Source organism: Alteromonas sp. MB-3u-76, assembly GCF_002831605.1.
Lineage (GTDB): Bacteria > Pseudomonadota > Gammaproteobacteria > Enterobacterales > Alteromonadaceae > Alteromonas > Alteromonas hispanica.
The window spans coordinates 3,286,587-3,344,257 of the sequence record NZ_CP025115.1 but is presented as its reverse complement, the minus strand read 5'-3'; the positions used below and the strand labels follow the sequence as shown (position 1 = coordinate 3,344,257).

At 44.3% G+C, this 57,671-nt stretch carries 52 protein-coding genes (2 of these 52 cut by a window edge); 31 read left to right on the top strand and 21 right to left on the bottom strand.

The window, feature by feature from the left end:
• From thrB to ung, 3 genes are all read left to right on the top strand, one after another.
• Window positions 1–67 carry the end of a homoserine kinase gene (gene thrB, locus CW735_RS14870; protein WP_071980423.1) on the top strand. 884 nt of this gene lie to the left of the window's left edge, so only the last 67 of its 951 coding nucleotides appear in the window; its start codon lies off the left edge, out of view; its stop codon occupies window positions 65–67.
• A 61-nt stretch (window positions 68–128) separates the two neighbouring features.
• Window positions 129–1,415 (top strand): threonine synthase, encoded by a 1,287-nt coding sequence (gene thrC, locus CW735_RS14865; RefSeq protein WP_100972815.1) that lies wholly within the window; start codon window positions 129–131, stop codon window positions 1,413–1,415.
• Window positions 1,412–2,071 (top strand): uracil-DNA glycosylase, encoded by a 660-nt coding sequence (gene ung, locus CW735_RS14860; RefSeq protein ID WP_100972814.1) that lies wholly within the window; start codon window positions 1,412–1,414, stop codon window positions 2,069–2,071. The genes thrC and ung overlap by 4 nt, the downstream gene beginning before the upstream one ends.
• A gap of 55 nt (window positions 2,072–2,126) precedes the next feature.
• On the opposite strand, the gene CW735_RS14855 is transcribed toward ung, so the two are convergent.
• From CW735_RS14855 to tal, 3 genes are all read right to left on the bottom strand, one after another.
• Window positions 2,127–2,303, bottom strand: a complete 177-nt coding sequence (locus tag CW735_RS14855) for a DUF3545 family protein (RefSeq protein WP_012519516.1) — start codon at window positions 2,301–2,303, stop codon at window positions 2,127–2,129.
• Between the two features lie 314 nt (window positions 2,304–2,617).
• A complete protein-coding gene (gene pgi, locus CW735_RS14850) occupies window positions 2,618–4,267 on the bottom strand; it encodes a glucose-6-phosphate isomerase (protein WP_100972813.1) in 1,650 nt (549 codons plus the stop codon).
• 13 nt (window positions 4,268–4,280) lie between these two features.
• Window positions 4,281–5,240, bottom strand: a complete 960-nt coding sequence (tal, locus tag CW735_RS14845) for a transaldolase (protein WP_071980419.1) — start codon at window positions 5,238–5,240, stop codon at window positions 4,281–4,283.
• Window positions 5,241–5,557: 317 nt separating this feature from the next.
• On the opposite strand from tal, the gene yaaA reads away from it, so the two are divergent.
• The 4 genes from yaaA (at window position 5,558) to CW735_RS14825 (ending at window position 12,710) form a co-directional block, all read left to right on the top strand.
• On the top strand, window positions 5,558–6,337 hold the full coding sequence (gene yaaA / locus CW735_RS14840; RefSeq protein ID WP_071980418.1) for a peroxide stress protein YaaA: 780 nt from the start codon (window positions 5,558–5,560) through the stop codon (window positions 6,335–6,337).
• 213 nt (window positions 6,338–6,550) lie between these two features.
• Window positions 6,551–9,154: an ExeM/NucH family extracellular endonuclease gene (locus tag CW735_RS14835; RefSeq protein ID WP_100972812.1), complete on the top strand. Its 2,604-nt coding sequence runs from the start codon at window positions 6,551–6,553 to the stop codon at window positions 9,152–9,154.
• A 152-nt stretch (window positions 9,155–9,306) separates the two neighbouring features.
• The gene (locus CW735_RS14830) at window positions 9,307–10,341 is read left to right on the top strand and encodes an IS110 family transposase (protein ID WP_100970735.1); all 1,035 of its coding nucleotides are present in this window, start codon (window positions 9,307–9,309) and stop codon (window positions 10,339–10,341) included.
• Window positions 10,342–10,880: 539 nt separating this feature from the next.
• Window positions 10,881–12,710: a DUF885 domain-containing protein gene (locus tag CW735_RS14825; RefSeq protein ID WP_100972811.1), complete on the top strand. Its 1,830-nt coding sequence runs from the start codon at window positions 10,881–10,883 to the stop codon at window positions 12,708–12,710.
• 223 nt (window positions 12,711–12,933) lie between these two features.
• On the opposite strand, the gene CW735_RS14820 is transcribed toward CW735_RS14825, so the two are convergent.
• From CW735_RS14820 to CW735_RS14800, 5 genes are all read right to left on the bottom strand, one after another.
• Complete coding sequence (locus CW735_RS14820; RefSeq protein WP_100972810.1) at window positions 12,934–14,955, bottom strand: NADPH-dependent 2,4-dienoyl-CoA reductase; 2,022 nt, start codon at window positions 14,953–14,955, stop codon at window positions 12,934–12,936.
• Between the two features lie 320 nt (window positions 14,956–15,275).
• A complete protein-coding gene (locus CW735_RS14815) occupies window positions 15,276–15,668 on the bottom strand; it encodes a DUF4426 domain-containing protein (RefSeq protein ID WP_083595403.1) in 393 nt (130 codons plus the stop codon).
• A 150-nt stretch (window positions 15,669–15,818) separates the two neighbouring features.
• The gene (locus CW735_RS14810; RefSeq protein ID WP_071980412.1) at window positions 15,819–16,358 is read right to left on the bottom strand and encodes a YggT family protein; all 540 of its coding nucleotides are present in this window, start codon (window positions 16,356–16,358) and stop codon (window positions 15,819–15,821) included.
• Window positions 16,359–16,379: 21 nt separating this feature from the next.
• Complete coding sequence (proC, locus tag CW735_RS14805; protein WP_071980411.1) at window positions 16,380–17,201, bottom strand: pyrroline-5-carboxylate reductase; 822 nt, start codon at window positions 17,199–17,201, stop codon at window positions 16,380–16,382.
• Between the two features lie 175 nt (window positions 17,202–17,376).
• Window positions 17,377–18,063, bottom strand: coding sequence for a YggS family pyridoxal phosphate-dependent enzyme (locus CW735_RS14800; RefSeq protein WP_071980410.1), 687 nt, complete (start codon window positions 18,061–18,063; stop codon window positions 17,377–17,379).
• A gap of 27 nt (window positions 18,064–18,090) precedes the next feature.
• Between CW735_RS14800 and CW735_RS14795 the strand changes: the two genes are divergently transcribed.
• The 3 genes from CW735_RS14795 to CW735_RS14785 are packed head-to-tail and all read left to right on the top strand — an operon-like array spanning window position 18,091 to window position 20,680.
• Complete coding sequence (locus tag CW735_RS14795) at window positions 18,091–19,134, top strand: type IV pilus twitching motility protein PilT (protein ID WP_071980409.1); 1,044 nt, start codon at window positions 18,091–18,093, stop codon at window positions 19,132–19,134.
• Window positions 19,135–19,192: 58 nt separating this feature from the next.
• Window positions 19,193–20,305, top strand: a complete 1,113-nt coding sequence (locus CW735_RS14790) for a PilT/PilU family type 4a pilus ATPase (protein ID WP_071980408.1) — start codon at window positions 19,193–19,195, stop codon at window positions 20,303–20,305.
• Window positions 20,306–20,359: 54 nt separating this feature from the next.
• Window positions 20,360–20,680: a putative signal transducing protein gene (locus tag CW735_RS14785; protein ID WP_100972809.1), complete on the top strand. Its 321-nt coding sequence runs from the start codon at window positions 20,360–20,362 to the stop codon at window positions 20,678–20,680.
• Window positions 20,681–20,706: 26 nt separating this feature from the next.
• Here the strand turns inward: CW735_RS14785 and ruvX are convergent, their stop codons facing one another.
• The 5 genes from ruvX to CW735_RS14760 all read right to left on the bottom strand — a co-directional run bounded on the left by ruvX (window position 20,707) and on the right by CW735_RS14760 (window position 23,985).
• Entirely contained in the window at window positions 20,707–21,162 is a 456-nt protein-coding gene (gene ruvX, locus CW735_RS14780) for a Holliday junction resolvase RuvX (protein WP_100972808.1), read from the bottom strand.
• On the bottom strand, window positions 21,155–21,721 hold the full coding sequence (locus tag CW735_RS14775; RefSeq protein ID WP_071980405.1) for a YqgE/AlgH family protein: 567 nt from the start codon (window positions 21,719–21,721) through the stop codon (window positions 21,155–21,157). The genes ruvX and CW735_RS14775 overlap by 8 nt, the downstream gene beginning before the upstream one ends.
• Window positions 21,722–21,762: 41 nt before the next feature.
• Window positions 21,763–22,716 (bottom strand): glutathione synthase, encoded by a 954-nt coding sequence (gene gshB / locus CW735_RS14770; protein ID WP_071981333.1) that lies wholly within the window; start codon window positions 22,714–22,716, stop codon window positions 21,763–21,765.
• Between the two features lie 128 nt (window positions 22,717–22,844).
• Window positions 22,845–23,573 (bottom strand): 16S rRNA (uracil(1498)-N(3))-methyltransferase, encoded by a 729-nt coding sequence (locus CW735_RS14765; protein ID WP_100972807.1) that lies wholly within the window; start codon window positions 23,571–23,573, stop codon window positions 22,845–22,847.
• Window positions 23,574–23,712: 139 nt separating this feature from the next.
• The gene (locus tag CW735_RS14760; protein WP_100972806.1) at window positions 23,713–23,985 is read right to left on the bottom strand and encodes a hypothetical protein; all 273 of its coding nucleotides are present in this window, start codon (window positions 23,983–23,985) and stop codon (window positions 23,713–23,715) included.
• A gap of 552 nt (window positions 23,986–24,537) precedes the next feature.
• Between CW735_RS14760 and CW735_RS14755 the strand changes: the two genes are divergently transcribed.
• Entirely contained in the window at window positions 24,538–25,380 is an 843-nt protein-coding gene (locus CW735_RS14755; protein WP_100972805.1) for a mechanosensitive ion channel family protein, read from the top strand.
• 79 nt (window positions 25,381–25,459) lie between these two features.
• Here the strand turns inward: CW735_RS14755 and CW735_RS14750 are convergent, their stop codons facing one another.
• Both CW735_RS14750 and CW735_RS14745 read right to left on the bottom strand, forming a co-directional pair.
• A complete protein-coding gene (locus CW735_RS14750) occupies window positions 25,460–26,257 on the bottom strand; it encodes a M48 family metallopeptidase (RefSeq protein ID WP_100972804.1) in 798 nt (265 codons plus the stop codon).
• A 237-nt stretch (window positions 26,258–26,494) separates the two neighbouring features.
• The gene (locus CW735_RS14745) at window positions 26,495–26,689 is read right to left on the bottom strand and encodes a hypothetical protein (protein ID WP_100972803.1); all 195 of its coding nucleotides are present in this window, start codon (window positions 26,687–26,689) and stop codon (window positions 26,495–26,497) included.
• Between CW735_RS14745 and CW735_RS14740 the strand changes: the two genes are divergently transcribed.
• The 4 genes from CW735_RS14740 to prsR all read left to right on the top strand — a co-directional run bounded on the left by CW735_RS14740 (window position 26,667) and on the right by prsR (window position 33,802).
• Window positions 26,667–28,469: a choice-of-anchor I family protein gene (locus CW735_RS14740; RefSeq protein ID WP_100972802.1), complete on the top strand. Its 1,803-nt coding sequence runs from the start codon at window positions 26,667–26,669 to the stop codon at window positions 28,467–28,469. The genes CW735_RS14745 and CW735_RS14740 overlap by 23 nt on opposite strands.
• Window positions 28,470–28,856: 387 nt before the next feature.
• Window positions 28,857–29,981 carry a beta-ketoacyl-ACP synthase III gene (locus tag CW735_RS14735; protein WP_100972801.1) on the top strand — a complete coding sequence of 375 codons (1,125 nt, stop codon included), beginning with the start codon at window positions 28,857–28,859 and terminating at the stop codon, window positions 29,979–29,981.
• A 79-nt stretch (window positions 29,982–30,060) separates the two neighbouring features.
• The gene (gene prsK, locus CW735_RS14730; protein ID WP_100972800.1) at window positions 30,061–32,097 is read left to right on the top strand and encodes an XrtA/PEP-CTERM system histidine kinase PrsK; all 2,037 of its coding nucleotides are present in this window, start codon (window positions 30,061–30,063) and stop codon (window positions 32,095–32,097) included.
• Window positions 32,098–32,440: 343 nt separating this feature from the next.
• Window positions 32,441–33,802, top strand: coding sequence for a PEP-CTERM-box response regulator transcription factor (prsR, locus tag CW735_RS14725; RefSeq protein WP_100972799.1), 1,362 nt, complete (start codon window positions 32,441–32,443; stop codon window positions 33,800–33,802).
• Window positions 33,803–33,868: 66 nt separating this feature from the next.
• On the opposite strand, the gene CW735_RS14720 is transcribed toward prsR, so the two are convergent.
• The 5 genes from CW735_RS14720 to CW735_RS14700 all read right to left on the bottom strand — a co-directional run bounded on the left by CW735_RS14720 (window position 33,869) and on the right by CW735_RS14700 (window position 38,510).
• Window positions 33,869–34,294, bottom strand: a complete 426-nt coding sequence (locus CW735_RS14720; protein ID WP_100972798.1) for a hypothetical protein — start codon at window positions 34,292–34,294, stop codon at window positions 33,869–33,871.
• A 216-nt stretch (window positions 34,295–34,510) separates the two neighbouring features.
• Window positions 34,511–34,837, bottom strand: coding sequence for a hypothetical protein (locus CW735_RS14715; RefSeq protein WP_071980394.1), 327 nt, complete (start codon window positions 34,835–34,837; stop codon window positions 34,511–34,513).
• Window positions 34,838–34,841: 4 nt separating this feature from the next.
• Window positions 34,842–36,974, bottom strand: coding sequence for a GGDEF domain-containing protein (locus tag CW735_RS14710; protein ID WP_232368298.1), 2,133 nt, complete (start codon window positions 36,972–36,974; stop codon window positions 34,842–34,844).
• A gap of 341 nt (window positions 36,975–37,315) precedes the next feature.
• Window positions 37,316–37,855 carry a hypothetical protein gene (locus tag CW735_RS14705; RefSeq protein ID WP_100972797.1) on the bottom strand — a complete coding sequence of 180 codons (540 nt, stop codon included), beginning with the start codon at window positions 37,853–37,855 and terminating at the stop codon, window positions 37,316–37,318.
• Entirely contained in the window at window positions 37,815–38,510 is a 696-nt protein-coding gene (locus CW735_RS14700; RefSeq protein ID WP_100972796.1) for an AAA family ATPase, read from the bottom strand. Before CW735_RS14700 ends, CW735_RS14705 begins: the two co-directional genes overlap by 41 nt.
• A 311-nt stretch (window positions 38,511–38,821) precedes the next feature.
• On the opposite strand from CW735_RS14700, the gene CW735_RS14695 reads away from it, so the two are divergent.
• Together CW735_RS14695 and CW735_RS14690 are read left to right on the top strand one after the other, a co-directional pair.
• Entirely contained in the window at window positions 38,822–39,562 is a 741-nt protein-coding gene (locus CW735_RS14695; RefSeq protein ID WP_071980391.1) for a glutathione peroxidase, read from the top strand.
• 194 nt (window positions 39,563–39,756) lie between these two features.
• On the top strand, window positions 39,757–40,722 hold the full coding sequence (locus CW735_RS14690; RefSeq protein WP_232368433.1) for an alpha/beta hydrolase: 966 nt from the start codon (window positions 39,757–39,759) through the stop codon (window positions 40,720–40,722).
• 29 nt (window positions 40,723–40,751) lie between these two features.
• On the opposite strand, the gene CW735_RS14685 is transcribed toward CW735_RS14690, so the two are convergent.
• Window positions 40,752–42,005 (bottom strand): dipeptidase, encoded by a 1,254-nt coding sequence (locus CW735_RS14685; protein ID WP_083595299.1) that lies wholly within the window; start codon window positions 42,003–42,005, stop codon window positions 40,752–40,754.
• 378 nt (window positions 42,006–42,383) lie between these two features.
• On the opposite strand from CW735_RS14685, the gene CW735_RS14680 reads away from it, so the two are divergent.
• From CW735_RS14680 to CW735_RS14615, 14 genes are all read left to right on the top strand, one after another.
• The gene (locus tag CW735_RS14680) at window positions 42,384–43,160 is read left to right on the top strand and encodes a SapC family protein (protein ID WP_100972795.1); all 777 of its coding nucleotides are present in this window, start codon (window positions 42,384–42,386) and stop codon (window positions 43,158–43,160) included.
• Between the two features lie 429 nt (window positions 43,161–43,589).
• Window positions 43,590–44,048, top strand: coding sequence for a division/cell wall cluster transcriptional repressor MraZ (gene mraZ, locus CW735_RS14675; protein ID WP_071980389.1), 459 nt, complete (start codon window positions 43,590–43,592; stop codon window positions 44,046–44,048).
• The gene (gene rsmH, locus CW735_RS14670) at window positions 44,045–45,001 is read left to right on the top strand and encodes a 16S rRNA (cytosine(1402)-N(4))-methyltransferase RsmH (protein WP_071980388.1); all 957 of its coding nucleotides are present in this window, start codon (window positions 44,045–44,047) and stop codon (window positions 44,999–45,001) included. Before mraZ ends, rsmH begins: the two co-directional genes overlap by 4 nt.
• On the top strand, window positions 44,998–45,327 hold the full coding sequence (gene ftsL / locus CW735_RS14665) for a cell division protein FtsL (RefSeq protein ID WP_071980387.1): 330 nt from the start codon (window positions 44,998–45,000) through the stop codon (window positions 45,325–45,327). Before rsmH ends, ftsL begins: the two co-directional genes overlap by 4 nt.
• The gene (locus CW735_RS14660) at window positions 45,324–47,099 is read left to right on the top strand and encodes a penicillin-binding transpeptidase domain-containing protein (RefSeq protein WP_071980386.1); all 1,776 of its coding nucleotides are present in this window, start codon (window positions 45,324–45,326) and stop codon (window positions 47,097–47,099) included. The genes ftsL and CW735_RS14660 overlap by 4 nt, the downstream gene beginning before the upstream one ends.
• A complete protein-coding gene (locus tag CW735_RS14655; RefSeq protein WP_100972794.1) occupies window positions 47,089–48,651 on the top strand; it encodes a UDP-N-acetylmuramoyl-L-alanyl-D-glutamate--2,6-diaminopimelate ligase in 1,563 nt (520 codons plus the stop codon). Before CW735_RS14660 ends, CW735_RS14655 begins: the two co-directional genes overlap by 11 nt.
• Window positions 48,651–50,054: a UDP-N-acetylmuramoyl-tripeptide--D-alanyl-D-alanine ligase gene (locus CW735_RS14650; RefSeq protein WP_100972793.1), complete on the top strand. Its 1,404-nt coding sequence runs from the start codon at window positions 48,651–48,653 to the stop codon at window positions 50,052–50,054. Before CW735_RS14655 ends, CW735_RS14650 begins: the two co-directional genes overlap by 1 nt.
• Complete coding sequence (mraY, locus tag CW735_RS14645; RefSeq protein WP_071980383.1) at window positions 50,048–51,130, top strand: phospho-N-acetylmuramoyl-pentapeptide-transferase; 1,083 nt, start codon at window positions 50,048–50,050, stop codon at window positions 51,128–51,130. The genes CW735_RS14650 and mraY overlap by 7 nt, the downstream gene beginning before the upstream one ends.
• Window positions 51,131–51,137: 7 nt before the next feature.
• Window positions 51,138–52,484 carry a UDP-N-acetylmuramoyl-L-alanine--D-glutamate ligase gene (gene murD / locus CW735_RS14640; RefSeq protein WP_071980382.1) on the top strand — a complete coding sequence of 449 codons (1,347 nt, stop codon included), beginning with the start codon at window positions 51,138–51,140 and terminating at the stop codon, window positions 52,482–52,484.
• Complete coding sequence (gene ftsW / locus CW735_RS14635) at window positions 52,481–53,875, top strand: cell division protein FtsW (protein WP_100972792.1); 1,395 nt, start codon at window positions 52,481–52,483, stop codon at window positions 53,873–53,875. Before murD ends, ftsW begins: the two co-directional genes overlap by 4 nt.
• Window positions 53,868–55,001 carry an undecaprenyldiphospho-muramoylpentapeptide beta-N-acetylglucosaminyltransferase gene (gene murG, locus CW735_RS14630; protein ID WP_071980380.1) on the top strand — a complete coding sequence of 378 codons (1,134 nt, stop codon included), beginning with the start codon at window positions 53,868–53,870 and terminating at the stop codon, window positions 54,999–55,001. Before ftsW ends, murG begins: the two co-directional genes overlap by 8 nt.
• Window positions 55,001–56,452 (top strand): UDP-N-acetylmuramate--L-alanine ligase, encoded by a 1,452-nt coding sequence (murC, locus tag CW735_RS14625; RefSeq protein ID WP_100972791.1) that lies wholly within the window; start codon window positions 55,001–55,003, stop codon window positions 56,450–56,452. Before murG ends, murC begins: the two co-directional genes overlap by 1 nt.
• Entirely contained in the window at window positions 56,445–57,419 is a 975-nt protein-coding gene (locus CW735_RS14620; RefSeq protein ID WP_100972790.1) for a D-alanine--D-alanine ligase, read from the top strand. The genes murC and CW735_RS14620 overlap by 8 nt, the downstream gene beginning before the upstream one ends.
• 162 nt (window positions 57,420–57,581) lie before the next feature.
• A protein-coding gene (locus CW735_RS14615) for a cell division protein FtsQ/DivIB (protein WP_071981329.1) crosses the window boundary here: on the top strand, window positions 57,582–57,671 show its 5' portion. It continues 615 nt past the right edge of the window; the window shows 90 of its 705 coding nt (coding positions 1–90); it begins with the start codon at window positions 57,582–57,584; the stop codon falls past the right edge of the window.

Genomic DNA, 57,671 nt, shown 5'->3' with positions numbered 1-57,671 from the left:
AAATGAAGATGGTTTTAGCCATGTGTGTCAGGTTCCTAAGCTCGGTACACTTATCACTAGTGAGTAATTGCAGTAGGCTGGACGCAGCGCCTATTTAGGCGCACTAAGAATTAATAAAGGTAAAGAAAGTGGAATTGGTAAATTTAAAAGACGCATCAGACACGGCAAGTTTTGCAGAAGCAGTAAAACGAGGCTTAGGTAAAAACCAAGGCCTGTATTTCCCTGAAACAATTCCAGCGCTAGACGACATAGATGGTCTACTGGAGAAGCCCTTCGTTGAGCGCAGTATAGAAGTATTACGCACGCTTATTGGCGATGAATTAGGAGAATGCGAGCTTAATGCTATTGTTGAGACCGCATTCTCATTTGGCGCACCGGTCGAAAAAGTGAATGACAATGTGTATTCACTCGAACTTTTCCATGGTCCCACACTGGCGTTTAAAGATTTTGGCGGGCGCTTTATGGCGCAAACCTTATCTCGCATTAGTGAGGGTAAGCCAATCACCATTTTAACCGCTACCTCAGGGGATACTGGTGCTGCCGTTGCTCATGCGTTCCACGGCATTGATAATATCAACGTGGTAATTTTGTTTCCCAAAGATAAGATAAGCAAACTACAAGAAAAGCTATTTACTACGTTGGGCGACAATATTCATACAGTTGCGGTAGAAGCCGACTTTGACGCCTGTCAATCACTGGTTAAAACTGCTTTTGACGACCCAGATGTGCGTGAAGGTTTGCATCTTAACTCTGCAAACTCTATCAATATAAGCCGGTTACTTGCTCAGGTTTGTTACTACTTTGAAGCGATGAGTCAACTTCCAAAAGAAAAACGCGATCAGGTGGTAATTTCTGTACCAAGCGGTAATTTTGGTAACTTAACTGCTGGCATGATTGCTAAAGCGATGGGCTTACCGATAAAACGCTTCATTGCTGCCACCAATTTGAATGATACGGTTCCGCGTTACTTAAAAACTGGTGAGTGGGATCCTAAATCTACCGTTTCGACTATCTCAAATGCAATGGACGTAAGTCAGCCCAATAACTGGCCCCGTATCGAAGCGCTTATTGAGCGTGGATATATCGACAAAGCCTGTTTAAAAGGCGAAATGGTTGATGAAGAGTATACCCAGTTGGCTATGCGTCAGTTAGCACAGCAGGGTTACACCAGTGAGCCTCACGCTGCTATTGCTTATCGTGCAGTAAGTCACGATTTAGAAGAGGGTGAAATTGGCCTGTTCTTAGGTACGGCACACCCTGCAAAATTCCGTGAAACTGTAGAAAATGTGTTGGGCAACCCAATAAGCTTGCCAAAGCCTCTTGCTGATGTTGCGGGTGAAGATAGCTTAGCAGTGGATTTGCCGGCGTCTTACGAGGCGTTGAAACAGCACATGATGAGCCTTTTAAAACCATGATGACATGGACTGAGGCATTAGCAGACGAAAAGGCAAAACCTTATTTTCGAGAGTTGATGCTACAGGTTCAGGCAGAAAGAGAGGCGGGTAAAATTATATATCCGCCTAAAGAAGATGTGTTTACTGCATTTTCAATAACCGCATTGGAAGACGTTCGAGTTGTAATATTAGGTCAAGATCCCTATCACGGTCCTAATCAGGCACATGGGTTGTGTTTCTCGGTTTTACCCGGGGTAAAAATTCCTCCTTCTTTAAAGAATATATACAAAGAACTGGCTAGCGACATAGAAGGCTTTGTAGTTCCCAACCACGGAGATTTGTTGTCGTGGGCACAGCAGGGCGTATTGTTATTAAATACTGTGCTTACTGTTGAACAAGGTAAAGCACACAGTCATGCAAAGTGGGGGTGGGAAACCTTCACCGATAAAGTGATAGATGCAGTAAATGAACACCGCGAGGGTGTTGTGTTTTTACTGTGGGGAAGTCACGCACAAAGAAAAGGCGATAGCATAAACAGAGAAAAGCACTGTGTTTTGCACGCACCACATCCTTCTCCGCTTTCTGCGCACAGAGGTTTTTTCGGCAGCCGGCCGTTCAGCCAAACCAATCAGTTTCTTGCACAGGCGGGCAAACCGCCTATTCATTGGCAAGTATAGCTTTTAATAGCGCCTAAAAAGAAAAAAGCCGCCTGATTTCTCAGGCGGCTTTTTGTTATCTTTCTAGTGTTTCAAGTTCGTACTCAAAACCACAGTCTAACTCAGCGAGTTCTTTTTCTAATTTGTATCGATCCTGTAGCGCTTCGATTTCTCTCCACTTTCTTTTTTTGCTTTTTGTTTTTGCTGGACTTGCTTCGATGTCTAACATGGCAAATAGATCTGATTTATCCATTGGGATCTCCTTTTTACACCACTACAACTAATACAGAGCAATTTAGTAATTTCCCTCTGTACATTTTTTATCACAGCCGACACCAAAATAAAATAGTTTTGTTTACCTTTTATTAACAATGTATGGCAGTTTTATGAAACGGCTAAGGAACGTCAGACATAAGGCAGCTTTATAAATTGTATTAATAATGCCCGGATTGGCTTTAACAACTCGGACACTAATTGATACGACCAACAAAAAACGGCCGGGGGTAAGCCGGCCGTTCAGTTTGTTTATTGCACCAAATGGGGATGATTTTCTATCCCCTGTTTTCCTTATTTTGGTGCATTCGCTGCTCTGAATTTAGCAATCAACTGTTGTGTAGAAGCGTCGAAATCGTCTTTGCTCGCTTCACCTTGAATGCCTGCAAGTACTTGTTTTCCTAGTACTTTACCTAACTCTACGCCCCATTGGTCGAACGAGTTAAGGTTCCAGATAACGCCCTGAACGAATACCTTATGTTCATACATTGCAACCAACGCGCCAAGAGTTTTGGGCGTTAGGCTGTCGAACAGAAAAGTATTGCTGGGTTTGTTCCCTGGCATTTTTTTATGTGCCGCCAAGCGTTTGCGTTCAGCATCATCCAAACCTTTACCATCTAGGTCTGCATAACAGGCTTCGAAGGATTTACCCTGCATAAGAGCTTGAGTTTGACCAAAGCAGTTAGAAGCAAGCATAGCGTGGTGGGTATCATCTTGGTTCGGCACGTTTAATGGCAACATAAAGTCGGCAGGAATAATGCCCGAGCCTTGGTGAATTAGCTGATGAAAGCTGTGTTGGCCATTGGTTCCTTCACTGCCCCAAATTATAGGGCCTGTAGGGTAATCAACACTATCTCCAGCCTGAGTTACCTCTTTACCATTACTTTCCATATCAAGCTGCTGAACGTAAGCCGGTAAGCCACGAAGATAGTGATAGTAGGGCAGTAATACGTGAGACTGTGCGTCGAAGAAGTTGCGATACCATACGCCTAACAAAGCGAGAAGTACCGGCATGTTTTCTTCAAGTGGTGCTGTTGTGAAATGGGTATCCATTTCAAAAGCACCTTCAAGCAATGCCTTAAAGTTGTCAAAACCCAATGCCAGTGAAATAGGTAGGCCAATAGCCGACCATAACGAGTAACGTCCACCAACCCAGTCCCACATTGGAAAGATGTTATCTTCACTGATACCGAAGTCGGTGGCTGCTTTAACGTTAGATGACACCGCCACAAAGTGTTTAGCAATGTCTTGTTGCGTGCCACCGGACTTTAAGAACCAATCTTTGGCCGTTAGCGTATTCTGCAGCGTTTCTTGCGTAGTAAATGACTTTGAAGACATCACAACTAAGGTTTCTTCAAAATTCAGACCTGAAAGCACGTCGTGAATATGGCAGCCATCTACGTTAGCAACAAAATGCACTTTTACGGCATCAACAGTGTGAGGTTTTAGCGCCTCAGTCATGATTTTAGGGCCTAGAAAAGAGCCGCCAATACCAATAGCAACAATATGCTTGATTGGTTTTCCTGTGTAACCTTTGTGCTCGCCGCTATGAATAGACTCGGTAAAGCCTTTCATTTTTTCAAGCGTTGCATGCACTTCAGGCATCACATCCTTGCCGTCTACCATAACAGGGCGGTCAGAGAAATTACGCAGCGCGGTGTGCAATACGGCACGACCCTCAGTAGAGTTAATTTGCTCGCCCTCGAACATGTTAGTTCGAATGGTTTCAATATTACATGCACGAGCAAGGTCGAAAAGAGAGGAAAGCGCGGCTTCGTTAACTCGGTTTTTAGAGTAATCGAGATATATTCCGCATGCGCTAAGACTCATTTTTTCAGCGCGTTCACCATCAGATGCAAACCAGTCGCGCATGTGAGCGCTTTTAACGGACTCTGCAATTTTACTTAGCTCTTTCCATTCAGGAAGTGATGTTAATACACTCATCGTAGTCTGGTCCTTACGCATTCAGTTTTTCGCGAAGCAGAGTCTCAAGCTTATCTTGGTCTGCAGCAAAGTTACGGATACCTTCAGATAATTTTTCTGTCGCCATTGCGTCTTGGTTCATGTCCCAACGGAACTCACCCTCAGTTAGGCGAGGCCCTGGTGTTTTTGTCGCACCACCATCTTTGAGCATAACTTCTAACTCACCTGGCTCGTTTGCTAGCTCTTCAAGTAATGCTGGGCTAATAGTTAGGCGGTCGCAGCCAGCAAGGGCTTGAATTTCACCGATATTGCGGAAGCTTGCGCCCATAACAACAGTTTTGTAGCCGTGTTCTTTGTAGTAGTTATAAATGCTTGTTACTGATACTACCCCTGGGTCCTCACTGGCAGAGTATGACTCTTTACCGGTAGACTTTTTATACCAATCTAAAATACGGCCAACAAAAGGTGAAATTAGGTATGCGCCCGCTTCAGCACATGCTCGTGCCTGAGCGAAGCTGAATAACAAGGTTAGGTTACACTGAATGCCTTTTTTCTCTAACGCTTCTGCAGCTTGAATGCCTTCCCATGTAGATGCAATTTTGATGAGAATACGAGACTTATCAATACCAGCGTCTTTGTATAGCTGAACCAAACGCTCTGCTTTTTCGATAGTGGCAGCGGTATCAAACGATAAGCGAGCATCAACTTCGGTAGAAATTCGCCCTGGAATCGTTCCTGAAATTTCTTTACCGATGGCTACGGCAAGTTTGTCCGACGCATCAACAAGCTGTTGCTCTGCGTCACTAGACTGTAATTTAGCCCATGCCACTGCGTCGTCAATCAAGCTTGCATATTGCGGTAGGCCAGCTGCTTTTAATAACAAAGACGGATTTGTTGTAGCGTCTACGGGCTGGTACTTTTTAATAGCGTCAATGTCACCGGTGTCGGCAACAACGGTAGTGATATCACGTAACGATGCTAGCTGATTGCTCATAATTCTCTCTAATAGTCATTCAAAATTTGCACAACTTGCCAGAAGAGCAAGTTGACTAAAACGGTTCGTTTTTGCGTATGTAGGGCGCTGACGTTTGATAACGTCAATTAATTTATAATTATGCACAGTTATATCAAAATCGCATGAATATTTATAGCGTATCAGCGCTAATTTACGGCTAATCGGATTTCTCTGTTAGCCCAATTGGTGTCTTTGTTCTCTGCCATTATTTTTTCCCATGACGGTGGTGATATACTTGCGCCATGTTGTTCAGCAAATGCCGATAAGCATTGACTGCAAAAACCGAAGGAGTTTTCATGTTAGTTGTAGTTTCCCCAGCAAAAAATCTTGATTTTGATACAGAAGTGCCGGTCAGCACATATACTCAGCCAAGTATGATGGACGATACCGCGCGCTTAATGGAAGTGTGCCGCACATTGTCGCCTGCAGATTTATCGTCATTGATGAAAATCAGCGATAAGCTAGCAACATTAAATGCAAATCGGTTTGCTGAATTTTCCACTCCCTTCAATACAAACAATGCACGGCAAGCTATGTATGCGTTTAATGGCGACGTTTACACAGGGCTTGATGCATATTCGTTAGATGACGAGTCTGTAGCGTTTGCACAAGATCACTTAAGAATCTTATCTGGGCTGTATGGCCTTTTACGTCCGCTTGATCTAATGCAAGCCTACCGCTTGGAAATGGGGACGAAACTGTCTAACCCAGAGGGAAAAGACCTGTACGCATTTTGGGGCGACCGCATTACGAAAGTACTCAATGAAGCCCTTAGTGCTCAAGGTGACAATGTGCTTATTAATTTGGCGTCTAATGAATATTTCAAAGCAGTAAAGAAAAAAGAATTAGACGGCATGGTGATTACGCCTACGTTCAAAGACTGCAAAAATGGTCAATATAAGATCATTAGCTTTTTCGCCAAAAAAGCGCGAGGCCTTATGGCGCGCTATATTATTGAGAACAAAGTAGCTGACGTGGACGGATTAAAAGCCTTTGATACTGATGGATATAGCTTCAGTGAAGAGCAAAGCTCCTCTACCGAGTTAGTATTTTTGCGTAATCAAGAGGCGCAGTAATAACTGGGTCTGCTCAGATCTTAACAAGTGCGAAGTTTTGCTGCTGATAGACTTCTCTTTATCAAACACGAGAATTGAATAGCCCTTTTGCTTTCCCAGTAAAAGGGCTTTTTTTAGCGCTGTCATTTTCTTGTAGTATGTTGTTTATACCTTTACTGTTTGTTTTTCCCCCTGTCCTAAAAGACAGTTTCTATAAATAAACAGGAAAGTTTAATGAAAATAATAAAGACGACATTAGCAATTTCAGTAGGCGCGATACTCACTTCCAACCCAGTAATAGAGGCGTCGGCAGCGGAAATCGCCATAGCCGGCGATATGAATCAAAGTTCTTCGACTAATCTAATTAGTTATCAAAATACTCAGCGAGACGCTTTTTCATCATCTGCTGATGGATTCCAGAAGTATCAACGAGGGGTATCTGACAGCATACCTTTTGCCGTGTTAGACGACAGCCTTTCTACTTTTACCGGCGACAGCCTGGGCATCATTGATGATAACAACGGTGATGAATTTTTCGGCGTAACCGACACAGTAAACCCAGATAACAGCGAGCCTGTAAGCGCGCAATGGGTATTTGATATTAGTGGAGCTCCCCAGTTAGGGTTATCGATAGATATTGGTGCGATGGGGGATTTTGAAAATTCAGATTTTTTCACTATTACAGCCTCAATTGATGGAGGCGTCGAGCAGGTTTTAATTGCTAGTTCTGTTGATGAATCTGGAAGCGCCTCTTACACCTTGGCAGGTGGTAGCTCATTTGAATTAAACGACCCTTTATTTGCCAACGATACACAGCTTTCTAACAAATTAAAGACTATTCGAGCAGCAATTGAGGGCACGGGAGCAACTTTGCAGGTGACGCTTACTGCATCATCTAATGGCGGCAGTGAAGCGTTTGCGTTTCAAAACTTATCAATTATTAGTGGGTTCGAAGAAAGCGAGCCTACCGGTCCAGAGCTTGTTTCCATAGCGGATATTCAAGGCACTGGCTTTTCAACAGAGTTGAGCGGTGAGGAAGTCATTGTTGAAGGTATCGTTGTCGGGGATTACCAGCGTAATGATGAAACCGATAACGGTGATCTTCGTGGTTTCTTTCTTCAATCATTGACACCAGATGGTAACCCGCTGACCTCTGAGGGAATATTTATTTTTGATGGTTCTTCTCCTTCCGTAGATGTCAAAATTGGTGATGTCGTAAGCGTGATAGGCTCTGTTTCAGAGTTTAGTGGAATGACGCAGGTTAGTGCTGATTCGGTGGTAGTAAATGCTGAGGGGCAACCCCTTCCTGAGGCGGTGTCGTTAACGCTTCCCATCAATGATGATTTGGATCTCGAGTCGGTAGAGGGCATGCGAATAATTCTGGAGCAGCCTTTGGTCATTTCAGAATACTTTAATTTTGATAGGTTTGGTGAAATTGTGCTTGCGCTACCACTAAACAACGAAAATCGCTTGATAACACCAACGGCGATAGAAGCGCCTGGTTCTAGTGCATTTGAACAAAGAGATATCGCTAACAGCCAAGCAAAAATTACGTTAGATGACGGCCGTACGTCGCAAAACGCTGATCCTGCCATACACCCTAATGGCGATGTCTTTTCTTTAACGAATAGGTTCCGTGGCGGAGATACGGTGCAATTTTTAAACGGGGTTATGCATCAGGCGTTTGGCGCGTATCGAATTCAGCCAACATCAGGGGCTCAATTCCTTGAAACTAACCCAAGACAGAGCGCTCCCGCTTTTGAAAGTGATATTACGGTAGCTTCATTTAATGTACTAAATTATTTTACCACCTTAGATGAAAACGGAAACCGTTGCGGACCGAATGATAGTTCGTGCCGAGGCGCAGATAACAGCGAAGAATTCGAGCGCCAAAAGCAAAAAATAGTTGCTGCGCTTGTAGATATAGATGCTGATATTGTGGGTCTTATTGAAATAGAAAATAACCCAGATGTATCGTTAAAGGATCTTACCGATAGCGTAAATGGCGTTTTGGGTAGTGAGGTTTACGCTTATGTAGATACCGGAACCATTGGTACAGATGCAATTAAAGTAGGATTAATCTATAAACAAGAAAGCGTGGAAACTGAGGGCGCGTTTGCAACAATAGACTCTTCTGTCGATAGTCGTTTTATAGACCAGTTAAATAGGCCTGTTCTGTTACAAACTTTCCGAGAAAAACAGCGAGGCGGTGTGCTTTCTGTTGCCGTAAATCACCTAAAGTCTAAGGGCAGCGATTGTGAAGATTTTGGTGATGTAGATATGCAAGACGGACAAGGGAATTGTAACGACGTGCGCAATGACGCTGCAAAAGCGTTCGTTGATTGGATCGCTACAGATCCTACAAACAGTGGCGACCCCGATGTATTAGTTATTGGCGATTTGAATAGTTACGATAAAGAAGATCCTATCTTAACAATAACGTCGTCAGGTTTTACTGATTTAGTAGCCAAATATGAAGGCGAGTTTGCTTACTCTTATGTATTTGATGGTCAGGTGGGATATCTTGACCATGCCTTGTCATCATCTGTTTTGACGGAGCAAGTAATAAATACACAGGTTTGGCACATTAATGCTGACGAGCCTGATATTTTCGATTACGACACGTCATTTAAAAAAGATGCACAAGATGCATTATTCGAACCTAATGCTTTTAGAAGTTCGGACCACGACCCTGTGATTGTGGGCATTAATTTAAATGTAGTTCCTGAAGACAAATCCCAATGTAAAAAGGGTAACTGGAAAACACTGAACCGTCATGACGGAAGTACGTTTAAAAATCAAGGTGACTGCGTGAGTTTTGTTAATACGGGTAAATAAAGCAATCATCTTTCTTGTGATGCTGCAAAAGGTAGCTATTTAGGCCGCCATGTTGCAAGCCGTATTAATGGTATGGACCCTCTCCTCCCATAAAGGCTTCAAATGAGCCAAGATAGAGTTATTCAAATCACTATCAAGAAGAAGAGGGTCACATGAATAAGATAACAATAGGTCTTGATATCGCCAAGTCTGTTTTTCATTTAGTTTTTATGAATCAATCAGGCAGAGTGCTCAGAAAGAAGAAGTTAAGGCGTCACCAGATGTTGTCCTATTTTAGTCATCTGGAGCCAAGCATTGTAGTGATGGAAGCCTGTGGAAGTTGCCATTACTGGTGCAGGGAATTGACGAAAGCCGGGCATGAAGTCAAAGCGATAGCACCGCAATACGTTGTAGCATACCGAAAAGGCAATAAACATGATTACAATGATGCAGAGGCGATAGCCGAGGCTTCACAACGCGAAGGGATGCGATTTGTGCCGTTTAAGTCTCAGGAACAACAAGATGTCCAGCTTATGCATCGGATTAGAGAGCGTATGATAGCGCAGCAAACGGCGTTGAGTAATCAGATAAGAGGCTTGTTGAGCGAATACGGTATTGTGTATGCACGGGGTGTAGCGGCTTTGGTGAAAGAACTGCCTTTTACCCTGGAAGAGGCTGACAATGGATTGAGTATGCTAGCTCGCCGACAGTTTCAAGGCTTACTCAATGATTTGCGGGAACTGCGGGAGCGCATAAAAGAAATGGACAAGGAGTTGAAAGCGTTCTCACAAAGCCAGCCTGTATGCGAGCGTTTAATGAGCATGACAGGAATCGGGCCATTGATTGCTACCGCGTTATATGCAGGCATTGGACAAGGCCAGGCTTTTAATAGCGGCCGACATTTAGCCGCTTGGTTAGGTGTAGTGCCCAAACAACATACAACGGGAGATAACCCGAGGTTGTTAGGTATTAGCAAGCGAGGGAACACGTATTTACGCACCCAGATGATTAACGGAGCCAGAGCCGCCTTGCGCCATATTGGAGATAAAACCGATAACGTGAGTCAGTGGTGTCGGGCATGTTTAGCCCGCATGAGCTTTAACAAGGCGTGCGTCGCACTGGCTAACAAAATGGTAAGAATGGCCTGGGCTATGCTGCATTACCAACAGGATTATCAGCCGGGACTGATAAATAAAGCAGCGGCTTAGCCGATGAAACCCAAACCAAAGTTAAGTAAATAATCTAAAACAGGAAGCCTATCAACATATTGCAAAAAGACAATGTACTGATGATTAACGGTTCATAACCATCTTGTTCAAATCAGTTTATACCAATGGCCTTCGAGGCCGCCGGATTGATGAGACAACAAGGTGCGAACAACCATCAAGGCTAGAAGTCAAATGACTTCATGAAAAAGCCGAATATATGGCAGCAATGAATCACGTTAATAAGTCAACACGGTGTCTTGCAATCGGAGAGGGTCCATATATGGTATAAAATCACTGTGATAAAGCTGCGCTCAAGCGCAGCTTTTTTTTGATAATTCTTTACACAACTTATGACGATACCTTTCTCCAAAAAATAGCACTTTACAAAGATAACGCCTAAAGTATGTCAATAATTAGATAGGCCATAAGACAGACTTAAAATAATGTCGTCGCCTGATTCGAACAAACAGTGCTTTTAAGTTGATTTGTTATGAATGATATTGGCGTTTGCACACTAAAATAATAAGGAAACCTTACAAATGATAAGAAAGATGTTGGCAGTTAGTAGCGCTGTTGCGTTAGCGTTGAGCACATCAGTTGCTATCGCAAATTCTCATAATGACGCTCTAAAAGAGCCAACCGTTATGCAAAAAGCTCAAAGTGAGCATGAAAAACTCTTTGCTCTTTTTGCAGCATCGGACGAGCGTTATTTAGCACTAAACCCTGTGATGGCCATATTCCGCGGTGATATGCGACGGGCAGATCGCTTGGGCGACTTTTTAACTGATGCTCATGATTTAGCAAGCCGTACCAGTACACAGCTCAATTTGTCGGAACTTGCGCAAATTGATAGAAGCAAGCTAGATGATACTGACAAATTGGCTTATGACGTTTTCAAATATAACCAAGAGCTTGCACTTGAAATGTCCTCGCCAGAGATCAGTGCGTTATTTTTAGTACGCCCTGTAAATCATTTTAGTGGGTTTCATACTTTTTACCCCTTTTTTGCCAGTGGTGAGGGGGCTGCTCCTTTTAAAACCGTTGAAGACTATGAGAACAACTTATCACGCCACAAAGATTATATTGCCATTTCAGACCGTGCTATAGAGCGTTTTAAAGAGGGGATGGAATCTGGCGTGTTAGAAACTACGCTTACCATAGACCGCGTTATTAAGCAGTTTGATACACAGCTAGCAATACCGCTAAAAGAGTCGCAGTTTTGGGGGCCTATGACGATGTTTCCAGAATCATTTTCTGAAGAAGAAAAAACTCGTTTAACGAGTGAATATGAGCAGGCTACGCAAGACATTTACGATGCCACCAGACGCATGCGCGACTTTCTTAAAAATGAATACTTACCCATTGCTCGTGAAACCATCGGTTTGAGCGACATGAAAGGTGGCGCGAAGCTTTATGAGTTGATGGTAGAGGACTCTACTACGCTGCCTTTGACTCCCGACGAACTGCATGAACTTGGTCTTAGAGAAGTTAAGCGCATTAAAAACGACATGCTAGCGATAAAAGACGAAGTGGGTTTTGACGGCACGCTAAATGAGCTTTTCGACTTTGTGCGAACAGACTCTCAGTTTAAGCCTGAAAGTCGTGAAGCATTAACCCAAAGCTACTATCGTATTGGCAAAGAAGTAGACAAGAAAATTGATGAGTATTTCTCACTATTGCCAAAGTCAGGGCTAGAAATAAAGCCTTACGATCCGGCTATTGAACAGTTTAGTGCCGGTGGTTCTTATCAACCGGGTACGCCTGATGGGTCACGTCCAGGAACGTTTTTCTTTAATGCCTATGATTTACCTAGCCGCTTAACTACGGGGAATGTGACGCTATACCTTCATGAGGGAGCACCAGGCCATCATTTCCAAAATAGCATTGCGCAAGAAAACGACTCACTGCCTTCGTTTATGCGCTTTAGCTTTTTGCCCGCTTTCGGCGAGGGATGGGCGCTATACTCTGAAACGCTAGGGTACGAAATGGGCTTTTTCGATGATCCGTGGAACCGTTACGGTACATTGCAGGATGAGCAGTTAAGAGCCATGCGCTTGGTGGTTGATACCGGTATTCACGCGAAGGGCTGGAGCAGAGAAAAAGCCATCGACTTTATGCTCGATAACTCAGGCATGACGCGCACTGAGGTAGTGGCAGAGGTTGAGCGTTATATTGCTATTCCCTCACAAGCCTTATCTTACAAGGTTGGCGCATTAAAAATACAAGAGTTACGCGCACGGGCTGAACAAGCCCTTGGCAAGAATTTTGATATTCGAGAATTTCATGCGCAGGTATTAAACACAGGTGGCATTCCGCTGGCTATTCTTGAACAAAAAATAGACCGCTGGATAGCCAGTCAAAAAAGCTAGTCAAAAAAGTGCGCCTTTTAAAATAATACGCACAAAGCCAGCTTTTGCCATCAAGTGAAAGCTGGTTTTTTGATCTCACCTCCTCTACTCTAAAATTCAGCCCGTCGGGACTGGAAAGTAAAGTATGGCGAAGCGCAATGAAGCAACATAATGGATTTTTCGCGACTTTAGCCGCTATTGGCTTTGCCAGTGTAGCGTTAAGCCTTCCTGGCTGCCAAAACGCTTAGATTTTCGCAGCCAATTCGGCGCCCTGACGAATGGCTCTTTTAGCATCTAGTTCTGCTGCTACGTCGGCGCCACCTATAATGTGTACCGTAAACCCAGCTTCTTCAAGAGGCGTTTTTAATGGCGTGAATGGCTCTTGGCCTGCACAAACAATCACGTTATCGACTTCCAGTAGTTTTGGTTTGTCGTTAATAACAACGTGAAGCCCTTTATCATCAATTTTTTCGTAAGTTACGCCATTAATCATTTGTACGTTGTGAAGTTTAAGGGACTGACGGTGGATCCAACCCGTTGTTTTGCCTAAGCCCTTACCCACTTTTGTAGTTTTACGCTGAAGTAAAAATACTTCGCGTGTAGTGGGTGTGAGCTCTTTTTCCTTAAGTGCGCCGCCGGCGGCATAGCTTTTATCAATACCCCAATGTGCTAGCCACTTGTCTCTATTTTCAGTTAGGTCTGCTTCTTCTACTAAGTATTCAGCGACATCAAACCCGATGCCTCCGGCACCGATCACCGCTACACGCTGGCCTACTTCAACATGATCCCGCAATACGTCTAGATAACCCAAAACTTTCGGATGGTCGTGGCCTTCAATAGTTAGGCTTCTAGGTTTAATACCTGTAGCTAAGATAACCTCATCGAAACTTCCATCCTTTAATGTCTCTGTGTTAGCAAGAGTATTTAAATGAATTGTGACATTGGCTCGCGCTAATTGATGCGTAAAGTAACGAAGGGTTTCATAAAATTCTTCTTTACCAGGTATTTGCTTTGCGTAATTAAATTGACCACCAATCTCGCTGGCTTGATCGAATAGATGCACATCGTGCCCGCGGTCAGCGGCGTACATGGCAAAGGATAGGCCTGCTGGCCCAGCGCCAATAACCGCTAGTTTTTTCTTATTAGAGGTTGGTGAGAAGGTGAGTTCGGTCTCGTAGCATGCCTGCGGATTCACTAAACAGCTTGCACGCTTTTGTTCAAAGGCATGGTCTAGGCAGGCTTGGTTACAGGCAATACAGGTGTTGATGAGGTCTGACTCGTTTTGCATTGCTTTGGCCACAAAATGAGCGTCGGCAAGAAAAGGGCGTGCCATGGAAACCATATCTGCGTGTCCATCTGTCAATACTGACTCTGCAACTTCTGGCGTATTTATTCGATTGGTAGTCACTAGCGGCAGCGATACCTCTGCCTTCATCCGCTTGGTTATCCAGGTAAAAGCCGCGCGCGGAACCGAGGTTGATATGGTTGGCACTCTCGCTTCATGCCACCCAATGCCTGTATTGATAAGCGTCGCGCCTGCCTTTTCTATCTCTTTAGCTAAATAAACCACTTCATCCCATTGGGCTCCGCCTTCGACTAAATCGAGCATTGAAAGACGGTAAATGATAATAAACTCAGCCCCTACTTTTTCACGCACACCTCTCACTACCTCGATAGCCAGTCGCGCTCTATTTTCGAGACTGCCGCCCCATTCATCGTCCCGCTGGTTAGTGCGTTCACAGAAGAATTGATTGATGAGGTAGCCTTCTGACCCCATAATTTCTACGCCGTCGTATCCAGCCTTTTGAGCTAAACCTGCGCAATTTGCATAGTCTTTTATTGTGCTTTTGATACCGCTTGAAGACAGTGCCCTGGGTTTAAATGGAGTAATGGGCGATTTCACGGATGAGGCTGAGACCGCTAGAGGATGGTAGCCATAGCGCCCAGAATGAAGAATCTGCATGCATATCTTACCGCCTTCAGCGTGAACGGCGTCGGTAATAACTTTGTGTTTTTTTGCGTGTCTCTTACTGGTCATTCTTCCTGCAAATGGGGCTACCCACCCAGAAATGTTAGGGCTTATTCCTCCCGTTACGATGAGGCCAACGCCGCCTTTTGCTCGCTCTGCATAGAATGCAGCTAATTTATCAAACCCGCCTTTTTCCTCCTCTAAGCCTAAATGCATAGAGCCCATCAATGTTCGGTTTCGCAGTGTGGTAAAGCCTAAATCGAGAGGCTCGAGAAGGTGAGGGTAGGGGGTAGTCATAATAAGTCTCTTTTTTATAATTTTATTGTTGCGCATAAACTGCCGGTGAACACTTTTACTTAATTACCTAACAGTTCGACAGAGCGTACTTTTATGATTATTTACTAGGAAAGGCTAATGGTAAAGTGACTTAGAGCAATAAAGGTCAACACGCTCTTTTTAGGCCTAAAAAAAGCGAGGGCTCGTGAAAAGCACCTCGCTTGGTATCCGTTTAGCTTTTAGAGTCATCGGCGGGCCGAATGAAAAAAACTGTCTGATAAAACTGTCTGAATAAAACTCTTCCATGGCATTATACTAAATCAGCTATGGCCTCAGATTTTTCAGCCATCGACATACATTTTTTGCTTAAACTTTAACGTCTGCTGGCTTGAAGCCCTTTTCACGCTAATTTCGAAACGATATGTCTCTTGGTCGCGAAACGGTAAGACAGCAAGATAATAGATAGCATCACCGTCTTCTACCTTTTTGAACGAAAGGTCGCGTTTTTTCCCGAGTAAATTAGTGGCATGGCCGTCAACCGAAACCCGCTGTGCTTTACCTGAATCTTTATCGAGCACAGAAATATTAACTAAAGCATTGTACTTACTTCTTACAATCCCATAGTTTGCTGCAACTTCAGGAGTAAGAAAGGGGGTGTTCACTACCATGTAGTGGACATCCCATTCGCCTAATGTCTGCTTTTGTTCTGCGTTAGCTTGAAGGCTCAAGCACATAAGCAACGCGCCTAAAATAACTGCTGACACTTTTTTTACTATCTTCACCGTCGCTCCTCGCTTTGATATTTTTTTAAATTGTGCTTTTAAAACTTCAGCGCTAACTTAAGCTGTTTTTATATTAGAGGCTGTTATGCCAATTTTATACACTCATAGCACTCTGAGAGCATCTTGGATCAACAGCTGTAAAAACTGTAATCCAATGATTGCAATCAGCACTGACAAATCAAGCCCGCCTAATGGAGGAATGATTTTGCGAATAGGCGCTAAAAAAGGCTCGGTAAGTTGATAAAGCACATAATCAACAGGAGATTGCCCTTGAGATACCCAACTAAGTATTGCGCGTAGTAAAAGTACCCAAAACATGAGCGAGAGCGTTTCTTTTATCACGCCCATGAAAGACATAATTGCAATACCTATTGGGTTCAAAGTACCGCCCGATATCAATATCAGCGTGACGAGCTTCAATGCACAAACCGCGAGTGCTAAAACAAATGTGGCGGTATCAAATCTGCCTAATGACGGAATAACGCGTCGCAACGGCCCCACTATAGGATGTGTTGCTTTCACAATAAACTGACTCATTGGATTGTAAAAATCGGCTTGCACCATTTGCAGCCACAACCGCAATATGACAATCATTAAGTAGAGATTGAATAGTGTATCAATCAAAAAAACCGTTGCGTTCATTTACTCTTGTTCCTACAAACGTTAAAGCTGTTTTGCCATTTCTTCGGCACGGGCGACGGCAGCACGCATAGACTTGCTAATGATGTCTTTGAGGCCCTCGTCGATAAAGGTATTTACGGCTTGTGCCGTAGTTCCGCCTTTAGAGGTAACTTGGGCACGCAGCTCGCTTAATTCAAGGTCTGGGTTATTACACACCATCTCGGCAGCGCCAAGCATGGCTTGCTGAACCATAAGACGAGACTGGTCTTTATCAAATCCCATGTTCATGGCTTCTTCTTGCATATTTTGAAGGAATAAGAAGAAGTAAGCTGGGCTGCTACCTGCAGCAGCAATTACGCCATTTATGCCGTCTTCGTGATCAACCCATACGGTTTCACCTACGCTGTTCATTACGTCATCAACGTAAGTTCGGTCTTCTTGAGATACCGTGCTGTCTGCATACATACCTGACATGCCTTTACCTAGAAGGCTTGGAGTGTTGGGCATGATACGAACAACTGGGTAGTCACCACCTAACATCTCTTGTAAGCGAGACACCGGAAGACCTGCCGCAATGCTTAAAAATAGCTTACCCGCGAGGTCGTTGTTTTTCTGAAGGTCGGCACACATGTTGCCCATAATTTGCGGTTTTACTGCAAGTACAATGGCATCGGCAAACTGGCAGGCTTCATCATTTGATTGTGTGGTTTGTATGCCAAATTCTTCTTTCAGCTTGTCTAGCTTCGGTGTAGACGGGTTAGCTGCGAGTATATTTTCTTTTGCATAACCAGACTGAATTAACCCACTAATGATGCTGCGACTCATGTTGCCTGCGCCAATAAATGCCAATTTTTTCTGTTGCATGTAAATCCTTACTGTTGTCTGTGTAATTCTTAATTCAACACGCAAAATTGCACAAATGTATATTCGTAACTGCGTATTGCTTTTATAAGTAGCTCAAGTGCACTGTTAAAACGTCAACGCCACTGTGTTTATCGCTAACGCTGCGTTTTATTACGTTACCGTTTTGCGAAGTGACTTAACCACGCTTACCAAAAATTGCTGTGCCTATGCGCACCATGGTAGATCCATTTTTGATAGCCGCGTGCATATCGCTACTCATTCCTACCGATAGAGTATCAAAATTGGCCAGCGATTTGTGGTAATGGTCATATAATTCCTTCAGCTTACCGAGAGTGCTTTGTTGCTCTTCATCACTTGGGTTGGCTTTTGGAATGGCCATAATTCCGCGAAGACAAAGCTTTTCTTGCGACTTAATAAACTGAATTAAGCTGTCAAGTTGGTCTGGTTTCACGCCAGATTTACTCTCTTCGTCATCGATGTTGAGCTGAATACAAACATTTAATGGAGGTAAATTGTCAGGACGTTGCTCGTTTAGTCTTCGAGCTATTTTTTCTCTATCTACAGATTGCACCCAATCGAAATGTTCTGAAACGACTTTGGTTTTATTCGACTGTATGGGGCCTATCATGTGCCACTCTATGTCGGTGAGGTGAGCAAGTTCCTGAACTTTTTCAACACCTTCCTGAACATAGTTCTCTGCGAACATTCGTTGTCCCGCTTCATACGCTTCAATAATATCCGATACGGGTTTTGTTTTGCTAACCGCTAGTAATTTGACTGAATTTGGTGGACGATGTACTGAAGTAGCGGCTTGTGTGATTCCCTGAAGTGCGGAATCTATTCTTTCTGCTATTGTTTGCATTATTCACCTTGTTATGGAGAAGTTGTTGTGGATATTACCGAACTTTTAGCGTTTAGTGTTAAGAATAACGCCTCAGATTTACACTTGTCAGCCGGACTTCCGCCGCTTATTCGCGTAGACGGCGAAATGCGCAAGCTCAATGTCCCAGCACTTGATCACAAGCAGGTTCACGGGCTCGTTTATGAAATCATGAACGATATGCAACGTAAAGAATACGAGGAAAATCTAGAAACCGATTTTTCTTTTGAAGTAAAAGGGCTGTCGCGCTTTCGTGTCAACGCGTTTGTTCAAAACCGCGGTGCTGCCGCTGTACTTCGTACTATTCCTAGCGACGTTCTGACTCTTGACGATTTAGGCGCGCCGGATATTTTTAAGGAAATTATTAATCAGCCAACCGGCATTGTTTTAGTAACCGGTGCAACGGGCTCCGGTAAAAGTACTACACTAGCGGCCATGGTAGACCACATTAATACTCACAAGCGTGAGCACATTCTTACTATCGAAGACCCCATCGAATTTGTTCACGACAACAAACTTAGTTTGGTCAACCAGCGGGAAGTACATCGAGATACGCATTCATTTAATAATGCTTTGCGATCGGCATTACGTGAAGACCCTGACGTTATCCTTGTAGGCGAGCTTCGAGATTTAGAAACCATTCGACTAGCTATATCAGCCGCAGAAACCGGCCATTTGGTATTTGGTACTTTGCACACTAACTCCGCGCCAAAAACTATTGACCGTATTATCGACGTGTTTCCTGCAGAAGAAAAATCGATGGTGCGTTCAATGTTATCAGAATCTTTGCGGGCGGTTATATCTCAAACGCTGCTCAAGAAAATAGGCGGTGGGCGTGTGGCAGCTCATGAGATAATGGTAGGAATACCGGCAATCAGAAACCTTATTCGTGAAGACAAAGTCCCGCAAATGTATTCAGTGATTCAAACTGGACAGGCACACGGTATGCAAACCATGGATCAATGCTTACAACGGTTAGTGGCTATGGGTGTTATCACTAAGCAAGACGCCGCGGCAAAATCGGTTGACAAACAGGCCATGAATAGCTTTTAGAGTGACTTTTTAGGGGGATTTTAGAACCCCTCTCCATGAACTATCTTCGGGAACAAGCATGCTAGACTCTCTTTTACAAAAAATGATTGATACCAATGCCTCAGATTTATTCGTAACGGCAAACTTTCCGATCAGTGCCAAGATAAACGGAAAGCTTACACCTATTTCCGATAGCGCAACTTCTGAGGAAACTGCTCTCGCTCTGGTTCACGAAGCCATGACCGAGAAGCAGCAAAAGGAATTTCACGAATCTAAAGAGTGTAATTTTGCGATTGTAAGAGAGGGCATTGGACGCTTTCGTTGCTCAGCATTTTGGCAGCGCGATCAAGCCGGCATGGTTATTAGACGTATAGTAACTCAAATTCCTAAAGCGGATGATTTAGGGCTTCCCAGAGTTTTAAAAGAAATCATTATGGCAAAACGCGGTTTAGTGCTATTTGTTGGCGGAACGGGTACCGGTAAATCAACATCATTAGCGGCGTTAATTGGCCATAGAAATGAGAACTCTCACGGTCACATTCTTACCATTGAAGACCCGATAGAGTTTGTTCATGAACATAAAAATTGCGTCATCACTCAGCGCGAAGTGGGCATTGATACCCAGTCGTTTGACGACGCTTTAAAAAGCTCTTTAAGACAGGCCCCTGACGTCATTCTCATTGGGGAAATTCGCTCTATGGAGACCATGGAATACGCTATGTCGTTTGCAGATACAGGGCACCTTTGTGTTGCAACTTTGCATGCAAACAACGCTAATCAGGCCATCGAGCGGATAATGCACTTAGCGCCAAAGGATATGCATGACAAGCTGCGATTCGATTTGAGTTTGAATATTCGCGCCATTGTAGCCCAGCAACTTGTTCCTACCCCTGATGGTAAGGGCCGCGTAGCCGCTATAGAAGTTTTATTAAATACCCCACTTGTGCGCGACCTTATTCAGCGAAATGAAATAGGCAGCCTTAAAGAGGCGATGAAGAAAGGGAAAGAGCAGGGAATGCAAACCTTCGATATGGCGCTTTATGACCTTTATAAACAGGGCCGTGTTGAAATGGATCAGGCTCTGCACCACGCAGACTCGCCTAACGATTTGCGTTTGATGATAAAGTTAGACGCCAGCGACAATTCAAGTTTAGGAACACTGTCGAACGTGTCGTTTGACATGGATGACTAGACATTTTCGCTTACACGGGTAGCTTACTGTAAAAGACTGTTAGGGAATGAACGCTTGAAAAAACTGTTTGCCTCAGAAGATGCCTTTGAGCTTCAAGCCATTCGCAGTGAGCTTGATGCACTGGCCATCCCCTATATGGTAAAAAATGAGTTCGCAGGTGGCGCGCTTGGTGAATTACCTTGGCAAGAAGCACAGCAAGAATTATGGCTAGTAGATGAAACATGGTTCAATCGTGCATCTAAAGTGGTTAATGCGTTTGAAAGTAAGCTCAAACCCACCGCGGAAAGTGACAGGAACGAATGGACATGCAGTGAGTGTGGCGAAGAAAATGGCGGCGCATTTGAAGTATGCTGGCAATGTAGCAAGGCCCGATAGTTTATAGGCAGTCTGTCAGAAGTTTATCAGCTATAAGCGTTTTCAACCCAGCTGGTGAAAATAACGCAGGCCGAAACGCTGTCTACCTTATCCTTAGTCAGCTTTTTGTACCCACCCAGTTCAAATAGCATGGCTTTGGCGTCTGTCGTAGTCAAACGCTCGTCACATAACTCTACATTCACTTTAAAGCGACCATGTAAACGGTTAGCAAATTTACGAGCACGCTGCGTCATCTCTTGCTCAGTGCCGTCCATGTTAAGCGGTAGTCCCACAACGACAGCGTGAGGAAGCCATTCAGCGTATAGTTTTTCAATCAGGCTCCAATCGGGAATGCCATCTCGCGCTTTCAATGCTGAAAGCGGGGATGCGGTGCCTGTGATCTCTTGGCCCACCGCCACACCAATGCTTTTGGTTCCGAAGTCGAAGGCCAGAACCGTGCGGTTTCCAATGTGTTCTTGAGAGTTACCTTGAGATTTATGCATGGCCAGAACCAGGCGCTAACTGCCATACATCAACGCCTAACTTGTTCACCGTAGCCTGCCATTTTTTGTGAATTGGCGTATGAAATAGTATATCTTCGTCGGCTTCAATGGTAAGCCACGCGTTTTCCTGCATTTCTTGTTCAAGCTGGCCTTTAGACCAGCCAGCAAAGCCCAACGCTATGATGACGTCTTCTGGACCTTCATCGTTGCCTATTGCCGTTAGAATATCTTTCGATGTGGTTACCATAATGCCCGGCGCTAGCGCGAGGCTAGAGGCCCATCCCTTTTGCGTAGAATGCAGTACAAAGCCTCTTTCTTGGCTTACTGGACCGCCTGCTAGAACAATTTGTTCCGCTTTGTCTGCAGAAACATCAAGCTCTTTATCCGTTTGCTCAAGTAACTGCTTTACATTCATTGTTGAGGGTTGATTGACAACAATACCCATTGCGCCATCGGCGTCGTGCTCGCACACATAAATGAGGGAGCGAGAAAAGTAAGGATCGTCTAGGCTTGGCATGGCTACCAAAAAATGATTTTTTAAACTCTTTAATTCCGTCATATTTTCTCAGTCTTGCTACATCGGTATTGTTTCAACACGCCCTAGTTATGTGCCAATCTCTTTTCAATGGCTTCAAATAGTTTTTCCATAATATTAATGTCAAAGTGTGCTTCAATTTCTCGAACACACGTAGGGCTTGTAATATTTATTTCGGTTATTTTATTACCTATCACGTCTAAGCCAACGAACAATATATTATTTTCTTTCAAGGTTGGCGCAATTGCTTCGGCTAATGCTTTATCAGACTCTGAAATTGCCTGAGGGCGGCCTGTTCCGCCTGCTGCAAGATTACCTCTAGTTTCCCCTTTAGTTGGAAGACGAGCTAAGCAGTAAGGCATAACTTCACCATCAACGATGAGCACCCGCTTGTCTCCGTCTTTTATCTCAGGCAGATACTCTTGAACCATCATATATCGTGTGCCAAGTTGGGTGAGGGTTTCTATAATCACACCAAGATTATTACCGTCTGGTTTTACTCTGAATATAGAAGCGCCGCCCATTCCATCAAGTGGCTTACAAATTATATCTTTGTATTTTGCGTGAAATTCTCGAATAGGTACTTGGTTATTAGCTACAAGCGTGGCAGGGATGTGCTCAGGGAAATACGATGTAAAAAGCTTTTCATTATAATCGCGCAGAGCCTGCGGATTATTGACTACCAATGCTCCGGCGTCTTGGGCTAGTGATAGCATTTGTGTAGCATAAAGAAACTCGCTGTCGAAAGGCGGATCTTTTCTCATCAGCAGTACGTCAATATCACCAAGCTGAACTGTATTTGTTTCGGTTATTTCATAAAAGTCGGTAGGTTGATCTTTGACTAATACTGTTTTTGCCACCCCCATAGGTTTACCGTTTTCTAGATAGAGATCTTTCAACTCAAAGTATACGACCTTAGCACCCCGGCGCTGTGCTTCCAGCATCATTGCGAGGCTTGTATCTTTATGTGGAGTTATCGCCTCGATTGGGTCCATTATTACGCCAACAGTGTATTGCATAGAGTTCTCGCTTGAATTAACGGTAAATAAGTAAATGGCAATAATACCCCATATGTTGGGGCGTTTTAGCATAGTATCAAGTTACGTTAAGTATTTCAGTTGGGGCTTTTTAGGTTGGCCAGGCCTCACTAAAAGTCACCGTGCAACGACTGTAGGATACTTAATGAAGTAATGGCCGCTGTTTCTGTTCTCAGTATACGGGGACCAAGACTGACAGAAATATACCCATTCTCATTTGCTTGGTGTATTTCGGAATCTGATAGCCCACCCTCAGGCCCAATAAGTAATCGATACCCTTGTGTATTATAAGGCTGTCGAGCTAAAGGCTGAGTTGCGCCAGGAGCAAGTACCAGTCGAGAGGTTGACGTGGAATGAGAAAGCCATTGCCCTATAGATACAGGTTCATTTAGTTTGGGAATAACGTTACGACCGCTTTGTTCACAAGCCCCAATGATGATTTTTTGCCATTGTTGTAATTTCTTTTCCCAACGAGCTGGGTCTAATTTAACTGCGCATCGCTCTGTGATGATTGGGGTAATTTCACTTACCCCTAATTCAACGCCCTTTTGAAGCACAGTGTCCATTCTGTCGCCTTTTGATACGCCTTGGCCTAAGTGCAGATGAAGGGGGGATTCGTTTGAGACAGACAAGCAAGCATCGATTTCCACAATGACCTTTTTGCGCTGAACATTAATAATAAGGCCGCTGTATTCATTACCGTCGCCGTTAAATAAAACAATGGGGCGGTTTGCCTTCAACCGAAGTACAGTGGCCACGTGATGTGCAGCTTCTGGAGTTAATTCAAACTCTTGTTCTACGGTGATAGCGTTGGGGTAATAGATTCTTGATATGCGCATGTGAAAAAAGACAAAAATTATTTAGCGCTATGATACGTGGGGAAGGGGCCGACTTGCAACGCTATCACTGCCGAAAAAATGGTACTGCCCTAATAGGCTACCAGTCAATCAGTGATAAACCCAGGTGATCAAACAAGTACTAAATTACCTGTGCTGCTCGCGCTGGGCTTTGACCCGTGGGGACACTGGAAACCTTTGACTCGTTAAGTGCTTTCGAGTCATTTGTGTCTACTGCTGGATAGTGCATTGCTATGGAACGGTTAGCTTGAGGTGCTAGCTTTGATGACTCTGTCGCTTTTAAATCTGCTGAATTTGAATTTCTTGCATGCTTTGTGTGCCTGCCTTTGTCTGGACGTAAAGCGTAAATAAAAATTCCAGACACTACGACAAATAGGGTGGTTAAAAGCAGCATGAGAAAATCCTTCTTGTTGCATAAATTGCTAGGGCAGCAAACCCTTGAGTATAAAATAGTAAAAATTCTGTTTTTGCAGATGTTCACTATCCATGCATTGGTCGCAAATTTGGTTGAGTACCAAACACATCATCCATGAGACTTTAGTATAACGTCTGCAGCCAAAAAGTAATTGTTTTTTTAATCACATTTTTTAGTTCGCTTTACTGTCTAAAAATGCGTTGTCACGATCAATATGAAAATTACAAAGGAAGTATGAAAGCCAATACCTGATTCTCAACTGTAGTAAAAAGGTTATTAGATTTTTATGACAGGGAAATGACTACATAAAGTCGGGGCGGTTAAACAGCCCAGCTTTGCAACAACACTCTTCCCGATGCTTTTTCTTACTACTTTTGTATAGCTTTTAGCGAGGTTGTATTAGCTGAAAGCCGCGATGCACTATGACTTTAGCGTAATTTTGAAAGGTTAATTAAGTTTGACTATTGGTGATATTTGTTTTTACTGATACCTTGATTTGCACAGTGACCACAAACTCAAAAAGGAAAAATTATGGAAGAACAACTCTCGCTCTTATCTGCAAGTGATATTGAAAGGTATATAAATGATTACGCAATTCCATGGGGTATTAATATCGCCATGGCTATTGCTATCTATGTTATTGGTCGAATTGTTGTAGGCCTGCTGCTTTCTGTTTTCAGACGTGTAATGGCAAAGTCTAAGTACGACGATATGTTGGTCGATTTCTTAGAAGCGATTATCAGCGCCATTTTGATGCTATTTGTTATCGTAGCATCGTTAGACCAATTAGGTGTTGATACAACGTCACTCGTTGCTATCTTGGGTGCTGCAGGTTTGGCTATTGGCTTGTCGCTGCAGGATTCACTGAAGAATTTCGCAGCGGGCGTTATGCTTCTTGTGTTTAAGCCGTTTAAAGCAGGTGATTTTGTTGAGGCAGGCGGTACATCAGGCTCAATCAAAAAGATCGGCATTTTCACGACCACAATGACGACTCCTGACAATAAAGAAATCATTGTGCCAAATGGAAATATCTACGGTGGCAATATTACTAACTATTCGGCAAAACCTACACGTCGTGTAGATATGGTAGTGGGTATTGGTTACGACGCAGACTTGTTAAAAGCAAAGAAAATTCTGCAAGAAATGGTAGAAGCTGACGACAGAATTCTGTCAGAGCCTGCTCCTCAAGTAGCCGTGTCTGAGCTTGCCGACAGCAGTGTTAATTTTGTAGTTCGCCCGTGGGTTAATGCAGCAGATTTCTGGGGTGTTAAGTTTGACTTTACTGAAGCGGTTAAATTGCGTTTCGACCAAGAAGGCATCTCTATTCCATTCCCACAAATGGATGTTCACTTACACAAAACTGACAGTGAATAACATCACGCCAGTTGCGTAAACGAAAACGCCGCTTTCTTAAGCGGCGTTTTTTTTGTCTCTAAAGCAAGGTCAGCACGCCTTACTTACAGTTTGGGCGGTTAGTGGTAGCTTGATAGTCAGCAAGCGCAGGACTCATGTTAGCTCGTAAGTCATTAATACGGGTTTGCGGAGCGGGGTGAGTGGATAGAAATTCCATTGGGCTATTACCGCCACTCGCTGCTTCCATATTTTGCCAGAGATTCACAGATTGGCGAGGATCGAAGCCAGATTTAGCCATAAGCTGCAGGCCAATTTCGTCTGCTTCCGACTCGTGAGTTCGACTAAATGGTAGCTGTACACCAACCTGCATACCCAATCCTATGGCTGCCATAATAGGGCCTGACTGAGGCACCTCATTCGCTGCTAATACTTGGCCTGCAGCCTGTGTACCCATGTTGATAAGCGTAGATTGTGACATTCGCTCGTTGCCGTGCTCGGCGATAACATGGCCTACTTCATGGCCGATAACCGCAGCGAGTTGATGCTGATTTTCTGCAACTTTTAAAAGGCCGGTGTAAACACCAATTTTGCCGCCAGGTAGCGCGAATGCATTGACCTGCTCATCGTCAAAAACAACCACTTCCCACTGACCATCAAACACTGAAGATGGCACCTGCGCAGTTATGGCATTTGCAATACATTCAACATAGCTATTTTGGACTTGTTTTGTAGACACCGTAAGTTCCTCTTTCATCCCTGAAAAAGCTTGCGCACCCATTTCTGTTAGCTGTGCGTCTGAAAACAACAGCACTTGATTTCTACCAGTAGGGGACGTGGCGCAAGAGGTGAGCGCAATAGTAGCGGCGACAACCGCCGATAGCGTGAATTTCAATTTCATTTTAAATCCTTGGTGTCTGAAAATTATTTAAGCATACCTGCATTTTAATCATGAATATAGCAACCTGATTGGTTGATTTATTCAGATACTTTGCTGCAACTTCGTTTACACATTATTTGGGGGCAAAAATGCAAGGAAAAGCTCGAAAAAAAACGCCACATAGAAGCTCGCTGTAAAGGCTTTGCCAAATTAATATTTGTGTCATAAACTGGCTTTAATTTGTACATAGAAGTTAAATCAGTTTTCTGTTGTACTGTCGAGATATTGAATATAATACCAAGCCTGCTTATTGCCTACCTGCTTATAGCTTATATTAAGCGCCTCGCGGTAAATAAAGCGCAATGCACGCAGGAAGCGATATTTGTCTAGCAGTTCAACTTGAGATACCACAATAAAAAAGGAAATAAAGATGGCAGTGCGTAATAAATTCAAGTACGGGTTACTCGCTCTTTTAGTATCAGCATCATTAACCGGGTGTGGCCTCGATGGCGATGATGGTGAACAAGGCGAAACTGGTGCTCAGGGTCCTCAAGGTGAACAGGGTGCCCCTGGAGCAGATGGAGCTGATGGTACCGATGCATCTATTGGGATTGAACTGGATGTTGTAGGTCGAGCTTTCCTTGGTAATCAAGGTGCGGCTGAAATTGTTCAGTATCATGTAGCCACTCAAACGATTTACGCGACTAACACGGGAACAAATACCATTGCGGTTATCCCTGCCGGAAACCTTACCTCTGCTGTATTAGCCGACCCAATCAACACCGTTAATCTTACTCCTTCAACTATTACGTTACCTGCTGACATTAACGGTGCAGTGTTAGGCGGCGTCAACAGTATTGCCGTTAATGGCGATCTAATGGCGGTAGCCGTAGCTGCAGATGTAAAAACGGACAACGGATTTGTGCTTTTTTATAGTGGTCTTGACGCTGGTGCAGCAACTTTCTTAGATTCAGTAGAAGTAGGTGCTCTGCCTGACATGGTTACCTTCACGCCAGATGGCGGTAAGGTATTGGTTGCTAACGAAGGTGAGCCTTCAGATGATTACACTGTGGATCCAGTGGGTTCTGTGTCTGTTATCAACATTTTAGCTAGCGGCGAGCCTGAAGAAACAGGCACAACAGTTGGCTTTAGCGCTTTCAACGATGCTCAAGCAGATCTCATGTCTCAAGGCATGATGTTTCCTAATCCGTCAGGTCGTACAATAAACGGCACTGCCATTACTACTACAGTGGCTCAGGATTTAGAGCCTGAATATATTGCGGCTACCAACGACGTGGCCTACGTAAGTTTGCAAGAAAATAACGGGTTAGCTGTTATCGACTTAGAAGAACTGACAGTTGATGTAGTTGGCTTAGGCACAAAAGCATGGGCTAACTTGGATATTGATATCCAAGAAAATGATTCAGTGAGTTTTGGTCAGTACACTGGTCTGTATGGCGTTTATCAGCCAGATAGTATGGCTGCATTCTCATGGAAAGACGCAACGTTTTTAGTAACCGCTAATGAAGGCGATGCTCGCGAATATTTCTTTGACGTAGCAGATGAGGCAGCGTGTACTGCCGCTGGTGGTGTGGAATTTGATGAAGACGACGGTTGTTTAGCCTACACGGACGAGGTGAGAGTAGAAGACTTAACGGCTGCACCAAACTCTGAATTAGCCATGCTACAGGCAACGGGGGAAGCGGACGACTTGCGTGTAACATCTGCCATGGGAGATGCTGATGGTAATGGCGAATACGATGCTGCGTATGCCTACGGTGCTCGCTCGTTCACTATTTGGGATCAAAATGGGCTTGTAGTATACGACTCAGGTGATGATTTCGAGCGTATTACTGCATCTGTTCACGGTGTTCAGTTCAACAATGATAACGACCTAAACGAAGGTGACTCTCGCTCGGAAAATAAAGGGCCTGAGCCAGAAGCTATTACGGTGGGTCAAATTGGCGACCGCACCTACGCATTTATTGGTTTAGAGCGTATGGGTGGAATTTTTGTCTATGACGTTACCAATCCTTACGATGTTCAGTTCACAGAGTATGTGTTTAACCGAGACCTAACAGACGGGCTAACTGCAGACGATATTATCGGTGACCTTGCCCCAGAAAGTCTGGTTTTCGTTAGCGCTGAAGACAGCCCAAGCGGAGAAGCGTTGCTTATTGTTGGCAATGAAGTAAGTGGCACAGTGTCAGTTTGGCAAATCAGCCAGTTGTAAATTTCGATGTACTTGTAATAGCCTCTAAAGAAGCTCGCTGTTAAGCGAGCTTTTTTATTTGGCGCGATGTAGCGCTGCTTTCCTCTGTTTATTACAGGGCCTTTATCCCCGCCCCAAAAGGTTTATGCAATACAATTCACAGAGTTTGCTCTATATCACAGAATAGTTACAGGGCGAGTGTATTGAGGTAAGCTATAACAAAAGATACGGTGTAACTTAAATCGCCATCGGATTGTTATATTAAAGACTTGCCTAATTCGAATATTCAAAGTGTTTATTCTGTCTTTAATGTTGGTCTAATGGCAATGGCCGTCATAAAGGTGTTTAGCAGACCTTTTATTTGCGTTTGCATGCCTTTGGTTACCATATAATTAGAAGAGTATTACTATGTCTCAGCAAGTCGTTATCAGTGGCGTTGGTGTCTGGCACCCCGAAGAGAGCATAACCAATGAAGAGTTGGTGGCGAGTTATAATTCATACGTCGATAGTTTCAACGATAAAAACAAAGAAGAAATAGAGAAAGGCGAAGTAGTGGCGATGCCTTACTCAAGTGCGGAGTTTATTGAAAAAGCGTCTGGGATCAAAAGTCGTTATATCTACAAGAAAGATGGTGCGTTAGATATAAACCGAATGAAGCCTAAAATTTCTCCGCGAGGCGACGATGAACTTTCTCATCAAGCGGAAATAGCCGTAGAAGCAGCACGTTTGGCATTGAGCGCGGCTAAAGTAAGCGCTGAGGATATTGATGCCGTAATTGTTTCTTGTGCTTACACGCAAAGGGCCTATCCAGCCATTGCTATTGAAGTTCAAGAGGCCTTGAATATAGAGGGCTTCGGCTTTGATATGCTTGTAGCTTGCTCGGCGGCAACGTTTGGAATGCATAGAGCGTTTGAAATGCTTAGCGCTGGAAACGCGTCTCGAGTACTTGTGATCAACCCAGAATTAGTGTCACCACAAATCAATTATACGGATCGCGACAGCCACTTTATTTTCGGTGATGTAGCGACAGCAACCGTGATGGAGTTGGCTAGCACAGCGAAGGGTGAACATGTGTACGACGTGTTGAGCACAAAAGCGGTAACTAAATTCTCCAACAATATTCGTTCAAATTTTGGTTACTTAACCCGCGCGGAAGACGTTGATCCGTATGGTGTCGATAAGCTATTTCATCAGGCTGGGCGCAAGGTGTTCAAAGAGGTGTGTCCTATGGCGGCAAGTCATATTGAAGAGCATCTTGCTAGACATGACATTTCACCTGCTGATGTAAGGCGCTGGTGGCTTCACCAAGCGAACATCAATATGAACACGCTAATTTGTAAACGCCTGCTTGGTCGTGATGCAACTGAACAAGAAGCGCCGATTGTGCTTAATGAATACGCGAATACAGCATCGGCAGGCTCAGTGATCGCGTTTGGTTTAAATCACGAAGACCTTGTTTCAGGCGATCTAGGCGTGCTGTGTTCTTTTGGAGCAGGCTATTCCATTGGCTCGCTAGTGGTGAAAAAGCGTTAGACGTTGTGTGAAGGGGGCTTATTGAGAGCGCCCACAAGACCGTAAAAAAATTATTATTCACTAGGACGAATGCAACTAAATGGTTTCAGACTTAGGGTACGGGCTTAACAGCTTAGCGCATCTTGCACTGCTACTTTTATTGTTGACGGTAAGGAAACCAGGCGTAGCAAAGCACTTACTTGTGCTTGCTACTGCTACCACGGTTATTTGGTCAACAAGCTTGATCACGCTGCTTTTTGGACCTATTTCATTAAGTTGGTTACTTACTGTCGATATTGTAAAGCAACTAGCGTGGTTGCTATTCCTCGCAAGCTGCATTCAAACTAATTTTCAAAGCCTTCACCATGTTCTAAGACGTCCGACAACGTTAATAATATTGGCTCCAGCCTGTTTTGCGCTGGCTTCTTCTTATTTTTTTGCTGCCAATCCTGCGTGGAGCTTTTTAACACTAATAGTGCTGTCTCTCGAGGTATTGGTGCTGTTAGAAGTAGTTTATAGACAGGCGGGAAGAGAACAGTGGGCATTTAAACCGCTTATTATCTATCTTGGCGCTGCAAATGTGTTTGAGTTTGTAACCTACGCTAATGCCACTATGGTTAATCAAGTGGAAGTTGGTTATATCGCAGCTCGTGGTTATATTTATTTTCTTCTTATGCCGCTTCTGGTTATTTCAATTCGCCGTATTCATCACTGGGGAATAGATATTTTTATATCTCGAGACGTGGTGTTGCACAGTTCATTGCTCCTTGTTGCTGGTGGCTATTTGTTCGTTATGGCTGTTATTGGCTATGCTATTAACTTTGTTGGAGGTAGTTGGGGAGCAACAGTACAAATCATACTTGTGGTGATGTCATTTGCGCTTCTTGCCACTGTCTTCTTATCGAATGCTTTTAGAACCAAGATAAAAATCTTTATTACTAAGCACTTCTTTGCCAATCAATACGACTACCGTGTTGAATGGGTAAAACTCACTAAATGGCTGACTCGTTCGGGAGAGAGCACTTCAGATGTTTATCACGCAGGACTAACCGGCTTACTAAATGCAGTTCAGTACGACTCAGGTTTGCTTTTCAAGGTCTCAAAAAGTGGTATTGAATGCATCGCTAAAGCATCGCAGCTTAGCCATGCTGATATTGATGAAAAGCAAATCATTATGCTCAACAAGCTGGTTGAATATAGCGGTGAGAACGGCTGGATTATCGATACCGATGCCTACCTTGTTAAGCCCTTTGACTACGAAGGGTTGAAACTAGACAGAGAGGTGCTAAAGCAATGGAATTACCAGCTTTTTATTCCTTTCATGCAGGATAACAACGTGTGGGGTTTTGCTGTATTAGCCGCTGGAGACAAAGAAAAAGTGACCCTAAATTGGGAGGTGAAAGACTACCTCAATGCAGTTTCAGAGCAAGTTGGAACTTTTATACAACATCATGAAGCTGCGCAGGTTGTGGCCGAAAATGCCCAATTTGCTGCCTTCAATCGCATGTCAGCATTTGTGCTCCACGACTTAAAAAATGTACTAGCTCAGGTTGACCTAATATTGGCTAATGCTCAGCAGCATAAACACAACCCCGAATTTATTGAAGACACCTTCGAAACACTTGAACATACTAAAGCGCGTATGGAAAAAATGTTAAAGCAGCTTACGGATAAAAAAGTAGTTGAGGACAGTGTTAACGATGAGCAGTATCTTTCTAGTGTTATTGATGAGGTAATAAAGCAGCGGTGTAGCTCATTAAGTCCAGTGCCTAAGCTGCATCTGATGAAAGAACGGTCTGTGGTGGTGGACAAAGAAAAAGTAGCGAATGTGCTCTATCACTTGATAAGTAATGCCCAGCAAGCCACGAGTGATGATGGCGAGATTGATGTGGTATTAAATGTAGATAGTGCGCAAAATACACAATTAGTGCTTATTGAAGACTCTGGCATAGGCATGGAAAAGTCATTTATAGAAGAGCGATTATTCAAACCTTTTGATACCACAAAAGGGAATGCAGGGATGGGTATTGGAGCCTACGATGCAAAAACATACCTAGAGTCTATAGGCGGTAAGCTAGTGGTAACAAGTGAAGTTGGAAAAGGTAGCTGTTTTACTCTTCATTTTCCAATAGTATAGCATTAAGCATTAAAGGTAATAGATACTCAAGGTTCAAGATATCAGCCATCAAGGTATCACGGATTAGAGGTGATAAACCTTGTGACGATTTGCATAACAGCGGTTCAAATATAGTGATTGCAGTGCTGAATTATACAATACAATGATACGGTGAACAGCGTACCCAAGCTAGCGTACGGATTAACATAGAATGGCAGACAGTGCAGAGTAATTTAGCGGAGCTATGTACCGGAGCTATGTACCGGAGCAATCCACCATAGCAATGCACCAGCGCCATGTAAGTATGCAGAGCACGATTGTTACAGTCGCATCGGACAGTGAAGTAAAATAATAGGATGACATAATGACAGATACCATTTTGGTAGTAGATGATGATCTCGGTATCCAAAAACAACTTAAATGGAGTTTAACAGACTACACCGTCGTATTTGCCGATGATCATGCCTCAGCTATTGCGCAATTGCGTCGTCATGAGCCAAAAGTGGTTACCCTTGATTTAGGATTGCCGCCAGACCCTGCAAATGCATCAGAAGGCCTTAGAATTTTACATGACATTATTTCTCTTGCGCCTAGAACCAAGGTGATAGTTGTTACGGGGAACAGTGACAAACAAAATGCGCTAAAAGCAATCGATTTTGGCGCCTATGATTTTTATCAAAAGCCGATAGATTCAGACACAATCAAACTGTTAGTTAATCGCGCGTTAAACTTAGCAAAACTAGAACATGAAAACGCTATTTTGGCCAGAACCAGAACAGGAATGTCTAGAATTGTTGGCAACAGTGAAGCTATACAAACTGTGGTTAGGCGCGCTGAGAAAATAGCTAACACAGATATTAGTACCTTGTTGCTTGGTGAAAGTGGAACCGGTAAGGAAGTTTTTGCTCGCAGCATTCACGAGCATAGCCCGCGTAAAGAAAAACCTTTTGTTGCCATAAACTGCGCCTCAATTCCAGAAAACCTTCTGGAAAGCGAATTGTTTGGCTACGAAAAAGGGGCGTTTACAGGCGCAAATAAAACCACCCTTGGTAAGATAGAAACCGCTCAGGGTGGCACCTTGTTTCTCGATGAAATAGGCGACATGCCTATTGGTTTACAGGCAAAAATGCTGCGTTTTCTGCAAGAGCGAGTTATCGAGCGGGTGGGCGGAAGAAGTGAAATACCCGTCGATATACGCGTGATCTGCGCGACTCACAGAGATTTGCAGGCCATGGTTGCAAACGAAAGCTTTCGAGAAGATTTGTATTATAGAGTAGGTGAAATGCCAATCGTCATACCGCCGCTTCGAGACCGCGACCAAGATATTATTTTATTGGCGCGGACATTTTTGAATATTTACCGCGAAGAGTTCAAATCGAAAGCAAAAAGCTTTTCAGAGTCTGCCGTCAATGCATTATTAGCCCATAAGTGGCCGGGTAATATTCGAGAGATGCAGAACAAACTCAAGTCAGCAGTTATCATGGCAGAGGGGACGGTAATTCAGCCTGACGATTTAGGATTGTTACCGGTAGATAGTGTTGACGAACCCACCACGTTAAATCTTCGAGAAGTAAGAGAAATAGCTGAAAGTAAAGCAATTAGACATGCCTATCAGAAAGCGGAGAAAAATATGTCAAAAACGGCGGAGCTTTTAGGTGTTACTCGCCCAACGCTTTATTCGTTGATTGATAAGTATCACATGGAAGATATAAAAAGCAGTGATTGATGGCGTATCTTAAGTGTTATTGTCGTTTGGTCGCTAAGGCCACCAAACGACAATAAAGCAGCGATTTTAGTCTTTCGTGTCACACTCGCTTACGTCACCACCCATTTTTTCTTTCATCTTAATGCAGGCTTCACGCAATTTTTTAGCAGTAGCATCTTTTAACTCTTCAGTTTTTGCTGCGCCTTCTTCCATCATATCAGCGCCCATTTCTTTGCCTTCTTCATAGGCGTCAGAGGCTTTTTCTTTACCTTCTTCATACGCATCAGACGCCATACCTTTACCGTCTTCGTATGCTTCTTCTGCGCTGTCTTTGGCGTCATCCCAAGAGTCTGCGGCTTCTTCTTTCGCATCTTCATAGGTTTCAGCTGTGGCTTCACCTGCTTCTTTCATTTCTGACATGACTGCTTGTTTCGTGTCTTCTTTAGACTCTGAGCAGCCTGTTACGCCGAATATGCTGAGTAATAGCGCTAACGCAATCGTTTTTGTTTTCATGGTGAAACTCCATTTGCTGATTTGATCAATGTGAATGAAGAGGTAAGTGAAGACTAACTTTTCAAACAGCACCTGTACGGTACATGCGAACACAGCCGAATCGAATCTTACGCTCAACATTTCGAGTCTAGCCTATATTTTCATCAAAGTATAAGGGGAAATAATTACTACCCTATAACGCGATATTTTGAGGTGCAGTTTAAGCGTGTTACGTGGTCACCACGTCGGGCATTGGTTGTGGCCCAAAAACTTTACTTTAAGATGCAATACGTTGGGGCTTTTTTCCACAAATAGTAGAGTACCACATTGATTACAAACATGATGTGTTTCGCCACTGGCGGTGTGAAGTGTGTTTACCGTTGATGGGGCTGAGTCTATAATAACATGCTGCTTATCGGCTTCTAGCATCAGCGTATATTCATCATGTACATGCTCAGAAATGCTCTCTTCAGACAAAGCCATTGGAGGTACACGAGGCGACACTTTCACGGCATCAGACAATTCGAAGTTAACCGCTTGGCACTCACAATTTCCTTTATACACGTTATTACCCCGCTACTTCTTCAGGCCAATGGATACTGGCAATATTATTAAATGAGGTTGCTATTCTCGAGCTCGGGAAGTCGAACTTTTTATCTAACGATGTCCGATTCGACGTCGTTGTATTATACGTCTCAATTACGCCAATCCAGCCATTTCTACCAGAAAGTTTTGCAGCGTAAAGTGCGTAATCGACCACTTCGAAAGTTCGCCGCCACGCGTTGTCGAAATTCACGATTTCATTAGGAGGAAGAATTGAAAACCCAATGCTACAGGTTACTTTTATTGTTTTGCTATCGCCAATATCAAATACATGGCTGGCAACTGTCTCTCGGCAACGCTCGGCAAGTTCTGGTAGTTCCTCGCGAGAGGAATGCCTACAAACCACGAGGAACTCCTCACCTCCCCAGCGTATAATCAAGTCTGTATTTCTAAATACTTCTTTAAGAACGGCTGCAAAACCTTCTAAAACTTTGTCTCCCGCCAAGTGGCCAAAATCATCGTTAATACGCTTGAAATGATCAATATCGATAAGTAAGCACAAAAGGTCGTGTTTTCCAGACGTTGTCACGTTTTTGCTTATTTCTATCTGGCTGCGCTTAATTTCTTCGGGTAACTGTGACTCTAAATAATACCTGTTATAGAGCCCGGTGAGAGGGTCTCTTAAGCTGACGTGTTCGAGCGTTTTATATGCTCTTTCCAGCTCACTATTTTTGTCTTGAAGTGCCTCTGTTTGTAGCCTAACTTCACGGCGAAGTATGATAGTTTGTTGGCGCTCTTTAAATCGGCTCCACAACAAAAACATCATTAGCAGTACTGCCAGTGATGCACTCCAGAACAAGGTGTTTTTTAGTTTTTCTTTCTCTGCTTGGGCAATAACAAGCTGTTTAGATTCTTCTAGTCGTTCTAGCTCTTTAGATTGGCGAACAAGTTCAATTTCAGCTTGTAAGCCTTTCAATGCGTTTTGGTTTTCTGAGCTTAGCAAAGCCTCTCGAAGCTTCTGAATTACAGACTGAATATCTAACGCTTTTTGAAAATCGCCTAACGAAACGCTCGCGCTAAGCTGAATAGCTAAAAAGCGAAGTTGGCCTCGTAAATTTCCCTTTTCTCGCGCATCCGTTAATCCCTCGCTGGCGAAGGCTAGGGCAAGATCAAATTTTTGCTCTCTAAGATAATTTTGCGCTAGAGCTAATCGAACATCATTTACCAGACGAGTTTGCCCAGACTCGGCGGCAAAGCTCATTGCCTCTTGCAATAAACTTATTCCTCTTGGTTCATTTCCTGTTTCGATAAGAGCTCTTCCCAGCACTATTTTAGCTTCTGAAATGGCTCCCACATCATTGGTCGCCAAGAGTAAATCTAGGCCACCTGTGATGGAGCGAAGTGCCTTTTCTTTCTCATTATTTTTAAGTTGAAGCGCACCGAGCTTGGTTTTAATGATGCCCATTAACTGCTTATTAGCCGTATTGGAGATAGCAGAAAATGCGTCGTTGTAATAAGAAAGAGCTTGAGTATTTTGGTCTAGAAGGGCGTAAATATCGCCGATATGAGATAAGCATGCGCTCGAATCCGCGATAGAGTCATTATTGCGGAAGACGCCAAGGGCTTCTTTCAAAGGTTCCAACGCTCGTTCTACCTCCCCTTGCTCTTTAAAAACGATACCCATCTCTAAGCTGATCTTAGCTTGCAGAAGCTTTTGCTTTTTCATTTGAGCAATAGACATGGCTCTTCGCAAGTAATCCTGAGCCGTCACATAGTTTGCAAGCTGCCGCTCAGATTGACCAAGATACAAAAGTGCTCGGGCAACTTCGGATAACTTTCCTTCTCGGGTATATGCTTCAAGGGCAGCATTTAATACTGCAATAGATGATTCAAAGCGGGATGACGTTTGCAACAGTTCCGCTAATGTAAAAAAGCCGGATGTGGGTGTTTCCTGTTGAAGTGCCGATTCAGCAAAAAGAAGTGCCTGACGGTCGGCATCTTCGTACTGTTTTGCATCTAGCAGACCTTGTATCACCTTTATATCGGAAGCGTTGCTCTTTTCGGCGTATGCAGGCGAGGCTGTGACAAGATAAAGAGCAGCAACATTGAGAAACAGAGTCAAAACTAGCGTAAGCGCTGTGCGAATACCGAAAACCACGTTCGTCCTCCTGAGTTGCGTAGTAACTTCTCTTTATTAAGTAGGTGCAATGTAAGCCGCCGATGTGCCTCAATGCTCAATGACAGCGTCGGGTCTCAGTATGAACGATTTCGCGCACCGAAACTATATAAAGATACTCCTTTATTGGCACGTGCTGGCCTTTTTGAGTTCGTGTAGGCTTTGAATTAGACCGTGAAGTTCAACACGTCCTTAGTTCATCCCTCTCGCTCGGATAATGTTGTATTAAGTAAATTAACAACCCATTTCCAAACTACTTCGTCTTAGGTATTCGCCCTTCAAGTCTAGTGTATTCGCCCTTCAAATAGATGCTTTTCAGCAAGCTAGTTTTTTGAGTCCTTTATCACTCGGCGTTCTTCAAACTCTCTGGTAATCCATTTTCTAATAAGCGCTGATTTGGGTATTCCGCTGTCCTGTGAGAGCAACGAAAGCTGAGATATGCACTCTGGTGTTAGGGTAAAGGTAGCGTGACGCATTCCTAGGTACGTATTTTTACCTTGAAAGATTGGCTTGTCGGTGTGCTGCGTTTCTTTGGCTGTTGCTTTCTCATTTGCTTTCTCATTAGCTCTCTCACCCGCTTTCGCATCTGGCTTTTGCTTCGTTTTTAACTGTCGTTGAATATGACCCTGTATACTTGAAGACGATTCGTTTTGCACATAAGTTGCATCCACCGATTTTAAATGCACTGGGTTTGTGTCGGTGCTGCGACCTTCAATATGACGATGTTTAGCCTGTGCAATTTCCTCTTGCCCGAGTACTTGCACACCCGCTGCGTAAGAAATCGCATCGTCTATAAAAGCATCTACCGAATGAAGCGTTGTTTTAGCTGATGGCTTCGACTTTTTGAGGCTGAGTAAACTCATGCGAATCCTCCACTTTTCCAGCTAACAATTCTTCAAATAATGTTCTAATCTCGTGAGAGGCTTTACCTTCAGGCTCGCTTTCTATTACAGACTGGCCAGATTCTTCAGAATCGTCATACATATTTCGGCTGAATGTAACGGCGTTTAGCACTGGAATTCCAAATGAGCGACATACTTCTTTTGCTTCTAAAATTCGACCCGCTAGGCTTGGCAATGATGGGCACTGAGTAATAACGAAGGCCGCGTTCATTTTTGGGTTCACCATTTTGCACGTTGAAAGAATATCTTCCATGTGAGGTACAGTTTTCAGATCTCTGCGCTTTGGGCGCAACGGAATAAGAATATGATCAGCAACTGCCATAGAGGAGCGAAGCGCTAAATTATCTTGACCGCCACAGTCGATAACCACGTAATCGTAGTACTGCCTTAAGTTGAGTAACTCGTTACGTATTTTACCGTATAACTGAACGCAGTTTATTTCAGCAAGCCTTGGGTTAGCCTTTCTTTCTTGGATCCAATCAGAAGTGGTGCGTTGAGGATCGCAATCCACCATTAGCACGTTTGCGCCTTTTTCAGTGCGTAAATACACTGCTATATTCTGGGCTAAGCAACTTTTACCGCTACCACCTTTTTCACCGCCGACCAAAATAATCATGGTACCAACCCTCTAGTAAACTCTTAATAAACTGCTTTTACCAATATGCGCTTATCGGTTTGAAGTACGCTACGGGTAACCTATTTGCAATAGCATAGAACACTCCCATCATTGTTCAGCATCAAAAACGATATTTACGAATGTAGGTGAATACCTAATGGTGGCTTTAGACAAAGTGGCAGCATTGTTAATTTGCTTACACCAGGTTTTAAAATCTCACTGTAGATAAGCGCTGCTTTTTATTGATTTGTGATTTAACACGCACTAGGCTTGTCGGTAATCAGTTAGTCTTGTAAAAAGTGAGGGAAGTTATGTCTGAGGGTCGTTTTAAATCCAAAGAAGGTGAAAAAGTACCAAGTGTTACGTTTCAATGCAGAGAAGGTGAGTCGTGGGTAACAAAAACCACAGAAGAAATCTTTGCTAACAAAAACGTAGTGGTATTTTCACTACCAGGGGCGTTCACACCTACATGTTCATCAACTCATTTACCTCGCTACAATGCACTTGCCAAGAAGTTTGCAAAGCATGGTATCGATGACATCGTGTGTATGTCGGTCAATGATACCTTTGTAATGAATGCATGGTCTGCAGACCAAGAAGCAGAAAATGTTACTGTTATTCCAGATGGTAATGGTGAGTTTACTGATGGCATGGGTATGTTAGTAGACAAAGCCGATCTGGGCTTTGGAAAGCGTAGCTGGCGTTATTCGATGTTAGTTAAGGACGGCGTAGTTGATAAAATGTTTATTGAGCCAGATGTGCCAGGAGACCCTTTTGAAGTCTCTGATGCCGATACTATGCTGTCATATATTGCTCCTGATGAAGTTACAAATGCTCCGGTTGCTATTATCACAAAACCAGGTTGCCCATTCTGCACGAAGGCAAAAGCGTTACTTACTGAAAAAGGCTTCGATTACGAGGAGTTAGTGCTAGGTAAAGACGCAACGTTAACAAGCTTATCAGCAATTAGCGGCAGAGAAACTGTGCCTCAAATTTTCATTGGCGGTAAACACATTGGTGGTTCTGACGATCTCGAGGCGTACTTTAGCTAACAGACTTGTCGCTATGTTCTGAATACTCAACTCTAATCAGAACAACATACAGCGGGGCCGTGTTATCATGGCCCCGTTTTTTATTGCGCTTTTTCGAGATGTCTAATCACACATTTGTTTCATGGAGATTTACAGTGTTGACAAAACCAGGTTTTAAACTTTTTGCTGCTTTCTCATTGTTCTTTTCATCAACGATGGCAGTTGGTAATGAGGTAAATGAAGAGTTTAAACGTTTATATGAAGCAGAATGGGGACAAACGCAGCCCTGTCGTGAGACATCCTTAAACAAGTATGGCGTGTGTAGCAATGTGTTGCGAAATGAAGGGAATGCGCCTTTCATTATGCATAACAAACAAAGTGAGCGTGTAGCTGTACTGGTGCACGGGCTAAGTGATTCTCCGTTTTTTATGCGCGCTATTGCACAAATACTCTTTGATGAAGGTTTTTCTGTTTTAGTACCGCTACTGCCAGGGCATGGCTTGCGGGATGCCGGAGATAACATGTCCGATTGGGATCTAGCTGAGCGTTGGCAATTACACATAGACGACGTGATTTCGCTAGCCAGTACAATGGGCGAAACGCTTGTTGTTGGAGGATTTTCTACTGGCGGAGCGTTAGTTGTTGATAATCATTTTAAAAATGACGAGCGTATTGATGGTTTGATGCTATTTTCAGGTGCCTTGGCCTTATCTGATAACGCTGAAGGTATGTCGCGCATTTGGGGGATTAAACTTCTTGCGCTGATGATCGACGGCGCCTACGAAACTCACGGCCCCAACCCTTACAAATATCCCAATGTCGCAGGCTTTGCTGGTTTGGAGTTAATGGATATTATCAATGACATTCGGGATACTATCGACAATGGTCAGCAGCTTGATGTGCCGATATTTGCAGCTCATTCACAAGCAGATACAACAACGCCAATATATGGTGTCGAAAACCTGATAGAGCAAAGCAAAGGACCCAATACGTTTTTCGTCATCGATGAGTCCTATGAATTGTGTCATGCCGATTTGGTAGTCAACAAACCTTTGCTAGCGCAATTGAAGTTTAACGCCAATATGGTCAATAAGCAGGAAGATTGCGCGGTGCCCAAATCTAACCCACTGTTTCCTACCATGACACTCATGCTTAAAGATTATCTATCGCAGTTTAAATAAGCTCTTGGCAAAGCGCTATAGAGGCGAAGCTAATGGCTTTTGGCGTAGTCTTCGACCTCTTGCCAAACGCGCAATAAGTTTCCGCTGAGGATTTTTTCGATATCCTCTCGGCTATAATCTCTGTCTAATAATCCTTGTACCAAATTTGGAAAACTTGCTACGTCTTTAAGTCCTATTGGAAGAGAATCACCAACTCCGTCATAATCTGAGCCTATACCCACGTGCTCAACACCAATGAGTTCTACAACATGATCGATATGATCAAGCACTTCATCAAGGGTTGAATAAGGATAGGGGACTTCTTTGCGATACTGAGCCTCAAAGTTTTCAAGTTTAGGGCTATCCTCGCCTTCTTCTTTTATCAGCGCTTTACGTGCGTTTGTTAGACCTGTACGCCACTGCCCGGCCTCTTTAGAAACAAAGCTAGAGCCAAAGTTAATCATGATCACACCGCCATTTTCACCTAGCTTTTTAATCATGTCATCATTCATATTACGCTCGAAGCCCGGCGTGAAACGGCGAAGGGACGAATGCGATGCAATAACGGGCACTTTGGTTAGTTCAACAACTTGATAAAAGGCGTCGTCAGATACATGTGAGATATCCAGCATAATGCCAATATTATTCATCTCGGTAACGAGCTGTTTACCGAAAGGGCTTAATCCCTTCCACTGTCGACGCAAGTCGTATGAAGAGTCTGAAATATGATTAGACTGACTGTGGGCAAGAGTTATATAGCGAATGCCCCGCTCGTAGAAATCATTTAAGTTGTCGAGGTTGCCCTGAATAGGAGATCCGTTCTCCATTCCTAATGGGAGTGATATTACGCCTGTTTCGAAGTGAGACTTCACATCACTAGGGCTTTTAGCAATGGCGAATTTATCAGGTGCTCTTGCAACTATAGCCTCTACAGAGTCGATAAGTAGATGAGCTAATTGTGTAGATTCTGGAGAATTATCTAAACTCGCTGGCACGTAAATACTCATAAAGGGGGCATTTAAGCCGCCTTCAACCGCTCTTGGATAATCAAAATCTCCATCTTCGGTAGCTTTAGTCACATCTACCCACTGGTTTTTCACTCTATAGGGCACATCAATATGACCGTCCACTATAATAGTCTCTCTAGCAATGGCTATCGCCTTTTCAGATGCACTGTATTGAGGCTGCTCCTGAGCAGCAGCGGCCAACGTGACTTCACTTACTGTCCCTAACGTAAACAATGTCGTTAAAGCTAGTGCGCACTTTCTCTTTGAAAAGTGTGTTTTTATCAAGCGCCCCTTCATTTATTATCCTTATTTTTGTTGTCATCATGTTCACTAGAAGATTAATGCATATCGGTTTGCGCTACAACGACTGCTTTTTTTATGCCGAGAGCCAAAGTTCGAGCGAGCATATGACCTCAATTGCTCAATTTTAAAGCGGTTGTGAGCATTTACGTCAAGTTTACATTGCAATAAAAATTTAAAACTTGTTATTGTGGAGCCTGCGTGACTTCGGTGCACGAATACGGGATACTCCACAGCGCGACTAAGGTATATTCCCAGCGCTCAGCCGATAGGCAATGGCGATACGTCATCTGAACGGCACAACATCATTTTTTGTGGCTCCGCACTTATCAAAACAAAAGCAGGGGCCACCGTTAACAAGTATGAGAAATAAATATGGCTATTAATTTTGTACCGCTAGATAAAGAAAAGCATAAAGACCTGAAGGTTGCGGTAAATTCATCTTTCAGCTTCGCAAAAAATACTCACCTAGCAGCGGCAACGATCCGCGAGTTTGCTCAACTTGCAGCAACTATGCCTTTAGTTTTTATTGAAGATCCAACGTCTAAGCGTCACCACGTTGTGACTATGCTAGGCATGGAGCAGGGGCAAAACTTGTTCTTAACTGGCGACACGTGGAAGGGCCCGCATGTACCAATGAACATTATTCGTTACCCGTTTGACGTGCGTCCTGACGGTGACAAGTTAGGTGTTTACATTGATGAAGGTAGCGATCTAGTTTCTACCGGTGAAGGTCAAGCGTTATTCACTGAAGCTGGTGAGCCAAGTGAGTTCCTAGACGGCCGTCAGAAGTTCTTAGCAGACCTTGCGAACAGTGAAATGCTTACTCAGCGTTTTGTTGCCAAGGTAGTTGAGTTAGACCTTCTCGATCAAATCCAAATTCGCCTTACTTACCAAGACGGTAAGCAGCGCAATGTTACTGGCATGATGAGCATTAACGAGAAGAAGCTGCTTGAGCTTCCAGAAGAACAAGTGATTGAACTTCATAAAGCTGGTTTCCTTGGCGCAATTTACGCGGTAATGATGTCGGTAGGCCAACTTAACCGTTTAGTTGAGCTATCAAACGATACAGAAAACCCTATTCGTAATATGCAGCTTTCAGCGGTTAAGCCTGAAGACCAAGCGGCCAGCGAAGAAGCGCCAACCGAATAATAGCGGTATTTCAGCGCAGCAAGTATAAAAGCCAAGCCCCGCTAGATAGCGGGGTTTTTAGTTCTACTAAGCCCAATCTAAAACAGCAGTGCAAAGATTTATAACAAAGATTGAAACGCTCCAGCTTTGCCACACTCCCTGATGCAGTTCATCGATTAATTTTTTCGCGTCTTATTTCTTTTCCTTTCATTTTCCTTTTTTTTGCATGCCTTATCATACACTTCCTAAAACCACTGTATATAAAGCCAGTTTAAAGCCAGTGAATACGCGGCCTACACGCCATTTTTATACTTGACAGTGGGGAACATTGGTACCTAAACTGTAACCTAGTGGGTAAATGTGGCGAAATGTGGATCAAATCATCATCACTTTGCAAATTAGTACTCAAAAATTAATAAAAATAACAGTAAATAATAAAAGGCTAGGGGAATGTTCCGCGGCGCTAACGCAATCAACCTGGATACAAAAGGCAGACTGGCAATACCTACGCGGTATCGGCAGTCGCTGCTGGATGATTGTGAGGGACAACTAGTTTGCACTGTCGATACACAACAAAGTTGTTTGCTACTTTACCCACTTCCCGAATGGGAAGAAATCGAGCTTAAGCTTATCAAGCTTTCTAGTATGGTTCCGGCAGAGCGCCGTATGCAGCGCTTACTGCTTGGTCATGCATCGGAAGGTGAGATGGATAAAAGCGGTCGAATTCTTATACCTACACCTTTGCGTGCTCACGCAAAGCTATCAAAAGAAGTCATGTTAGTTGGTCAGTTAAACAAATTTGAAATTTGGGATGCCGAAGTATGGGCACAACAAATTGAGGTTGATATAGACACCGAACGCAAAGGCGAATTTGAACTAACCGAACGGCTACAGGATTTTTCTCTATGACAACGCAAAACACTTCATCATCAAGCGAGTTTAAGCATATTTCCGTGTTGCTTGATGAATGTATAGAGGCGTTAGCCATAAAACCCGGCGGTATTTATATTGACGCAACCTTTGGTCGTGGTGGGCACTCTGCGCATATATTAGATGCGTTGGGCGATGATGGTCAGTTAATTGCTTTTGACCGTGACCCTCAAGCTATTCAGGCCGCTGAGCGCTTTGCTGAAGATAAGCGATTTCGCATTATTCATGCACCTTTTGGCAATATGGCTGAAGAGGTTGAAAGTCTTGGTCTTACTGGGAAAATAGATGGCGTGTTGATGGATTTGGGCGTGTCGTCACCTCAGTTAGACGATGCTGAGCGCGGATTCAGTTTCTTAAGAGACGGACCTCTTGATATGCGCATGGATACGTCTAAAGGACAAAGTGCGGCAGATTGGTTAGCACATGCTGAAGAGCAAGACATCACTCAGGTGATTAAAGAGTTTGGCGAAGAAAAGTTTGGTAAGCGAATAGCGCACGCTATCGTGAACACGCGCAAGGAAACCCCTATCACGCGCACGGCGCAACTTGCGACAATTATCGACCAAGCAGTGCCAGTTAAAGACAAGTATAAACACCCAGCTACACGCGCTTTCCAAGGTATTCGTATTTACATCAATGCAGAGCTTGAGCAACTTCGCGTTGGTTTAAAAGCAGCAACGCAAGTGTTAGCCAAAGAAGGTCGACTGGCCGTTATCTCTTTTCACTCTCTAGAAGACAGATTGGTGAAGCGTTTTATCAAAGACCAAAGTAAAGGCAAAGTCGTTCCCCACAATATGCCTATAACTCAGGCAGAAATTGATGCAGATAAAGTATTAAAAGCACTCGGCAGGGCAATCAAGCCCTCTGAGGAAGAAGTGATGAATAACGTACGCTCTCGTAGCTCCGTATTACGTGTGGCTGAAAAACTATGACTAAGCCAGACAAAGCCAGTACGAACTTTAATTTAATACTGATTATGGTTTCAGATTTGACCCGCAACAAGTTGCGGGTTTTGTTGTATTTGATGGTTATTGTTAGTGCAATGGCGGTGATTTTGAGTAGCCACCACAACCGTCAGCAGGTCATTGCTTTAGAAGACTTAATGCAAGAGAAAGACGAGCTTGACGTTGAATGGCGAAATCTGGTTCTTGAACAGCGTGCGCTAACCGAACACAACAGAATAGAAACCCTGGTTGAAAAGCAGCTTGGCATGTATCGCCCCACTGCCGATGACGAAGTAGTGGTGAGACTCAAATGAGTACAGTATCAACTTCTCGTTCACGCAAAAAAACAGGTGCAAAGCAGAATGTTACGCCAAGCTTTATGCATTGGCGCTTTATTGTTGTGCTTGTGATGATTGGTTTGGTGTTCTCCATGCTAGCGGCCCGTGCTGCGTATATTCAAGTGATAGAGCCCGATGAACTCATTCAGCAGGGCGATAGTCGCACGCTACGCACACGCAATATGCCTACATACCGTGGAATTATTACCGATCGCAACGGTGTTGAGTTAGCGGTGAGCGTGCCAGTAAGAGCTATTTATGCCGATCCTAAAGTTATCCACGAGAACAATGGCTTTGAAGAAGAGCGTCGTTGGGATGCATTAGCAGATGTATTGCGGCAAGACGTGAAAGAGCTCAAAGAGAAAGTGTCTAATCCCAAGCGTCGTTTTGTTTATCTACAGCGCCAAGTATCGCCAGCTATGGCCGAGTACGTGGATAAACTCGATATTCCAGGCATTTATTTGCGCAGAGAAAGTCGCCGTTACTACCCTACTGGTGAAGTGTCTGCCCAGCTTATCGGTGTAACCGACGTTGATGATACCGGCATCGAGGGCCTTGAGCATATGTTCGACGAGTGGCTTACCGGTACACCTGGCTCAAGAAAAATTCGTCGTGATGCCAAGGGGCGTCAGGTAGAAATTTTGGAAACCAAAGCTGGCGAAAAAGCGGGTGATCTCCAATTAGCTATCGACCAGAGAATTCAAGCGCTAGCGTACAAAGAAATTAAAGAAGCCATGATTTATTACCAGTCGAGCTCTGCCTCGGCGATGGTGGTCGACGTGAAAACGGGTGATGTATTGGCTATGGTGAATGCGCCTTCGTTTAATCCAAACGATAGAAGCGATATTGCGCCACACAGAATGCGCAACCGCGTTATAACAGATGCGTTTGAGCCTGGCTCCGCCCTTAAACCCCTTGCGGTGCTTACAGCACTAGAATTTGGTGAAGTAGAGCCTAACGATACAGTAGACACCAACCCAGGTTGGATGCGTCTTGGCGGCAGCCTAGTGAAAGACTCTCGAAACTACGGCGAGCTAACCTTAGAAGAGATTATCCAGCATTCAAGTAATATGGGCACGTCTAAGCTAGGGCTTTCGGTGCCTAAGAACTTTCTTTTAGATACGTATTATAACCTTGGGCTAATGAGCGATACCGGGCTCAATATGTCGGGTGAAAGCAGCGGTATTTTTCACGAAAGAAGTCGTTGGTCGAAGTTTGAATTAGCCACCTTATCTTTTGGTTACGGTATTTCAGTAACGACTGCTCAATTGGCAAGGCTATATGCCACTATCGCAAATGGTGGGATAAAAATGCCGTTGAATATGATCAAGTCACCGGAGCAACCCGCGTGGCAGGGGCAGGCTGAACGAGTTATTAGTGAAGAAAATGCAAAAGCGATAGTGCAAATGATGGAAAGCGTTACGCAGCGTGGAGGCACTGCCACCAAAGCTGCTGTGCCGGGTTACCGCGTTGCGGGTAAAACCGGCACCAGTCGTAAAGCAGTAGCAGGTGGCTATGGCGAAGAGTACGTAAATATTTTTGCCGGTATTGCACCTGTGTCTGATCCGAGGTTGGTTACTGTCGTGCTTATTAACGAACCCGGTGGCGATTTGTATCATGCTGGAGACACAGCAGCACCTGTTTTTTCCTCAATTATGGGCGGCGCGCTGCATATTTTGAACGTTACGCCAGATGACAAACAAGTTACCTTCAGTCGATTTTTAAAAGGAGGCCAAAGTGGTAGTTAGTGCCTTCACCCAAAGTATTCGTGCGTTGTTAGCAAAGTTTGAAATAGATGCGCCAGATATTCGCGTTGAGGGGTTAACCCTTGATAGTCGCGAGGTAAACACAAAGCTGGCGTTTATTGCTGTAAAAGGTCATGAGCGCGATGGCAGAGAATTTATTCCTCAAGCAATTAGCTTAGGGGCAAGAGTCATTATGGCGCAAACTGACGACAGTGATGCCCATGGTCAGATGGAAATGCGCGACCACAGCATGATTATTTCTATCTACCAATTGCCCAGTTTATTGTCGTCAATTGCGGGGGCGTTTTATGATTACCCCGCACAGAAAATGATGACCGTTGCTGTAACGGGTACTAACGGTAAAACTTCGACAGTTCAACTGCTTACGCAGCTTAAAGATGCGCTAGGCACCCGAAGTGCAAGTATAGGCACCTTGGGAAGCAGTATTTTTGAGGGCGAAGAAACTCAGTGGAAAACCACGCCAGCAGCTAACACCACACCAGATGCTATTCGCATGCAGTACGTGTTGGCAGAGTTTGTGCAAAGCCAAGTTCGACATACTGCATTTGAAGCCAGTTCACACGCTCTAGTGCAGGGCCGCTTGGGAAATGTAAAAACAGACATCGCCGTATTTACTAATCTGACGCGAGATCACCTTGATTACCACGGGTCTATGGAGGAGTACGCAAAAGCCAAGCGCTTGTTGCTTACCCAGCCAGGATTAAGTGCCGTAGTGCTTAACGCCAACGATAAAGAAAGTGAACACTGGGATGCTTATGCAGATAAAAGCATTGCTCGGGTTTGGACAGGCATTGAAAATAAGCAGCTTGTAAGTACTTACCAACAAGGTGGCGCTGGTGAAAATGCGAAGTACTGCTTTGCAAGAAGCGCAGAATATCATGACGCTGGTTGTCGGTTTGAGATCCAAAGCTCATGGGGAAATGCGTTGATATCGCTACCCTTATTTGGTGCTTTTAATGTAAGTAATGTGCTAAGTGCCATTGCTGTCTTGCTTCAACAAGGCGAACGTTTTGAAGACGTCGTTAATGCGGTTAACGCTATTACGCCTGTAGCTGGGCGCATGGAAGTCTTCACTTTTAATGCGAATGCGAATGTGGTGGTGGATTATGCACATACTCCTGACGCCCTTGAAAAAGTACTAGACAGCGCTAGGGCGCATACTGAAGGAAAAGTGTGGTGTGTGTTTGGCTGTGGCGGAGACAGAGATAAAGGTAAGCGCCCGTTAATGGGGCAGGCCGCAGAAGCTGGCGCAGACAAAATTATTATTACAACAGACAACAGTAGAAGCGAAGCGGCTGAAGCAATTGCAAAAGACATTATGGATGGGCTGCACAACCCAGATTCTGCTGTTGCCATTTCTGATAGAGAAACCGCCATTCGCTACTGCCTAGATCAAGCTGCGACTGACGATATTATTATCGTGGCTGGGAAGGGTCATGAAAACTACCAAATTATTGGTAATGAAACGATAAATTACAATGAACGCGAGGTTGTAGCTAAGCTACAGCAGCTACTGCAGCAGGAGTACAGCTAATGATAAAAACAACGCTGTCATGGGTAGCCGAAAAGATTAACGGTAAATTAGTGGGAGCCGATTGCCACATTGTTGATGTGAGCACCGATACGCGAACCATTCGTGAGGGCGCGATATATCTTGCGCTAAAAGGACCTAACTTTAACGGACACGATTTTGCGAAGCAGGCCGAAGCTGCTGGCGCGAAGGCTATTATAGCCAGTGAACAAGTTGAAACGTCGTTACCTGTTGTTCAGGTAAACGACACAAAGCTAGCATTAGGTTTATTGGGCGCTGCGGTTAAACAATGTGTGGCACCCAAAACGCTAGCTATCACTGGAAGCAGCGGTAAAACCACAGTTAAAGAAATGTGTGCTGCTATTTTGCAGTCTTGTGGCAGCGTGCTGGCCACGCACGGAAACTTTAATAACGATATTGGCGTGCCTCTTACGTTACTTCGTTTAGAAGAACATCACAAATTTGCTGTCATGGAGTTAGGTGCCAACCACAAAGGTGAAATTGCCTACACCACAGATTTAGTAAAGCCCGACGTTGCTACGATTGTAAACGCCGCAGCTTCTCATTTAGAAGGCTTTGGCAGTATAGACGGTGTGGCGCGGGCAAAAAGTGAAATTTTTGACAGCTTAGGTGATGACGGGATTGCTATTGTTAATGTAGACAGTGAGTTTGCAAGCTTTTGGCTAGATAAGCTGGAGGGCACGCAAACACTGACATTTTCACCTAATCAGAAAAATGCCGCTGACTTTTATGCCTCAAATATTCATATGCAACAAGACGGCTGTGCATCGTTTGTCCTTAATTGTCCGCAGGGCAATGTTGATATTCAGCTAACCATTCCTGGTACCCATAATGTTGGCAATGCGTTACTTGCGGCAGCGCTTACCCTCAACATTGGCGCCACTCTTGATAATGTTCGAACTGGGCTAAGCTCGATGAAGCAAGTCGATGGGCGCCTTAACGTTAGGCAATTGAATACAAAACTTAGACTGCTCGATGATAGCTACAATGCGAACGTTGCATCAGTGAAGGCGGCCATAGACACATTAAGTCAGTTTACGGGTGCTAGAGTTCTTGTACTCGGTGATATGGCGGAGCTCGGCGATGAGTCGGAATTCTATCATCAGCAGATAGGCGAGTATGCCAAGCAGAAGGGCATTGATTATTTGTATAGCATGGGCGATTTCAGTGTGCTTTCTAGCCAGGCTTTTAATGTTAACAGCGCGCATTTTGCCGACGTTGACAGCTTAGTGAAAACCTTTGAAAACGATGTGGTTAATGCGTTTGGGGATATTTCTATCTTAGTAAAAGGTTCCCGCAGTTCGAAAATGGAGCGTGTCGTAAAGGCTATCGAAGCCTCTTCATTCGCACGAAGCAACACAAATGAGGAGCACGATAAATGCTAATGTGGCTAGCCGACTGGCTGACTCAATTTGATTCTGGGTTTAATGTATTTTCCTATCTTACATTAAGGGCTATTTTAAGCACTCTTACGGCGCTGCTTATCGCTATTCTAATTGGTCCGAAAATGATTCGCTATTTGCAAAACATGCAGATAGGGCAGACGGTACGCGACGATGGTCCTCAAAGTCATTTGTCGAAGTCTGGAACGCCGACTATGGGTGGATTACTTATCTTAGCGGCCATTGTTATTAGTGGTTTGCTTTGGGCAGATTTATCAAACCGTTATGTGTTGGTAACCCTTACTGTGGTTGTTGCTTACGGCATTATCGGTTTTGTTGATGACTACAGAAAGGTTATTCGCAAAGACTCTAAAGGTTTGATAGCGCGCTGGAAATATTTTTGGCAGTCGGTGATAGCTTTAGGTGTTGCTTTTTACTTGTACAGTAGCGCAACATTAAGTGCCGAAACATCGCTGTTGGTACCTTTCTTTAAAGAAGTTTTTCCTCAGCTGGGCGCGTTTTTCATAATTATCACTTACTTTGCCATTGTGGGTACAAGTAATGCCGTTAACCTAACAGACGGCCTGGATGGCTTAGCCATTGTGCCTACCATCTTGGTTGCTGGTGCATTTGCCGTTTTTGCTTATGTAACGGGTAATGCAAACTTCGCAGCTTACTTAAATATTCCTCATATTCCCCTTACCAGTGAACTCGTTATTGTGTGTACCGCCATGGTGGGAGCTGGCCTTGGGTTTTTGTGGTTCAACACCTATCCTGCGCAAGTTTTTATGGGGGATGTAGGCTCGCTGGCGCTTGGTGGCACCTTGGGTGTGCTTGCCGTTTTAGTAAGACAAGAATTAGTGCTGATAATTATGGGCGGTGTGTTTGTAATAGAAACCTTATCGGTCATTCTGCAAGTGGGCTCTTACAAACTGCGCGGTCAGCGCATATTCAGAATGGCACCTATTCATCATCACTACGAATTAAAAGGCTGGCCAGAGCCAAGAGTCATTGTTCGATTTTGGATAATTTCTATTATTTTGGTGCTGGTAGGTCTAGCAACCTTGAAACTGAGATAAGTCATTAATGACATATAACGTACGCGAACACAGCTATGCAGTTGGAGGCCTTGGAATGACAGGCCAGGCTTGCGTGCGCTACTTACTCAGCCATGGCGCTAAGGTTAAAGCCTTTGATACCCGTAGTTCAGCGGCGCTATCTGATGAAAACTTAACCAAAGACATGATAGCGAGTATGCAGGGTAAAGTTGAAACGTCACCGCTTACAAGCGCTTTCTATGATGACGTAGACACCCTTGTGCTAAGCCCAGGGCTTTCACCTGAAATTGAACAAGTTGCGCTAGCAAAGTCCTGCGGCGTAGAAGTGATTGGTGATATCGAGCTATTTGCACGGCTAAATACTAAGCCCGTAGTGGGGATTACCGGCTCAAACGGCAAGACGACTGTAACTCTGCTGGCAACGCATTTGCTAAATAGTACTGGCTTAAAGGCCCTAGCTGCTGGAAACGTAGGGCTTCCTGCATTAGATACGTTAGACACAGATGCAGACGTTGTGGTGTTGGAGCTGTCCAGTTTTCAGCTTGAAACAACATCTAATTTAGCGCTGAACGCGGCTACTATTTTGAATTTATCTGACGATCATCTCGACCGCCACGGCTCATTCGAACGCTACGCAAGTGCAAAGCACCGTATTTTTGATAACGCTTCTCTTGCTATTGTTTGGCGCGATGGCGATAACATTCAGCCTCGCTCAGCCTCTTTGCAGCTTATGCATTATGGCTTAGGCGAATCTGAATATGGATTTGGTATTGCCCAAATTGACGACAAAGCCCAGTTGACGTTCAACGGCAATGCATTAATAGACGTTAGTGAAATACAGCTTGCGGGTACACACAATGTGTTAAATGTCATGGCTTCCTTGGGCTTATGTCATGCACTTGGTGTTTCACCCGAGGCGGCGGTGCCCCACATTAAAAACTTTACCAGTGCGCCTCACCGCTGTGTGGAATTGGCCAATAACGGCGTGCGTTTTATAGATGACTCGAAAGCGACCAACGTTGGGGCAACCATAGCTGCCCTTGAAGGTCTTGCGCCAGTTACTACCGGAAAACTTTTGCTGATTGCAGGGGGCGACGCAAAAGGTGCCGATATTAACGCTCTATCGCCGTACCTTTTGCAGCATGTGGCTCAAGTTTTTGCCATCGGCAAAGATGCTGAACTTTTTGCAAAGGCGTTTGAAAATACAGTGTTGAGCAATGATTTGAGCGACGCTGTAAAAAGAGCTTACAGCGCGGCCAGTCATGGCGACGTTGTTCTGCTTTCTCCAGCCTGTGCCAGCATAGATATGTTTGATAATTACATGCATCGCGGGCAGGTGTTTAAAAACGCAGTTGAGGAGGTAATAGCAGCATGATGTTAGCCTCTACAAAACTCAGTCAGCTTTTTGCGGCTCGTCACGACAGCCCGAAGCAACCTAAGCATCCATACGATGCCACCCTTGTGCTTATAGCCCTTGCGCTGTTAAGCATTGGAGTGGTGATTGTAACCTCTGCATCCATGCCCGTAGCAGACAGACTGCACGGCAATCCTTTTTACTTTGCTATTCGCCACGGCATTTACATAGTGGGCGCTATACTCGCAGCAATTGTTGTGCTGCAACTGCCCATGCAGTTTTGGCGGGTGACTAATCCGTATTTGCTTTTCGCCGCCATTGGGTTGTTAGCTGCGGTGCTTCTAGTTGGGCGCACAGTTAACGGCAGTACACGATGGCTTGCGATTGGGCCTATCACTATTCAGGCCGCTGAACCTGCCAAGCTCTTTTTCTTTGCGTATTTAGCTGGGTATTTAGTTCGTCGTTATGAAGAGGTTACCGAAAATTTAAAAGGCTTTATTAAGCCGTTAGGCGTTTTCTTTGTGCTTGCGCTGTTGCTGCTGCTGCAGCCAGATTTGGGGACTGTGGTTGTGATGTTTGCTACCACTATTGGTCTACTATTCTTAGCCGGCGCAAGACTCTGGCAGTTTTTTGCGCTTGTCTTTGTGGGGTTAATGGCCGTAGTTGCCCTTATCGTATTTGAGGAGTACCGCTTAAAGCGGGTTACCTCGTTCCTAGACCCTTGGGCCGACCCGTTTGGTGCCGGCTATCAGTTAACTCAGTCGTTAATGGCATATGGCCGCGGAAATTGGTTTGGGCAAGGCTTAGGCAACAGTTTGCAAAAGTTAGAGTTCCTGCCCGAGGCTCACACCGACTTTGTTATGGCCATATTAGCCGAAGAATTAGGATTTGTTGGTGTGCTTGCTGTTTTAGGACTTATTCTCTGGATGGTGATAAAAGCTCTTCATATTGGCAATCACGCACTTGAAAGAGGACGCGCGTTCGACGGTTTCTTGGCTTACAGCATTGGCATCTGGTTTAGCTTTCAAACAGCCGTAAATATCGGCGCTAGCGCTGGCGTGCTTCCAACCAAAGGACTGACATTACCACTAGTTAGTTATGGTGGATCTTCTCTTATTATTATGGCAGCTGCAGTAGCTATTTTATTGCGCATAGATTTTGAATTACGCGTTGACGGTGTTCAGGCGTTAGATCGCGGTGAAAAAAGAAAGTCTAAGGCTGCCGTAAAACCGGCAAAGGGGTCAGAACAAGCCACGGTGGCAAGTGGTGTCAAATCGAAACAAAAAGACACCAAGGTAGATATCGCCAAGGTAGACAATGCAAAGGTAGAAAACGCCAAGCCCGAAGATGAGGGTAAAGCAGGCATAAAAGCAATTTTAGCTCGCGTTGCCGAGGAGGCCGATAATGACTAAGCGCTGTCTTATTATGGCTGGCGGAACCGGCGGGCATGTGTTTCCAGGGCTGGCAGTAGCCAATGCACTTAGAGATGAGGGGTGGGATATTCAATGGCTTGGAACGCCTGAGCGTATGGAAGCCCAAGTAGTGCCTAAATACGATATTCCTATTCACTTTATTCCTGTTAAAGGCTTACGTGGTAAGGGATTAGGTGCGCGTATGAAAGGAGCGTTTGCGCTTGTAAAAAGCCTCCTGTCAGCCCGTCGAATTATAAAGCGCATAAACCCCGATGTTGTCGTTGGGTTTGGTGGTTATGCAAGTGGGCCGGGCGGTGTTGCGGCCAAGTCATTGGGTATTCCTGTGATCATCCACGAACAAAACGCTGCAGCCGGCATGACAAACAAACTTTTGAGCAAGATTGCACACAAAGTGTTGCTGGGCTTCGAAGATGCTAAAGCGCAATTTGTAAAAGTAAAAAACAAAGTTCATGTTGTTGGTAACCCCGTAAGGGACGACATTTGGGAAATACAGCAGAAGTCGCAGGAAAACAGCGGCGAGCAGTCTGCAGATAAAACGCTGAATATGCTTGTTGTCGGAGGAAGCCTTGGTGCACAGGTACTTAACGACGTCGTACCGCAAGTGTGTAGTGCGTTAAAGGGGCTTTCAATTCGCCACCAATGCGGAAAAGGAAATGCGAAAACCGTAGAGCAGACTTACGCAAACACAGGTTCTGTACACATTGATTCTGCACGCGGTGGTTCTAAGAGTGCCGATGTGGTTGTTAGCGATTTTATCGATGATATGGCAGCTGCTTACGAATGGGCAGATTTTATCGTTTGTCGCGCCGGTGCGCTAACAGTGAGCGAAGTGGCCGCCGCGGGAAGAGCCGCTATTTTCGTGCCTTTGCCCCATGCGGTAGACGACCATCAAACAAAAAATGCGCAGTCGCTAGTGAAGCACAATGCAGCAATAATGATTGCGCAATCAGTATTAAAAGAGAATTTAGGGCAATCAGTGCGTAATTGGATTCAACATCCAAGCGACTGTTTGAAAATGGGAGAGCTTGCTCGTGAATGTGCAAGCCCCAATGCTACACAGAATGTTGTAAGCCACATTAAGTTAGTGGTAGGAGAAGGGGACTAATGGTTTTCAAAACCCCATTTGAAAGCCCGCAAATGCGTCGGGTAAAAAATATTTTCTTCATTGGTATCGGCGGTGCCGGTATGGGTGGGATCGCAGAAGTTTTACTGAACGAAGGGTACAAAATTTCTGGCTCGGATATTCAAGAAGGGCCTATGACGAAGCGTCTTAGTGAATTAGGCGTTGACGTTAAAATTGGGCATAAAGCTGATAATGTAAAAGGTATGGACGTGATAGTCGTTTCGAGTGCTATCAACGAACAGAATCCTGAAATAATAGTAGCGCGAGAGTCTCGCATTCCCATCATTCGTCGTGCTGAAATGCTGGCGGAGTTGATGCGTTTTCGTCACGGTATTGCCATTGCCGGTACCCACGGGAAAACCACTACAACCAGTTTAATTTCGACGATTTTTGCTGAGGCAGAATACGACCCAACGTTTGTTATCGGTGGATTACTAAACAGCGCAGGCACCAATGCTCGTTTGGGTAAAAGCCGTTATTTAATTGCTGAGGCCGATGAAAGTGATGCGTCATTTTTACACCTTCAGCCTATGGTGTCTGTAGTCACCAATATCGAAGCTGACCACATGGGCACTTACGGCGGCGATTTCTCAAAAGTGAAAGACACCTTCGTAGACTTTTTATCTAATCTGCCGTTCTACGGACAAGCAATTATGTGTGGTGATGATGCCAACATCCAAGAAATTCGCCCTCGTATTGGTCGAAGCATTCTCACCTATGGTTTTGAAGACCATAACGATTATCGCGCAGAAAACATTCAGCTGTCTTTTGGGAAGGCAAACTTTACAGTGCACCGCCCTGACAGCAAGCCGTTAGACATTACGCTCAATCTTACTGGGAATCACAATGTACTTAATGCGCTAGCTGCCATTGCAGTAGCGTCTGATGAGGGCATTGATGACGAGTCTATTGTGAGTGCCTTGGCTAATTTTGGTGGTATTGGGCGTCGTTTTGAGCAACTAGGAACGTTCAACACCAGCAAAGGTGAAGTGTGCTTGGTAGATGATTACGGCCATCACCCTACAGAAGTAAAAGCGACCATTGCTGCTGCAAGAGCTAACTGGCCAGACAACCGCTTAGTGATGGTGTATCAGCCACATCGATACACGCGAACTCGAGACCTTTACGAGGACTTTGTTGAAGTGTTATCGAGTGTGGATGCGCTCTTACTGCTTGACGTTTATGCTGCGAGTGAGCAGCCCATTGAAGGAGCTGACAGCAAGTCGCTATGTCGTTCAATTCGCTTGCGAGGGCAAATTGAACCGGTTTATGTGGGAGATAAAGACGCATTGCCTGGAATATTGTCGAACATTTTACAAGATGGCGATATTGTGATGACTCAAGGTGCAGGTAATATTGGTCAAATAGCTAAGTCGCTTGCGGCCTGCGAGCTAGAACCCGCAAAGCTTGCACAAGGAGTTAACCATGTTTAAGCCCTTGTTAACCACACATACTCCCGCAGAATATGGAAAAGTTGCTGTGTTGCTTGGTGGTGACTCTGCAGAGCGTGCTGTATCGCTTAATTCTGGTAAAACCGTGCTCAATGCATTACTGCGCCAGGGAGTAGACGCATTTGCATTTGATCCTGCAGAGCGTCCACTTACTGATTTAATAGACTTAAACGTCGATCGCGCACTCATTATGTTACACGGTAGAGGCGGTGAAGATGGTACTATGCAGGGAGCGCTTCAACTGCTGAAAATTCCCTACACCGGAAGTCGTGTTTTAGGCTCTGCTTTGGCAATGGATAAGATTCATACTAAGCAAGTGTGGCAAAGTTTAGGACTGCCAACTGCAAAATATGAAATAGCTGACAAAAGGCGCTTTGAAGCTGGTAAGTGCAGCGCTATAATGGAAAAACTGGGAAATGAGGTCATGGTAAAACCGGCTCAGGAAGGCTCGAGTATTGGCATGGCAAAAGTGACAAGCGCTAAACAATTAGAAACAGCTGTGCAAGACGCCTTTCAGTATGATGATCAGGTATTGCTAGAGCAGTATATAGACGGACCAGAGTTCACTGTTTCAGTGGTTCAGGGCCAAGCCTTACCGTCAATTCGTATGTCTACGCCTCACACTTTCTACGACTATGCTGCGAAATATCAAGATAATACTACCGAATACTTCTGTCCAAGCGGCTTGTCAGAGGCGCAAGAAGAGCAACTGGCTTCATTGGCGTCTCGTGCGTTTAACGCTATTTCAGGCAGCGGTTGGGGACGAGTAGATGTGATGCAGGATAACCAGCGCCAGTTTTATTTACTTGAGGCGAATACGGTGCCGGGTATGACTGAAAAAAGTTTGGTGCCAAAGGCTGCCAAAGTTGCCGGTGTAAGTTTTGATGAACTAGTACTCAGCATTCTATCAACAAGCTTTAACACTGGGGTAGAAAAGGTAGATGAGTAAAACAGCGGTGCATAAGCGAAATATGAAAAAGTGTTTCGCTTATACAGAAGGCACTTTGTAACTATGGCAACAGCAGCTCGAAATACGCCTAGCGTTTCTGGTGAAACTGCGAGCGCTAGTAAAACTGCTAACCGTGGCGCAAAAAAACGAAATAGGCGCACAATGTGGGCTGGCATTGCGTTTTTGTTGTTTGTTATTGCTGGGCTCGTTGTAGGTGCAATTAAGGCAAACCAGTATTTGCATGACGAACAG

Coding starts and splice junctions, on each gene's coding strand:
- CW735_RS14690 (WP_232368433.1), top strand. CDS start 39,757: ATGGCAGTTGGTAATGAGGTAAATGAAGAGTTTAAACGTTTATATGAA.
- CW735_RS14790 (WP_071980408.1), top strand. CDS start 19,193: ATGCTAGACTCTCTTTTACAAAAAATGATTGATACCAATGCCTCAGAT.
- ftsL (WP_071980387.1), top strand. CDS start 44,998: ATGACTAAGCCAGACAAAGCCAGTACGAACTTTAATTTAATACTGATT.
- murG (WP_071980380.1), top strand. CDS start 53,868: ATGACTAAGCGCTGTCTTATTATGGCTGGCGGAACCGGCGGGCATGTG.
- pgi (WP_100972813.1), bottom strand. CDS start 4,267: ATGAGTGTATTAACATCACTTCCTGAATGGAAAGAGCTAAGTAAAATT.
- CW735_RS14830 (WP_100970735.1), top strand. CDS start 9,307: ATGAATAAGATAACAATAGGTCTTGATATCGCCAAGTCTGTTTTTCAT.
- CW735_RS14835 (WP_100972812.1), top strand. CDS start 6,551: ATGAAAATAATAAAGACGACATTAGCAATTTCAGTAGGCGCGATACTC.
- CW735_RS14685 (WP_083595299.1), bottom strand. CDS start 42,005: ATGAAGGGGCGCTTGATAAAAACACACTTTTCAAAGAGAAAGTGCGCA.
- CW735_RS14765 (WP_100972807.1), bottom strand. CDS start 23,573: ATGCGCATATCAAGAATCTATTACCCCAACGCTATCACCGTAGAACAA.
- CW735_RS14705 (WP_100972797.1), bottom strand. CDS start 37,855: ATGAGTTTACTCAGCCTCAAAAAGTCGAAGCCATCAGCTAAAACAACG.
- CW735_RS14660 (WP_071980386.1), top strand. CDS start 45,324: ATGAGTACAGTATCAACTTCTCGTTCACGCAAAAAAACAGGTGCAAAG.
- CW735_RS14650 (WP_100972793.1), top strand. CDS start 48,651: ATGATAAAAACAACGCTGTCATGGGTAGCCGAAAAGATTAACGGTAAA.
- ftsW (WP_100972792.1), top strand. CDS start 52,481: ATGATGTTAGCCTCTACAAAACTCAGTCAGCTTTTTGCGGCTCGTCAC.
- CW735_RS14700 (WP_100972796.1), bottom strand. CDS start 38,510: ATGATTATTTTGGTCGGCGGTGAAAAAGGTGGTAGCGGTAAAAGTTGC.
- CW735_RS14810 (WP_071980412.1), bottom strand. CDS start 16,358: ATGAACGCAACGGTTTTTTTGATTGATACACTATTCAATCTCTACTTA.
- gshB (WP_071981333.1), bottom strand. CDS start 22,716: ATGCAATACACTGTTGGCGTAATAATGGACCCAATCGAGGCGATAACT.
- proC (WP_071980411.1), bottom strand. CDS start 17,201: ATGCAACAGAAAAAATTGGCATTTATTGGCGCAGGCAACATGAGTCGC.
- CW735_RS14755 (WP_100972805.1), top strand. CDS start 24,538: ATGGAAGAACAACTCTCGCTCTTATCTGCAAGTGATATTGAAAGGTAT.
- mraZ (WP_071980389.1), top strand. CDS start 43,590: ATGTTCCGCGGCGCTAACGCAATCAACCTGGATACAAAAGGCAGACTG.
- yaaA (WP_071980418.1), top strand. CDS start 5,558: ATGTTAGTTGTAGTTTCCCCAGCAAAAAATCTTGATTTTGATACAGAA.
- CW735_RS14820 (WP_100972810.1), bottom strand. CDS start 14,955: ATGACTACCCCCTACCCTCACCTTCTCGAGCCTCTCGATTTAGGCTTT.
- CW735_RS14750 (WP_100972804.1), bottom strand. CDS start 26,257: ATGAAATTGAAATTCACGCTATCGGCGGTTGTCGCCGCTACTATTGCG.
- CW735_RS14825 (WP_100972811.1), top strand. CDS start 10,881: ATGATAAGAAAGATGTTGGCAGTTAGTAGCGCTGTTGCGTTAGCGTTG.
- CW735_RS14740 (WP_100972802.1), top strand. CDS start 26,667: ATGGCAGTGCGTAATAAATTCAAGTACGGGTTACTCGCTCTTTTAGTA.
- CW735_RS14760 (WP_100972806.1), bottom strand. CDS start 23,985: ATGCTGCTTTTAACCACCCTATTTGTCGTAGTGTCTGGAATTTTTATT.
- murD (WP_071980382.1), top strand. CDS start 51,138: ATGACATATAACGTACGCGAACACAGCTATGCAGTTGGAGGCCTTGGA.
- CW735_RS14800 (WP_071980410.1), bottom strand. CDS start 18,063: ATGCAAACAATAGCAGAAAGAATAGATTCCGCACTTCAGGGAATCACA.
- CW735_RS14855 (WP_012519516.1), bottom strand. CDS start 2,303: ATGGATAAATCAGATCTATTTGCCATGTTAGACATCGAAGCAAGTCCA.
- ruvX (WP_100972808.1), bottom strand. CDS start 21,162: ATGCATAAATCTCAAGGTAACTCTCAAGAACACATTGGAAACCGCACG.
- rsmH (WP_071980388.1), top strand. CDS start 44,045: ATGACAACGCAAAACACTTCATCATCAAGCGAGTTTAAGCATATTTCC.
- CW735_RS14620 (WP_100972790.1), top strand. CDS start 56,445: ATGTTTAAGCCCTTGTTAACCACACATACTCCCGCAGAATATGGAAAA.
- CW735_RS14695 (WP_071980391.1), top strand. CDS start 38,822: ATGTCTGAGGGTCGTTTTAAATCCAAAGAAGGTGAAAAAGTACCAAGT.
- prsR (WP_100972799.1), top strand. CDS start 32,441: ATGACAGATACCATTTTGGTAGTAGATGATGATCTCGGTATCCAAAAA.
- CW735_RS14735 (WP_100972801.1), top strand. CDS start 28,857: ATGTCTCAGCAAGTCGTTATCAGTGGCGTTGGTGTCTGGCACCCCGAA.
- mraY (WP_071980383.1), top strand. CDS start 50,048: ATGCTAATGTGGCTAGCCGACTGGCTGACTCAATTTGATTCTGGGTTT.
- murC (WP_100972791.1), top strand. CDS start 55,001: ATGGTTTTCAAAACCCCATTTGAAAGCCCGCAAATGCGTCGGGTAAAA.
- CW735_RS14680 (WP_100972795.1), top strand. CDS start 42,384: ATGGCTATTAATTTTGTACCGCTAGATAAAGAAAAGCATAAAGACCTG.
- CW735_RS14815 (WP_083595403.1), bottom strand. CDS start 15,668: ATGTGCTTGAGCCTTCAAGCTAACGCAGAACAAAAGCAGACATTAGGC.
- CW735_RS14720 (WP_100972798.1), bottom strand. CDS start 34,294: ATGAAAACAAAAACGATTGCGTTAGCGCTATTACTCAGCATATTCGGC.
- ung (WP_100972814.1), top strand. CDS start 1,412: ATGATGACATGGACTGAGGCATTAGCAGACGAAAAGGCAAAACCTTAT.
- tal (WP_071980419.1), bottom strand. CDS start 5,240: ATGAGCAATCAGCTAGCATCGTTACGTGATATCACTACCGTTGTTGCC.
- prsK (WP_100972800.1), top strand. CDS start 30,061: ATGGTTTCAGACTTAGGGTACGGGCTTAACAGCTTAGCGCATCTTGCA.
- CW735_RS14775 (WP_071980405.1), bottom strand. CDS start 21,721: ATGACGGAATTAAAGAGTTTAAAAAATCATTTTTTGGTAGCCATGCCA.